This is a genomic window from Pseudomonas sp. SR18 (assembly GCF_023701505.1).
In the GTDB taxonomy this organism is placed as follows: domain Bacteria; phylum Pseudomonadota; class Gammaproteobacteria; order Pseudomonadales; family Pseudomonadaceae; genus Aquipseudomonas; species Aquipseudomonas cyclaminis.
On record NZ_JAMQAU010000007.1, the window covers coordinates 51,160 to 106,391 of the forward strand.

Sequence of the window (55,232 nt, forward strand, 5' to 3'; positions counted from 1 at the left end):
TGCTCGATTCGGTTCACGGGTGTTCCCTGGTTGGCTGCGCGCCCGCTCGGCGGTCGGGGTGTTCCGGCAGTGGCGGGCGATGGTTGTTGAACGCCAATACTACGCCAACGCGTCCTTCCAGACAGTCGACCAGTTTGATGGCCCCGAAGCCGAGGCCCACAGCCATGCAGTGTTGCGCGCCTTGATTGCCAGCTGCGTCTGGAGCAACAGGCCAAGGCCTAGAACCGCAACGTAGCGCCGGTCGTCAACCATTGTTCACGCTCGCCGATCAGGCTGCGCCCAACCACAACGTCCACATCGACGTATGTCCCGAGATGCAAGCGTGGCCCGGCCTGCCATGCCTGGTCGCCGCCGGCCTGACCATAACGCTCGGCGATCAGCGTCAGCATGGGTACCGGCTGATACTCAAAACCGGTGCCCCAGGTCAGGCGGTGTTTTTCATCGCCGTCGTTATAGGCATGGGTCCAGCCGGCATTCAGATTCAGGCGCAGCGGCGCCAGCGGCTGCCACGTCAGGGGGACGTTGAAATCCGCGCCGTCATACGCATGCCTGCGGTCCTGGGCAAAGTGCGCGCCGCCGGCAATCGCCAGCTGCAGCCCAAGATCATCCCGTGACAGCACCTGGGCCTTGAGTTGCGGGCTGAGCTGGCTTTCGCCGCTGGCACGTGACAGTGCTGCGCCCCATTGCACCGCAGGCATGGCACTGAACGTACAGGCCGGCGACAGTGTTTCGCTGTGGCTGCTGCCGTCGTGGCGATAAGCGCTGTACCAGGCGTCTACGTTGCATTCGCCTGGCGCGTTGATAGCACCGTCATCGACCACATAGGCGCCGCCAGCCGCATTGGCCTTGGATATCACGGCGATGAGCAAAATAAAGCCCAGCGTCAGGCCGATAAACATTAAGTTATGCCGCAATGCACGGCGTTTAGCCGGTGGCAACAGCAGCAGGCTGTGGCGCACATTACGGCCGTGACGCGCACGGTATTTGGCAAACCCGTCAGGGCGTTTTGGAGTGTGTGGGGTGTGCATGATGCACCTCGCTTGAGTTCAGCTTTCTACAGTCAGCACCGCAATGCCGCTGGCTTTGGCCTGGCAGACCAGCTCCGATGTGTCCTCACCACCCGGCAGGGCGATGACCACATCCGGGCGGCTGTCGGTCAGCATGAAGTGGTTGCGCTGGCGTTCGGCCTGCTTGCCATGGCGTTGCCAGTTGGGCGGGTAACGCACCACGTCGATCCCGATTTCCCGGGCCCATTCCTCGATGTCACTGCCGAGGAACTGGTTGCCGCCGTGGATCAATACCTGCACCGGGCGCAGGCGGTGGTAAGCGTCCAGCACGTGGCGGGACTTCTTGGTGTCGGCGTAATGACGACCTGCACAGATCAAGATGCGCATAGTCCGGTTCCTTGTGAGGCGCGGCGGCGGCCCAGCGACCGCCGCCGTTTAAACGGCAGGGGTGATCAGTACCACTGCTTGAAGCGGCGGATGTAGATCGTTTTCATCAGTTGGGCCACGCAGCAGTAGCTGACCAAGGTGCCCACCAGCCATGGGAAGTACGCCAGCGGCAGCGGTTGCAAGCCCACCAGGGTACCCAGCGGCGAGAACGGCACGTAGATCCCCAGCACGATCACCACGCAGGTCATCATCAACACCGGCCAGGCGGCTGTGCTCTGGAAGAACGGGATCTTGCGGGTGCGCAACATATGCACCACGAGGGTTTGCGAAAGCAGGCCTTCGATAAACCAGCCGGACTGGAACAGAGTCTGCATCTCGACGCTGTTGGCGGCGAACACGTACCACATCAGCGCAAAGGTGGTGATGTCGAAGATCGACGAGGTCGGCCCGATCCACAGCATGAAACGGCCGATGTTTTTCGCATCCCACTTGCGTGGCTGGGCCAGGTATTCCTTGTCCATCTTGTCCCACGGCAACGCCAACTGGGAGATGTCGTACATCAGGTTTTGCAGCAGCAAGTGGATTGCCAGCATCGGCATGAAGGGGATGAAGGCACTGGCCACCAGCACCGAGAACACATTGCCGAAGTTGGAGCTGGCGGTCATGTTCAGGTACTTCATGATATTGCCGAAGGTTTCGCGGCCCTTGAGCACGCCTTCTTCCAGCACCATCAGGCTCTTTTCCAGGAGGATGATGTCGGCCGATTCCTTGGCGATGTCGGTGCCGCTGTCCACCGAGATGCCGACGTCGGCATCGCGCAGGGCCGGGGCATCGTTGATGCCGTCACCGAGAAAACCCACGGTGTGGCCGTTGGCTTGCAGGGCCTTGAGCACACGGGACTTCTGCAACGGCGTGAGCTTGGCGAACACCGTACGTTCTTCAACGTGACGTGCCAGGCTGGCGTCGTCCATCAATTCGATCTCCACCCCCAGCAGCGGCCGGCCGGGCTCAAGGCCGACCTGACGGCAGATCTTGCTGGTGACCACCGCGTTGTCGCCGGTCAGCACTTTGACCGCTACGCCGATCTGTTGCAGTGCAGCAATCGCCGGGCCGGCGGTTTCCTTGGGTGGATCGAGGAAGGTCAGGAACCCCTGGATCACCAGGTTGCGTTCATCGCCGGTGGTGTACTGCTGGCGTGCCAGCGCCTTGGGGATCGTGCGAGTCGCCACCACCAGCACCCGAAAGCCGTCTTCGTTGTAATCGTTGGCAATCGCCAGCAGTTCCTCGCGGCGGCGTTCATCCAATGGCACGGCGGTGCCGGCGTCCAGCAGATGGGTGGCAATGCCGAGCATCTCTTCCACCGCGCCTTTGCACACCAGCAGATGGTCGTCGGCCGCGTCCTTGACCACGATGGACAGGCGACGGCGGACGAAGTCGAAGGGCAATTCATCGACCTTGCTGTAGGCAAACGGCACCTGGAATTTCGGATTCTGCTCTGAAAACTGCACCACTGCCTGATCCATCAGGTTCTTCATGCCGCTCTGGTGATAGCTGTTGAGCCAGGCCAGGGACAGCACGGCATCATCGCGTTGGCCAAAGGCGTTGACGTGATGTTCGAGGATGATTTTGTCCTGGGTCAGGGTGCCGGTCTTGTCGGTGCACAACACATCCATGGAGCCAAAGTTCTGGATCGCATTCAAGCGCTTGACCACCACTTTGCGCTTGGCCATGGCCGTGGCGCCCTTGGCCAGGTTGGCGCTGACGATCATCGGCAGCATTTCCGGGGTGAGGCCCACGGCCACCGCCAGGGCAAACAGGAAGGCGTCGCCCCAGTCACCTTTGGAGAAGCCGTTGAGGAAGAAGACAATCGGCACCATCACCAGCATGAACCGGATCAACAACCAGCTGACGCTGTTCACTCCACGGTCGAACGCGGTCTGCACCCGTGAGCCAACAATCGCCTTGGCCAGGGAGCCGAAATACGTACGCGCTCCGGTGGCCACCACCACGGCCCTGGCCCGGCCGCTGACCACGTTGGTACCCATGAAACAAATGTTTGGCAGATCCAGCAGGTTGCCTTGATCGGCGCTCACCGGGCCGGCGGATTTTTGCGTGACGTCGCCCAGGGTGTCGTACTTCTCCACCGGCAAGGCTTCGCCGGTGAGCACGGCCTGGCTGATAAACAGATCGCGGGATTCGATCAGGCGGATGTCGGCGGGGATCATGTCACCGGCCGAAAGCTGCACGATATCGCCGGCCACCAGGTCGCGCATCGGCACTTCGCGCAGGGTCGGTTGGCTGCCCACCTGCTCACGGCGCAGCACGGTAGCGGTGGTGCGGACCATGGCTTTCAAGGCCTCGGCGGATTTGGCCGAGCGGTGCTCCTGCCAGAAGCGCAGCAGGCTGCTGAGCAGGACCATGGTCATGATAATGATGACTTTGGTCGGGTCAGCGTCTTCACCTGCCTGCATCGGCAGCCAGCAATCGGTAAAGAAGCTGATGGCGCCCAGGGTCAGTAGTACGTAGATGAACGGGTTGTTCAGTGCGTGCAGGAACTGGATGAGTGCATGGGGCGGCTTGTCGTGGGCAACTTCGTTATAGCCTTCCCGTTGCAGGCGGGCAGAGGCGTCCAGTTCGGTCAGGCCATCCTGGGTGGCACGGACGTTGGCGAGGGTGGCTTGCAGGCCATTGTGGGCTTCGCGGGCGGCACGCATCGACAGTCTGGTGCCTTCGTCGATGCCTTTTTTCTTGCTCAGTGGCGTGTTTTTTACGGCGCTCATTGTTTGTACTCCTGTCGCCGGCTCTCGACAAAACATACCGGTACTTACCTGATTACAGGCGAGCAACAGCATGCCGGGCCGCCAACTTGGCGATCGGTTTAAATAAAGTATTCACATCACTTCTACAGTGCCCGCCAACAGCGTGTTAGTTAACTAACACGCAGCGGGCTACGACTGGATAAGTCCATAAAGAACTCCAGAGTATTAATAAGAAAGTTGCTGTTTCCAGCCAGCTCAGGCGGCGCGGGCGCTCACATACAGACCGAGCATCAAGCTGGCTTGCTCCAGGCTGGAAACCTTCGGTCTCTGAGGGTCTTGAGGGGCGGCGTGGTCCCACTGCTGCACCAATTGGCCGCTTTGCGGGCAGATACGCCAGTGCGCCAGCGGGCGCGCTGGATACACTTGAGGGGAGGGTGCAACAAAGGTCGGGCGGGCCGGGGCAAAGCCTGCGGGCGCCCGGCACAGCTTGGCGCGCAGGGCTGCGGCTAGCGTGCGTACATCAGGCAAAACAAGGAGTTGGAAGGTCATAACACACCTCGGGACCGGACGGGCATCCGGCGAGGCAGTTACGGTGGAGCATCAAGCTCTAGCGCAGCTTACCGGACCGGGGAGGCGAGTCCTGTCATATTCTGGGTTTGGCGCCCGACGCCCGCAAACGCGGTGCTCGGACAGCGACTAGATACTGTGTCCATTGGCTTCTTTTGTGAGGTTTAAAAAAGGCCCCAGTTGCGGGCAGGGGCAATCTACTCAGGCGCTTACAAAATGTCAACGCATGATTAATTAAATTACCCAGTGTTCAGAGTTTATTCAGGCGAGAGGCGCTGGAAGTTACGCGATATATAACTTCATATACCTTGTGCCGCGAGAATCGCCAGATAGATCAATACCAACCCGCAGGTGCCATAACTGATACGTTGCCACAGGGGCGAAGCATTCTTGCGCAACAGGTTCACCAGCGCTGCGATCAGAAAGCAGGACAACACTGACGCCAGCATGAAGCCGGCAAAAAACATCAGGGTTTGCCCATGACTGGGCGTGGCGCCGACGATGCCGGACAGCGCACTGCCCAGCGCGCCCCAGTAAACAATGTTTTTCGGATTAGCCAGGGAAATCGCCGCGCCCACCGCCAAGGCATTCTGTCCGGAACTGGCCGGTGCGTTGCCGGCTTGTGGTAACTGCCACGCATCGATCAGGCTGCGTACGCCGAGCCACGCCAGGTACAGCGCGCAGACAACGGTCAGCGGCACACGCACGGCGTCATGCTGGATAAGCAGGGCAATGCCGGTCAGGCCGATAACGGCCCAGACAGCATCACCGACCAGCGAGCCGATCTGCACCATCAGCGCAGGGGTAAAGCCGTGTAGCAAGCCGCGTCGCAAGGTCTCCGCCAACACGGCGCCAGGGGACAGGCAAAACACAAAACCGAATACCAGCGCGTAGAAAAAGATTGTCAGCATGCCCGCGATCCTTCCAATGAGGAGGGCAGTGTGAGGCGCGGGGCGAAGGCTGTCTTGAACCAGATTGCGCTGCTCAGCGTTTCACTGCGCTCTGGTAACGACCCGGAGTCATGCCGTACGCCGCGCGAAAATGCCGATTGAGGTGGCTCTGGTCGGCAAACCCCAGGTCCTGAGCGACGTCCGACGCGGCGGCGCCGTTACGCAACAACCCCTTCGCACGACGGGTGCGCAGTTGCATGGCCCACTGGCGAGGGCTGAGTCCGGTCTCTTTTTGGAAGGCCCGTAACAGGTGGAATTTGGACAGCCCCAACTCGTCGCCGAGGTGGTCCAAGGGCAGCGAGTGATGCAGGTGCTCGGCCAGCAACTCCTGGGCACGCAGGACCATGGCTTTACCCGTCGCCGTACTGCCGGGCAGGCGTACGCCGCTCATGGCAACCACCTCACCGAGCAGCACCACCATGGCGTCTTCATTCAGGTCACGGACCAGCGCATCAGCGCACAAAGCGCCTTTCACCGCCGCTGCCAGGCGTTGCGCGAGCAGTGGTTGAACACATAACGAGCGATCAAACTCCAGATGCGCCAAGCCCAGGTCCGCTGCTAATTGATCCGCAGTGACATAAAGGCTGACGAACTGCCACGGTGCGCCATCCGCCGCACCACCGCCTTGAATCTGCCCAGGGTTGTACAGGGTAATGCTGCCCGGCCCGGCGTCGAACTCCCGGCGGTCCAGCCAGACTTTTTCCTCACCGACCAGGTTTACGCCGATCACACATTCGTCATGGCTGTGGCGGGCGAAGGTCAGGCCGGTGCAGACGGTGCTGCTGACTTCGTAGTGGCCCAGCCAGGCGTGTTGCATCGTGCTCATTGCGCAAGCTCAGTCAGGAAGTGGGCATGAGCATACGCTGGCAGCACGGGCCAGATCGACTATTGATTGACCCGTGTGAGTCATTGCGTTCTCCCGTTACAACGCGGCGATACGGGATAACTCAACCTTTAGTCGGGCAGGATCGAGACAGGCAAACGGCAGGGCGAAAAATGCCTGGCAGCGACGTTCGATGATCGTGAGCGTGGCCTTGAACGCTGCGTCCACGCAAGCTTCATCGCCGTGGACATCCGACGGGTCCTCTAACCCCCAGTGCGCCTTGAGCGCCGGCCCGAAATACACCGGGCAGGCTTCGCCGGCGGCCTTGTCGCAGACGGTGATAACCAAATCCGGTGGGCTGCCTTCAAAGGCGTCGTTGCCCTTGCTGTACAACCCTTCGGTACTGATGCCCGCTGCCTGCAGCGTGCTCAGGCTGCGCGGCAGCACCTGGCCCTTGGGAAAACTGCCTGAGCTGATGGCCTCGAAACCTGGCGGCGCGAGGTGGTTGAACACTGCTTCGGACAAGATACTGCGGCAGCTGTTGGCGGTGCACATGAACAGGACTTTCATTGCAGTCTCTCCGTCAGACACTCAGGCGCAACGCGAGGGCGGCGAGGGTGATCAGCAGCACCGGCAAGGTCAGCACAATCCCGACCTTGAAGTAGTAGCCCCAGGTGATGGTGATGCCTTTGCGTGCAAGGATATGCAGCCATAGCAGGGTGGCCAGGCTGCCGATGGGGGTGATTTTCGGGCCCAGGTCGCTGCCGATCACGTTGGCGTAGATCATCGCGTCCTTGACCACGCCCACGGCATGGCTCGACTCGATGGACAGCGCGCCGATCAAGACCGTCGGGAGGTTGTTCATCGCAGAGGACAGCAAGGCCGTCAGCACCCCGGTGCCCATGGCCGCGCCCCAGACACCGTAAGTGGCAAAGGTATCAAGCCAGGTCGCCAGGTAGGTGGTGAGGCCAGCGTTACGCAAACCGTAGACCACCAGGTACATGCCCAGGGAGAAAATCACGATCTGCCACGGAGCTTCCTTCAGCACTTTGCGCGTGGAGATCTTGTGGCCCTTGGCGGCGATCACCAGCAGGAGCACAGCGCACACCGCAGAAATCGCGCTGATCGGAATGCCCAGCGGTTCCAGTGCAAAGCAGCCGATCAACAGGATCCCCAGCACCCACCAGCCGGCACGGAAGGTGGCGCGGTCATGAATGGCGCTGGCGGGGTCTGCAAGGTCGGCGGGGTCGTAGGTGTGCGGGATGTCGCGGCGAAAGAACCACAGCAATATGGCGAGGGTGGCCGCGACGCTGACGAGGTTGACCGGCACCATCACTGCCGCGTATTCGTTGAAGCCGATCTTGAAGTAGTCCGCCGATACGATATTCACCAGGTTCGACACCACCAGCGGCAGGCTTGCCGTATCGGCGATAAACCCTGCGCCCATGACAAACGCCAGGGTGGCCGCCGGTGAAAAACGCAGGGCCAGCAGCATCGACATGACAATGGGGGTGAGGATCAGCGCCGCGCCGTCGTTGGCAAACAGCGCCGATACCAGCGCACCGAGCAGCACCATATAGGCAAACAACCGCCGACCACGCCCGCGGCCCCAGCGCGCCACATGCAGGGCGGTCCAGGCAAAGAACCCGGCTTCATCCAGCAACAGGCTGATGATGATCAGCGCGACAAACGTACCGGTGGCGTTCCAGATGATGTGCCACACCACCGGGATATCGCCCAGGCTGACCGCGCCGCAGGCCAGGGCCAGGATCGCGCCGAGGGTTGCGCTCCAGCCAACGCCGAGGCCCTTGGGCTGCCAGATGACCAGGATGATGGTGACGATGAAAATGGCAACGGCGACAAGCATGAATTAACGCTCCGGCAGCTCAGCAGCGATGCTGGCCCGTAGTGGTCTGCGATCATGGGGAGTTGTATGGCGGTTAGGGAATATACGTATTTCCCCATATTTCAGCCAAACTTTGTTTCAAATTGACCTGGATCAAACACCGGCAACTCAGCCACAAGTGATTGAAATTAAAATGAAACACGAATGTCCTAAAGTGCCCGCCCATTGCTGAAGAAGGAAGACCCCGCGTGCCCCGTGCCACTCGTAACCTGCGCAAGACCTTGGATTCCGTCGCGGAAAATAACGAAACCGCGGCGTTCGACCTGATGCGCGCCGTCGAGAAGCTCGGCGATGAAGTGCTACGCCAGCGCCTGCTCAATACCATTCACCGGCTTAATCAGGATGCTTACGAGCTGAGTGAGGCGCGCGATTCGGTCGAATGGGTGTCGGTCAAACTGGCGTGATGGGCCAGTGCAGTTGTCCATATTCGGTTAACTATTCATAGGAACCAGTGCCGGTGACAGCGCCAATCGGATGAGGACATTCCTGAACCCGATAGGTATTGACACCCTACCTCCCATCGCGTTTTCCCATCTGCCATCCACACCGACCGCGCAACAGGCTGGTTTATCGCCTGCTGTGATGCAGCCTTCAATGCCGACGCTATAGCCCCCCAACGGGCAGTTCCGCGTACAGCGGATGCGCGCAATATCGTTCAAGACAATCTTGATACCGGCAGGCATGCTTGGAGCCCCCCAGCCGACGAGCCTGTTTCAGATGCCCAATGCCTTGCCTCTCCACGCGTTTTCCCGCGGCGCAATTGCAGTGATTCCCTTGTCGTTGGCCTGTGCACCCTGGGGGTTGTTGGCCGGTTCCATGGCCATCGATGCACAATTCACCCCGCTGCAGGCCCAAGGCCTCTCCGCCATTGTGTTTGCCGGTGCCGCACAACTGGTGGCCATTGGCATGGTCAAGAGTGGTGCCAGCCTGATTTCCATCGTACTGACCACGTTGCTGCTGACGTCCCAGCATTTGCTGTACGGCATGCATATGCGTCCAACGTTGTCGGCACTGGATAGCCGCTGGCGCATGAGCCTGGGGTTCCTGCTCACCGACGAGTTCTTCGCCTTGGTCAGCCACTATGACCGCCAGACCTTCAATCGCTGGTATGCCTTGGGCGTCGGCCTGACGTTTTATATCATCTGGAACCTGTTCACCCTGGCTGGCATTGTGCTGGGCAAAAGCATTCCCGGTCTCGATCAACTGGGCCTGGAGTTTTCCATTGCCGCGACCTTCATTGCCTTGATCACCCCCGTGGTGCGGGATGTGCCTACGGTGGTCTGCGTAGCGGTGTCATTGCTCTGTTCAGTGTGGCTGAGCTTCCTGCACTGGGAGTCAGCTGTGGTGGTGTCCGGCGTGTTGGGCATGAGCGCAGGCTTTATCTGCAAGCGACTGGGAGTAGGGCAGCCATGATTTACCTGATGATTGTGGCCATGGGCCTGGTGGTGTTTCTCAACCGCTACCTGTTTATCGAACCTCGCCTGCCGGTACGCCTCAACCGTGGCGCGCGGGAGTTTCTCGGGTTTGCGGTGCCGGGGATGCTGACAGCGATTTGCGGGCCGATTATTTTTCTTGCCGACCACCAGCTCAACCTAAGCCCGGCCAACCCGTATTTGCTGGCGGGTATCAGTGCGGTCGCGTTGATGTTCTGGACACGCAATGTGCTGCTCACGGTCGTGCTGAGCATGGCGCTGTTTTATCTGTTCCGTTGGTGGCTCTGACGCGCAGACGAAAAAAAGCCCGCGGGAGGGCGGGCAGAAGGGAGTCTTCAAAAATGAGCCAGGCCACTATAGGTGGCGTTCGCCTGCGTCACCGTGAAACAAAATTCATCCAGGCGCCAGTCAGTTGCGCGGCAATGCTACAGTCGCGTTTTTTTCAAGGAGGCGATGGCATGCACAAGGTGGTTATAGGCGCATTGGTCGTGGCAGCACTGGCCGGCTGCGCAGGTTCGAAGATGAACGAAGCGCGCTCGGGAGCGCCCTACAAGACCCTGGCATCGGACAAGGCCACGGTGGTGGTTGCCGAGTGCATTCAATTTGGCTGGCAGGATGAAAGCGTGTACGGCGTCGATGCCAGTGGCTTCAAGGAGCCGAATGGCGCCGGTGGTTTCACCGTCTATACCAGGGGCGGGGATTACTTCGCCGACGTGCAAAGTGCCGGTGCAGGATCGTCCATCAAGTACTACGCCGGCGAAGACACGATGCCCGCCAAACGTCGATTGGCAGCGCTGGCGACTTGTCTGTAATCCGTTGCCTTAGTGTTTTTAGGAAACGCCCGGCGGGACAGCCGCCGGACATTGGCTTATTATTCCCACCGCTTGCCCGGCGTGATGGCTCTTTACCGGTACACGGACGTCGAGGCCATACCGTCGGGCGAGCATCTTTGGCCCTTATCGCGGCATAAACCCCAAGTGCCAGCGACGCGGAATCTTCAGCGACACCAGCCCCAACACCCCAGCCAACCCACTGCTGACCAGCAACGCCTTCAGGCCCATATGCTGCTCCAGCAACGCGCCAATGACTGCCCCCACAAACATGCCGCCCCACGGGATCAACTGCACCCGCCAGCCGTTACGCCTTTCCCCCAGCATCCAGCGACCCAGGCCACGACCAAAGCGTGACAGCGCCCCGGTGACATAGGTAAGGCCCACGGGCAAACCGTTGACCTCTTCGACGGCCGCATTGAGCATGCCCATTGCGATGATCGCCGCCAGCAGCGCGGGCAAGGTATCGTCTGATGGCCACAGCGCACCGGCGCACAAAAAAGCCGCGATACATAACAGCAAAGGCAGCGTATGCCGCCGGCCAAAGCGACTGACCACCACGCCCAATGCGTTGCCGACCACGAAGGTGGCGACCAGCAATAACAAGCGCCCCGTCAGCCCCAGATCGCCGGCGCTGATCGCTACGGCCAGGCGCGTAGTGTTGCCGCTCATGAACGAAACAAAATCGCCGCTGGCCATAAAGCCGATGGCATCGGTCATACCGGCCAACACCGAAAGACTGGCCACCAGCATCAAGCCGACTCGGCCGCGCCAACGCTGTCGATGGGCGAGTGCAGCATTGGCGTAAGGCTTGCGGGACGAAGGCAGCATAGGGCCGGGTTCCTCGGTTAGATTATCCGGCCACTACGGTAGGACGCTTTGCGCCCACACGCAATGACCTCAGGCAGCGTCCAGTCGCCAGCCATCCGGCGTCCAGCGCAACCGGTGGGTCGGCCGGATCGCCTGCACAAACGCCGCATCATGGGACACCACCACCATCGCTCCGCCAAACCCTTGCAGCGCCTGCTCGAAAGCCGTCACTGATTCCAGGTCCAGGTGATTGCTGGGTTCGTCGAGCAGCAACAGTTGCGCCGGCACATGGCGCCACAGGGCGATTGCCATGGCGGCTTTCAGGCGTTCGCCGCCGCTGAGTTGCGCGACCGGTTGGATCACGCGCAGCGCGTCCAGTTGCAGCAAGGCCAAGCGCGTGCGCAGCTCGGCTTCGGTCAGCGGCGTGCCCAACAGGTTGAGCTGCTCGATGATCGAGCGATGATTGTCCAGCAAGCCCAGATGCTGATCGATATAGGCACTGGGCACATGCACGCTGCATTCCCCTGCGACCGCTTGCCGTTGGCCAGCCAAGACTTTGAGCAGCGTGGACTTGCCGCAACCGTTCGGCCCATGCACGGCGACACGTACCGGGCCCGTGAGGTGGAGGTTGACGCAACTCGCGGGCAGCCATGATGATCGCAACCCGGGCCAGTTGTCCGCCGCTGAGTTGCTCGGCAGGCGTGTCGACACCCAGCTTCGACAATCCCGCTGTATCCAAAGCGCTGCGCAAACGGTCCGCGAGGTCCCAGCGTTCATCGATCGTCGCCAGGTCATCCACACTGGCGGTGCCCATGGCCATACGATCCAGTGCCGCCAAGGTGTCAGCGGTTCCTGTGAGGCTGGCGACCGTATCGCCCGTCTCGACCACCACGGCCTGAGGCACAAACGCCACGCTCGCCCGGCGATCCAGCGTGCCGCAGGAGGGTGACAACTCGCCGGCGATCAACCTCGCGAGGATACTTTTGCCACAGCCATTGCGCCCCACGATGCCGGTGGGCGTAGGGTCGATGGACAGGGTGAGGTCTTCCAGCAGGGTTTCGCCATTGGCGAACTGGAAGTACAGGTGTTGCAGGTAAACCAAAGCGGGCAGCCGGTTGACGTGAGTCATCAGCACCTCCAAAGCAATGTCGAACAGGCCAACAAGCACGCCAGGCGGCTCGTTGCAGGTACATTCTGGAAGGCTTAGTGGTTCACGTCGGCGGTCATCCCGTGGGGCAGAAAGGAGGTAAAGCCTAACTCGCCTCGGCGAGCTGTTCAAGGAACATGGCCAGTGCGACTTCCTCCGCCTTGAGCCCTTTGCGCACCCGCGGCTTGGGCAATCTGGACAGCTCGCCCAGGCTGAAATGCTCCAATACCGCCGGGTGTATGTAGCATTTTCGGCACACCGCCGGTGTATTACCCAACTGCCGGGCAACGTCCTTGACCATCGCCACCACATGCCGTTTGGCGTCGGATTCCGGCTGCCATTCCAACTCGCGCAACACCGCCAGCGCCAGGGCGGTGCCGGCCCAGGTGCGATAGTCCTTGGCGGTGAAATCGGCGCCGGTGAGGCTGTGCAAGTAGGCGTTTACATCATGGGAACTGACGGTGTGTCGTTCGCCGTCTGCGTCCAGGTACTGGAACAGGTCCTGACCGGGCAATTCCATGCAGCGCTTGACCACGTTGGCCAGGCGCCGGTCCTTGACGCTGACCTGATGCTCCACGCCACTTTTGCCGCGAAACTGGAACTGTATCTCGCTGCCATTGATGTCCACATGGCGGTTGCGCAGGGTGGTCAAACCGTAGGATTTGTTGTCGCGGGCGTATTGGGTATTGCCGACGCGGATCAAGGTAGCGTCCAGCAGCATCACCACGGTGGCCAGGACTTTTTCGCGGGTAAAGCCAGGCTCGGCCAGTTGGGCCTCCAACTGCTTGCGCAACTTGGGCAGTGCGCTACCGAACGCTTGCAGGCGTGAGTATTTGTCGGTGTCACGGACTTCGCGCCAGCGCGGGTGGTAGCGATACTGCTTGCGTCCACGAGCGTCGCGCCCGGTGGCTTGCAGATGGCCACGCGGGTCGGCGCAGATCCACACATCGGTGTAGGCGGGCGGGACGGCGAGGGCGTTGATACGCTTGATTTCCTCGTCGTCGTCAAGGCGCTCACCCTTGGCATTGAAGTACTGGAACTTGCCGCGCACCCGCTTGCGGCGAATGCCGGGTTGGGTGTCGTCAACATAATGCAGGTCGCGGGGCAGGTCGGCGGGGATCGCGGAGTCGGGCATGGCGGGTTCCTTGGCAACAAATCAGGCCGGTATGTCTGATTGACCGCAGCGCTGTGCGGTCGTGCCAAATGCTTACGCCAGCACCGCGACTGCCTTGATCTGTGCCCACAGCGTCTGGCCCGGATGCAGTTGCAACTGGTCGCGGGAGAAGCGCGTGATGCGCGCCAGCAATGGCGTGCCCTCGGCTTCCAGGCGCACCAATACATGGGCGCTGTTGTCTGCGGGCGTTTCCTGGATCACCGTTACCGGCAGGCGATTGAGGATGCTGCTCGGTTCCGACCCTTGCAGGCTGAGGCTCACGTCCCGTGCCTGCACCTTGACCCGCAGCGCGTGGCCCACGGCCATCGGTGCATGGGCCACGCGCATGGACAAGGCGCTGCCCGGCAGATGCAGGGTCAGCAACTGGTAATGCGCGTCGTAGGCAGTGACCGTGCCGTTGATCACCACACCGGCATCGTCGCCCCGTGCCAGCGGCAGGTCGAGCCGCGCCAGGGTTTCGCCAATCGGTCCGCTGGCCAGGGCCTTGCCGTCACTGAGCAGGACGATATGGTCGGCCAGGCGCGCGACCTCATCCTGGGCGTGGCTGACGTACAGCACCGGAATATCCAGCTCATCGTGCAGGCGTTCCAGGTACGGCAGGATTTCGTTTTTGCGCTGGCTGTCGAGGGCGGCCAGCGGTTCATCCATCAACAGCAGTTTCGGGCTGGTGAGCAAGGCACGGGCGATGCCGATGCGCTGGCGTTCACCGCCGGACAAGTGCAGCGGGTTGCGCTCCAACAGGTGACCGATCCCCAACAGCGCCGTGGCCTGGGCCATATCCACCCGGCGCTGTAGGCGGGGAATGCGCTTGAGGCCGAACTCCAGGTTGGCCCGCACCGACAAATGCGCGAACAGGCTGGCCTCTTGAAAGACATAACCCAGCGCGCGTTTATGGGGCGGTACGAACAAACCGCTGCGGCTGTCTTGCCACACGTCATCGTTGACCTGGATGAAACCATTTTCGGCGCGTTCAAGCCCGGCGATGCAGCGCAGGCAGGTAGTCTTGCCGGAGCCGGAATGCCCGTACAGCGCAGTCACGCCACGGCCTGGCAGATGCAGGTCCACGTCCAGCGCAAACCCGGAATAACGGAGTTGCAGGCGTACATCAATCATCGACATCAGCTCCAGCCCATCCTGGTTTTACGGCTGGAGTACAGCGCCAGCAACACGAGGAACGCAAATACCACCATGGCGCCGGCCAGCCAATGGGCCTGGGCGTATTCCATGGCTTCGACATGGTCGTAGATCTGCACCGAGACCACGCGGGTCTTGTCCGGGATATTGCCGCCGATCATCAGCACCACGCCGAACTCACCGACGGTGTGGGCAAATCCGAGGATCGAGGCCGTGATAAAGCCTGGTCGCGCCAGGGGCAGGATCACCGTAAAAAAAGTGTCCCAGGGATTGGCGCGCAGGGTCGCGGCCACTTCCAGTGGGCGAGTGCCGATGGCGGAAAACGCGTTTTGCAACGGCTGCACCACAAACGGCATGGAATAGATCACCGAACCAATCACCAGCCCGGCAAAGCTGAAGGTGAGGGTGCCCAGGCCCAGCCATTGGGTGAACTGGCCGAAGTAGCCATTTGGCCCCATGGTCAACAGCAGGTAGAAACCGATCACCGTCGGAGGCAACACCAACGGCAGGGCCACAATGGCGCCAATCGGGCCGCGCCACCACGATTGGGTGCGCGACAGCCACAACGCAATCGGCGTGCCGATGACCAGCAGGATCACGGTGGTCAGCGACGCGAGCTTGATGGTCAACCAGATAGCGGAAAAATCGGCACTCGATAGGGGCATTTACTTGGCCAGCTCGTAACCGTAGGACTTGATAACGGCAGCGGCTTTTGGCCCTTTGAGGTACTCGACCAGCGCTTTGGCAGCAGCGCTGTCTTTGCCTTTGTTCAGGATTACCGCGTCCTGTTTGATCGGATCGTGCATGGACGCCGGAACGATCCACGCCGAACCGCTGGTGACTTTGCCGTCTTTATAGATCTGCGACAAGGCGACAAAACCCAACTCGGCGTTGCCGGTGGATACAAACTGGAAGGCCTGGGTGATGTTCTGGCCTTCGACGAGCTTGTCCTTGACCTTCTCGCTCAGGCCTTCTTTCGCCAGTACTTGGGTGGCGGCCAGGCCGTAGGGCGCGGCTTTCGGGTTGGCGATGGACAGGTGCTTGAAGTCGTTGTTCTTCAAGACGTCGCCTTTGGCGTCTACATAGCCTTCTTTGGCCGACCACAGCGCGAGGGTGCCCACGGCGTAGGTGAAGCGCGAGCCTTTGACGGTATCACCTTCGCTTTCGAGTTTTTGCGGAGTGGTGTCGTCGGCGCTCAGGAACACTTCGAACGGCGCGCCGTTCTTGATCTGGGTGTAGAACTGGCCCGTGGCGCCGTAGGCCGCGACCAGTTTGTGACCGGTGTCTTTTTCAAAATCGGCGGCAATCGCCTGGATCGGTGCGGTGAAGTTGGCAGCGACGGCCACCTGCACTTCATCGGCGTGGGCCGAACCGAAAGCGAACGCAGCGACCAACACGGCCAGGCGTGAGGCGTGAATCATCATGGAGCAGCTCCTTGGAGATGTACGGCGTGGTATAGGTAGAAGGGCTAACCGCTATGTATGGGAATATATAGCGGTTAGCCATCGCCGGTACAGCGCAAAGTTGCTCCAGACGGCCGGACTATTTGAGTTTGGCCAGCGCGTGTTCCGCCAGCTCGCGGGTCAGGTCATAGGTGGTTGCGTCTTTGCCAAGGCGCAATGCCTGGCCCGACCAGAGATTGCTGAACCCGGCTTCGTCCCTGGCCTTGAGCGGCATCAATGCACCGCCAGCACGCGGAAACGCGGGAGCTGTCGGGTTGATTGCACCCAGTTCACGCATCACACGGTTGACGATGCCCCGCGCCGGGCGGCCGGTGAACAGGTTGGTCAGCGCGGTTTCGCTGGCCTGGGCATGGCGCAGTGCATGGTGATGGGACGCGCTGACCGTCGCTTCAGGGGTGAATAGATACGCGGTGCCAATCTGTACCGCGCTAGCGCCCAGGGCAAATGCCGCGACAATACCCCGTGCATCGCCAATGCCTCCGGCGGCAATCACTGGCACGTTCACGGCGTCGACAACCTGGGGTAGCAGGGCGAACAGGCCGATCTGCGTGTTGAGGTCGTCGCTGAGGAACAAGCCCCGATGACCGCCAGCTTCACTGCCCATGGCGATGATCGCGTCGCAGCCGTGCTGTTCCAGCCAGACGGCTTCTTCCATGGTGGTGGCCGACGACAGCACCTTGGCGCCAGTGGCTTTTACCCGATCCAGCAAGGTTTTTTCCGGCAGGCCGAAGTGAAAGCTGACGACTTCGGGCCGGAATTCTTCCACCACCAGGCAGGCGGCGTTATTGAACGGTGCGCGGTCACTGACCGGGGTAGGCGCATCAAAATCTGCGCCCAGCTCGCGGTAGTAAGGCTCCAGCAAAGCCTTCCAGCGGCGATCCCGTGCCACGTCCACTGCAGGCGGTTGGTGGCAGAAGAAGTTGACGTTGATGGTGCGCTTGCTGGCCTGGCGGATGGTCGCAAGGGCCTCGCGCAGTTGTTCGATGTTCAGTGTCGCAGCAGGCATCGAACCGAGTGCTCCGGCTTCGCAGGCCGCGATGACCATGGCGGCGGAAGTGGCGCCGGCCATAGGCGCTTGGATGATGGGCAGGTCGATGCCCAATAGGTCGAGAATGCGCGTGTCTGGCCAGGTGCTCATGGGATGCGTCTCCAGCGGTCGTCGGACTTTTCGCTGTTTTAGCAGGGCGTCCGCCATCCGGCCAGTCTGTTTTATTCACTGGACGACGCAGGGGTTTCGTGCGCGTTTAGTGGTCGCGTTCGCGGTCAAGCAATTGCCGCTTGCGCTCAACGCCCCAGCGATAGCCCGACAAATCACCATTGCTGCGCACCACACGGTGACAGGGAATCGCCACCGCCAGGCTGTTGGCGCCGCAGGCCTGGGCGACGGCCCGGAACGACTTGGGCGCGCCAATGCGCTCGGCAATCTGCCCATAGCTGGCGGTGTCGCCCACCGGAATGTCGCGCAAAGCCTGCCAGACCCTTTGCTGGAACGCAGTGCCGCGCAAGTCCAGCGGCAAATCCAGCCCCAGAGCGGGTGCCTCGATGAACCCCACGACATGGGCGACCAATTGCTCGAAGTCGTGATCGGCGCCCACCAGGTCAGCCTTGGGAAACTGATCCTGCAGGTCACGCACCAGTTGCTCCGGCTCATCCCCCAGCAGGATCGCGCACACGCCGCGCGTGCTCTGGGCCACCAGGATCGCCCCCAAAGAGCATTCGCCGACGGCAAACAGGATTGCGCTGTTGGTGCCACCGGCCTTGTAGTCGGTGGGTTTCATCCCCAGCAACTGGTTGGCCGATTCATAGAAACGGCTGTTGGAGTTGAAGCCGGCGTCGTACAGGGCATCCGTCACCGTCTGCGTACCCTTGAGCCCGGCGCGCATTTTTTGCGAGCGATGGGCGCTTGCGTAGCCTTTGGGCGTCAGGCCGGTGACGGCTTTGAAGATCCGGTGGAAATGGAAAGGGCTCAGCCCGGCGAGTGTGGCGAGGGTGTTGAGGCTGGGCGGGGTAGCCGCCTGCTCGATATGCCGGCAGGCGTCAGCCACCCGCTGGGCGTCCTGCGCGGCGCGTTGTGTCTGGTCGCCGGCGGCACGTTTGCTGGGACGATAACCGGCGGCTTCGGCCTGCGCCGGCGTGTCGAAGAACTCGATATTTTCCGGGCGCGGCAAGCGCGAAGCGCTGCTGGGACGGCAATACACACCGGTGGTTTTCACACCGTAAACGAACAGTGTGTCAGCTTTGGAATCGCGGGCGAGAATCGCCGCCCAGCGCGGATCTTGTTCAGTAGTCATGTTCGGCACTCTTGACGGATCCTGGTCAGATTAGCCGCGCCTCACCGGCCAGGCACTCCGAAGCTTGCGCTCGAATTAGCCGGCGGTACGAAATGTCAGGTTGATGCGTTGTGGCCCCATGATCGGGTGCACACCCTCCTTGATCGGCAACACCCCGTGGAAACGCAGGCGATCAACGCCGCCCCAGACAGCCACGTCGCCATGGAACAGCGAGACCTTTTGGGTTTTGTCACTGCGCTGGTGACCGCCGAACAGGAAAACCGCCGGCAACCCGAGCGAAACCGAGACCACGGGCGCGCTGTACTGGCGTTCATTCTTGTCTTGATGCAGAGACATTTTGGCACCCGGTACATAGCGGTTGATCAGGCAGGCATCGGGGGCGAAGTCGATAAAGCCGGCGTCGGCAGCGGCCAGCACGGCAAGTTGGCGCAACGCATCGGGCAATGCTGGCCAGGGTTGCTGACTGCGCGGGTCCAGTGGGCTGTAGCGGTACCCACGGGTGTCGGTGGTCCAGCCCAGTGCGCCGCAACTGCTCAACGCCGCCGACATCGTGAAGCCGCCTGGGGTGACCATTTGCCGAAACGGGGATTGAGCCAGCACGCGCCGCAGTTCTGGCAGAAGCCGCTCAATCCAGGGCAGGGCGAAGCCCCTTAACACGTAGGACTGTTCACCAATTTGCTCACGCCGAGCAGGTTGTTGCAGGGCGTCATCGGCGAACAGGTCGACAGTGGGGCCGGGCATGAGCTTACAGCGCCTTGCTCACGTTGATGTCGGTGATCACATCATCGGCATCATGGATTTTGTCCAAGGCTTGGCGGGCCTCTTCCACACTGTTGGTGGTCAACTGGGCGAACTCGAAGCGGCGTTCACCGTTTAGCTTGTATTTGATTACGTATTTGGTGGTGGTCACGGCGATTTCCTGTGGCGTGTTCGGATCAGCTCAGCTTGGTGCTGGTACGACGTACGATGCGAATCTTGTGGGACAACGCGGGTTTGCGCGTAACGCTGATGGCGCGGCGGGTCACTACATCCAGGGTGATGTTCCAGAACCCGGTGCTGGGGGCAGTGATCTTGGCCGGAAACGTGTCAAACGCGCCACCATGGTAAGTGTGGCGGCCGCCATTTTTAAAGCTGCGAAAATTCGCATCGCTCATCAGGCGGATATTGCAAGTCTGCGAGCATTCGATGACGACGATATCTCCCTCATTGAGGTGCTCGCGCTGGTGAATGAATTTCATGAGGTGTCTCCAGAAGGGCTTTTTCTGAAAAATCAGAACGATACGTAGGTTAAGATGGAGTTTATCAGCCCCAGCGCGTTTATTATCGGCCCGTCTTCAACGGCGTCGACAATTTAAAACAGTTATTTACCGAGTTATCAGGGATAAATCCTACGTGGGCGGGAGAAAATTACCATCCCGACTGTCGTAGGATCTTTAAGTGGAGATTTTGTATGAAGTGGAGTGTGTTGGTTCTGGCCTTGGCGATAGGTGGGTGTGCTTCGGTTGCAGATATCAAGCAGACCCCACCGACGCTGGCGGTCATTTCTGGTAAAAAGCCCCAGGAATACGCGGCGTGTGTGGTGCATAAACTGTCGGCTACCCGCCGTCCGCCGCAGATCGAACCGCATAAGGACGGTGGTGTACAAGTGATTGTGCCGCAGAAGTTCTCGGCCGATCCTTCGGCGATTTTCGAAATTGATGAGCGCTCCAGCGGAAGCAGCATCAAGCTCTACGAGAGCATGTCCAACGTGCCGATCCGTCCGGGGGATGTCAAAAAGGCCGGGGAAGATTGCATTTCCGGCTGATGCCCTTGTGGAAAACCAGATATGAAGCGTGAACACGTCAAAGCCCGGCAGGCCGAGGGGCAAATCTCGGCGACCCATATCATCCAGAATCCTGCCGACCTGGGCGAGTGGATCGTCTTTTTCAAGAAAAGCGGCGGACGCAGCTTTTTCCTGGTCGACGATCAGGACGAGGTTGAATCCTTCGCACGGCTGGATGAACTGACCGAGATCCTTCGGGAGCTAGGCATCAAGTTTGCCGAGATCCACTTGTAGTCTGCAGTTACTTGCAGACCACCACCACACTACGGTTTTTGAAATTGCCGACGTCCTGGCCCAAGGTCTTGTCGCTTTCTTTCAGCGATGGCGTGCCCTCTGTGCCAACGATGCGATAGCCGGTGCCGGCGCAGGAGGCATCGGCTTTTTCGTAGCAACTGGCCCAGGAGTTGGCTTCGCCTGAGCAGTCGATGGTCAAGCCCTGCTCGCCGTTTTTGAGGTAGACATCAGAAGTAGTGGTGCAGCCGGCAAGTGCCAGTACCGCAGTCAGTGCCAGAAGTTTGTTCATAGTGTTCGTCATCGAGGGTGTGGGAGGGGCGCTGACACTGTCGTGGGGCGTTTTCGGCAGATTATAGCGAACTGCCATCTAGGTACAGACAAACACAAAAAAGCCCCGTCAATCGGGGCTTTTTGCGCAGTGCCTGCAGGCTTACTTGGTCTTCGGCCGTTTGCTCGACGCGTGGCCCGCTTCATCCACAAACACTTCGGCTACGGCAATCGCCATGCTTTCTGTCTCGAAAACACCCGCGACGCTGTCCCCGTGGAAGTTGATCAAGTGCCAGCCGTCTGCTCGCTTGGTGATCAGGTAGCCGTTCACGCCTTTGGGTTCTGACATCTATTAACAATCTCGTGGTCTGGTTCAAGGGCACCATGATAGCGCCAAATGTCGCGGCGCCGCGCAAGTAATTCCAAGTGAGTGTGCCTGGCCGAAAAGCGTGCTAAAAGGGTTTCAGCCCTTTTAAACATAGGGGCAAGGTTGTTTTTTGTCGTGTCGGTGCACAGGTTCTTCGTAAGATAAGTGGAACTTACGCCGACATTTTTTCTCTATGTTGACATCGCAACGCCAGCAGGACCCATTGTAAGGTGACTGCGGCGTGATTAGACTGCGCCGAATTCCGTACGCACAGCCCTTTGTAAGGACTTATATGATCAAGAAATGCTTGTTCCCAGCAGCCGGTTACGGCACTCGCTTCTTGCCAGCGACCAAGGCCATGCCTAAAGAGATGCTGCCGGTGGTAAACAAGCCACTGATTCAGTACGGCGTCGAAGAGGCATTGGATGCCGGTCTGAACGAAATCTCCATCGTCACCGGTCGTGGTAAGCGCGCACTGGAAGACCACTTCGACATCAGCTACGAGCTGGAAAACCAAATCAAGGGCACCGACAAGGAAAAATACCTGGTCGGTATCCGCAAGCTGCTGGACGAGTGCTCCTTCTCCTACACCCGTCAGACCCAGATGAAAGGCCTCGGCCACGCCATCCTGACCGGCCGCCCACTGATCGGTGACGAACCGTTCGCCGTGGTCCTCGCGGACGACCTGTGTGTGAACCTGGAAGGCGACGGCGTATTGACCCAGATGGTCAAGCTGTACCAGAAATACCGTTGCACCATCGTTGCGGTTCAAGAAGTAGACCCTCAAGAAACCAACAAGTACGGCGTGATCGCCGGCGACGACATTGGTGATGGCCTGATCCGCGTACGCGACATGGTTGAAAAACCAGCGCCTGAAGATGCACCGTCGAACCTGGCGATCATCGGTCGTTACATCCTGACTCCGGATATCTTCAAGCTGATCGAAGAAACCGAGCCAGGCAAGGGTGGCGAAATCCAGATCACCGACGCCCTGCTGAAGCAGGCCAAAGACGGCTGCGTGATCGCGTACAAGTTCAAGGGTCGTCGTTTTGACTGCGGTGGCGCCGAAGGCTACATCGAAGCAACCAACTTCTGCTACGAGCACTTCTACAAGACTGGCAAGGCTTACTGATTCACGCTTGCCGCTGCTGAAAAGCCACCTTCGGGTGGCTTTTTCGTTTTTCGGTCCCATGTAAGTCGGTATGCTGATGTCCTGCCGAGGAGAGTGAAATGGCCTACGATTTTGATCTGTATGTAATTGGCGCCGGTTCTGGCGGTGTTCGTGCGGCGCGCTTTGCTGCGGGCTTTGGCGCCAAGGTGGCGGTGGCGGAAAGCCGCTACCTGGGCGGCACCTGCGTTAACGTGGGGTGCGTGCCGAAAAAGCTGTTGGTGTACGGCGCGCACTTTGCCGAAGATTTCGAGCAGGCCAGTGGCTTTGGCTGGTCCCTTGGGGAGGCGAATTTTGATTGGGTGACGCTGATCGCCAATAAAGATCGCGAGATCAATCGCCTCAATGGCATCTACCGTAACCTGCTGGTCAACAGCGGCGTGACCCTGCATGAGGGGCATGCGCGCCTGGTTGATCCGCATCAGGTGGAAATCAATGGCGAGCGTTTCACTGCCAAGCACATTCTGATCGCTACGGGCGGCTGGCCGCAGATTCCGGAGATTCCGGGGCGCGAACACGCTATTGGCTCCAATGAGGCCTTCTTCCTTAAAGAACTGCCCAAGCGTGTACTGGTGGTCGGTGGCGGTTATATCGCCGTCGAGTTCGCAGGTATTTTCCATGGCCTGGGCGCCCAGACCTCGCTGCTGTATCGCGGTGATCTGTTCCTGCGCGGTTTTGACGGTGCGGTGCGCAAGCACTTGCAGGAAGAACTGACCAAGCGCGGCCTGGACCTGCAATTCAACGCCGATATCGAACGTATTGAAAAACAAGCCGACGGCAGCCTCAAGGCCACCCTGAAAGACGGTCGTGTGCTGGAAACCGATTGTGTGTTCTATGCCACGGGGCGTCGTCCGATGCTGGATAACCTGGGGTTGGAAAACACCGGCGTCACGCTCGATGAGCGCGGTTTTGTGCAGGTCAATGACCTTTACGAAACCAGCGAAGCGTCGATCCTGGCCATTGGTGATGTGATCGGTCGCGTGCAGTTGACGCCCGTGGCGCTGGCCGAAGGCATGGCTGTGGCGCGTCGCCTGTTCAAGCCTGAGCAGTATCGCCCGGTGGATTACGCAATGATCCCGACAGCGGTATTCAGCTTGCCAAATATCGGCACTGTCGGCTTGACGGAAGAAGAGGCGAAGAAGGGCGGCCATAACGTGCAGATCTTCGAAAGCCGTTTCCGGCCGATGAAGTTGACCCTGACAGATTGCCAGGAGAAAACCCTGATGAAGTTGGTGGTCGATGCCGACACCGACAAGGTGCTGGGTTGCCATATGGTCGGCCCGGACGCGGGTGAAATCGTCCAGGGCCTCGCGATCGCGCTCAAGGCGGGCGCCACCAAGCGTCACTTCGACGAAACCATCGGTGTGCACCCTACGGCGGCGGAAGAGTTCGTCACCATGCGCACGCCTGTGGCGGACTGATCAGTCCTCTGGCGTTGCCTCTGGCGCCGCTGCAACGGCGGCGGCCAGGCGCAATGCCTCGATACTGGCCTGGGCCTTGATCAGGTCCAGTTCCAGGGTTTTGTTGGTGTTCTGGTGTTCGGTCAACGCTTCCTGGCGTGATTGGCTCTCCAGCACCGCCACCCGCAGACGCTCCTGAAGCAGGGTGCGCTCGTTGTCGATTTGAATCAGCTGTTCGCTCAGCTTCAGTTGCTGGGCCTGGTCCTTGCGGTTTTGCTCCTGCAGCGCCGTCAATTCCTTCGCCGTCACCCGATGCTCGATCAGTAAACGCTCGTTGTCGCGATGCAGTTGAGTGATCTCATCCTGGCGCACCATGGCGCTTTGCTGAGCCTGGCGCAGTTCTGCCTGGACCTGCTGCAGTTGGCCTTCATGGCGACGCTGTTCCTGCTCGCGCTGCTCCTTGATCGCATTACGGTAATGCTCCAGCGCGTCGCGGGCGTGCAGGTGCTTTTCTTCCAGGGAGCGAATCTGTTCGTCCTTGTCGTTGATCCTCAGTTCGTAATCACTGCACGCCTGGCTTAGTCCGGCATTACGAGTCTGCTCGGTCTGCAAACTGGTGCTGGCCGTTTGCAGCGCGGCGCTTTCTTCTGCCAGCGCGGCCGCCTGGATAGCGAATTGCTGCGTGAGTTGGCCGTGGGCCTCTTCAAGGGCTTCGACCTGGGCGAGCAGGGCGGACTTCTGTTGTTCGAACCGCGCCTGGGCCAGATCAATCGGCTCTTGGGCCTTCTCTTTCAAGCGCTGCGCCAATCGCGAAACCAGTTCACCCAGCTCGTCGTCAATGGGCGCTTCGGTGATGGTGACGCGGGTTTCGCTGTCGTCCAGCTCCTTCAGATAGCGGTGGATCGTGGTTTTCGAGCCGGTATTGCCCATTTCGATGCGCACGGCGTCGATGCTGGGGTTTTCGCCGCGGGCAAGGATCGCCAGGCGTGCCGTTTGAACTACTGCTTTGTTAATGCCGCCGCGAGCCATGGGGTCTCCGTCGATTTAGTACTGTGGTACGTGGTATGTATTTACGTACTGTAACACGAATTTAACCTTGTAAAAAATCACGATTCAACAGATGGGATATTGGCGTATTATCCCGTGTCATGCGCATTTGACGCGCTGAAACACCCCTCAGCAGTACGAATAGGCAACCTATGAGCGATCTGGATCGTTATCTCAACGCCGCCACCCGCGATAACACCCGCCGCAGCTACCGCGCCGCGATCGAGCACTTCGAAGTCAGCTGGGGCGGGTTTCTGCCGGCCACCAGCGACAGCGTGGCGCGCTACCTGGTGGCCCATGCGGGCGTGCTTGCGATCAACACCCTGAAACTGCGGCTCTCAGCGCTGGCGCAGTGGCACACCAGCCAGGGCTTTCCCGACCCGACCAAGGCGCCGGTGGTGCGCAAAGTGCTCAAGGGGATTCGCGCCGTGCATCCGGCACAGGAGAAGCAGGCCGAGCCGTTGCAGCTCAAGCATCTGGAGCAGGTGGTCGCTTCGCTTGAAGCTGAAGCTCAGGAGGCAACCCTCGCGTGCGATCAACCGCGCCTGCTGCGGGCCAAGCGCGACATCGCGTTAATCCTGCTCGGCTTCTGGCGTGGCTTTCGCAGCGATGAGTTGTGTCGAGTGAGTATCGAACACGTTCAGGCCACGCCCGGAACCGGCATCAGTCTGTATCTTGCGCGCAGCAAAAGTGACCGCGACAACCTTGGCAAGACTTATCACACGCCGGCGCTGTTGCGCCTGTGTCCGGTGCAGGCCTACAGCGAGTGGCTCAGCGCATCGGCCCTGGTGCGCGGCCCGGTGTTCCGCAGCATTGACCGTTGGGGCAACCTGGGCGAGGAGGGCTTGCACCCCAACAGTGTGATCCCGTTATTGCGCCAGGCGCTGGAGCGAGCGGGCATCCCCGCCGAGCAGTACACCAGCCACTCCTTGCGCCGAGGCTTTGCCACCTGGGCCCATCGCAGCGGCTGGGATTTGAAGTCGTTGATGAGTTACGTCGGCTGGAGCGACATGAAATCCGCCATGCGCTATGTTGAAGCGACGCCCTTTCTTGGCATGACCTTGGCCACTCAACCGCTGCTTTAAGATTTCTTCTATTAATACAGCCACCTGATAGGGAAAACCAATCGTCAGCATCAGGTTTGCCAATGAGCCATCGCCAGAAAGAATGGGTAGGATTCATCTCATCAACTTCTTAACCCCTGACGGAGAGTCAACGATGCCTATCATCAACAGCCAAGTAAAACCGTTCAAAGCTACCGCATACAAAAACGGCAACTTCGTAGATGTGTCTGACGCTGACCTGAAAGGCAAGTGGTCCGTTGTGTTCTTCTACCCAGCCGACTTCACCTTCGTTTGCCCAACCGAACTGGAAGACCTGGCTGACAACTACGCCGAATTCCAGAAACTGGGCGTCGAAATCTACAGCGTGTCGACCGACACCCACTTTGCCCACGCTGCCTGGCACAACACCTCGCCAGCTATCGGCAAGATCCAATACACCATGATCGGCGACCCAACCCTGACCATCTCCCGCAACTTCGACGTGCTGATCGAAGAAGCTGGCCTGGCGGATCGCGGTACTTTCGTGATCAACCCGGAAGGTCAGATCAAGATCGTTGAACTGAACGACGGCGGTGTTGGCCGTGACGCTTCCGAGCTGCTGCGCAAAATCAAGGCAGCCCAGTACGTCGCTGCCCACCCAGGCGAAGTGTGCCCAGCCAAGTGGAAAGAAGGCGAGGCTACCCTGGCTCCGTCCCTGGACCTGGTCGGCAAGATCTAAGTCTGTGAAGCATCAAGGGCGGGATTCCGCACCTACCCAGTAAGCTGCAACCGCCCTCAAAAACGCCCGGGCGAGATTCGCTCGGGCGTTTTTTTATACCCAGAATTAAAGGAAATCGCCCGTATGTTGGACGCCAATCTTAAAGCTCAGTTGAAGTCATACCTGGAACGGGTCACCCAGCCGATCGAGATCGTCGCCTCCCTCGATGACGGCGCGAAATCCCAGGAAATGCTTGCCCTTTTGCAGGACGTTACCAACCTCACCACGCTGATTACCCTGAAAAGCGATGGTGATGACGCGCGCAAGCCGTCGTTCTCCATCAACCGCCCGGGTGCCGATATCAGCCTGCGTTTCGCCGGTATCCCCATGGGCCATGAATTCACTTCGCTGGTGCTGGCCCTGCTGCAAGTCGGTGGCCACCCGTCGAAGGCCAGTGTCGAAGTGATTGAACAGATCCGTGCCCTTAAAGGCGAGTTCAGCTTCGAGACTTACTTCTCACTGTCATGCCAGAACTGCCCGGATGTGGTCCAGGCCCTGAACTTGATGGCTGTGCTCAACCCGAACATTCGTCACGTCGCCATCGACGGCGCGCTGTTCCAGGCTGAAGTCGATGAGCGCCAGGTCATGGCGGTGCCGAGCGTCTACTTGAATGGCGTGAACTTCGGCCAGGGCCGCATGGGCCTGGAAGAAATCCTCGCCAAGCTCGACACCAGCGGCATTGAAAAGGCCGCCGAAAAAATCAGCGCCAAAGATGCCTTTGATGTACTCGTGGTCGGTGGTGGCCCTGCCGGATCCGCAGCCGCCATTTACGCAGCGCGTAAAGGCATTCGCACCGGTGTTGCCGCCGAGCGTTTTGGTGGTCAGGTGCTGGACACCATGTCCATCGAGAACTTCATCTCGGTACAGGAAACCGAAGGGCCGAAACTGGCCAGTGCGCTGGAAGCCCATGTGCGTCAGTACGACGTGGATATCATGAATTTGCAGCGCGCCAGCAGCCTGGTCCCGGCAAAGAACCCCGGTGATCTGCACGAAATTCGTTTTGAAAGCGGTGCGACGCTCAAGTCCAAGACCGTGATCCTGGCCACCGGCGCCCGCTGGCGTGAAATGGGTGTGCCGGGCGAGCAGGAATACAAGGCCAAGGGCGTGTGCTTCTGCCCGCACTGCGACGGTCCGCTGTTCAAGGGCAAGCGCGTGGCCGTGATCGGTGGCGGTAACTCCGGCGTGGAAGCGGCCATCGATCTGGCCGGTATCGTCAGTCACGTCACCTTGCTGGAATTCGACAGCAAACTGCGTGCTGATGCGGTGCTGCAACGCAAGCTGTACAGCCTGCCAAACGTTGACGTCATCACCAGTGCGTTGACCAGTGAAGTCAAAGGCGATGGCCAGAAAGTCACCGGCTTGGCATACAAGGATCGCGACAGCGGCGAGTTCAAGACCATCGACCTGGAAGGGATCTTTGTACAGATCGGTTTGCTGCCCAACACCGACTGGCTCAAAGGCACCGTCGAGTTGACCCCGCGTGGCGAAATTATCGTTGATGCCCGTGGTGAAACTTCACTGCCAGGCGTGTTTGCCGCCGGTGACGTGACCACCGTGCCGTACAAGCAGATCGTGATTGCGGTAGGCGAGGGCGCCAAGGCTTCCCTGAGTGCTTTTGATCACCTGATCCGCACCTCCGCACCCGCGTAAATAAGCAGGCGCACATGAAAAACCCCATGAGTGATCATGGGGTTTTTTTTCGTTATAGCGGCGTGGGCTGGATAATCTCGACCCAGTACGCATCCGGGTCTTTGATGAAAGCCAGGCTTTTCATGCGGCCATCGGTCAGGCGCTTCTGGAAGTCGCAACCCAGCGCTTCGAAACGTTCGCACGCGGCGACGATATCCGGCACCGCGATGCAGATATGACCAAAACCACGCGGGTCAGTGTTGCCGTTGTGGTAGGCAAAATCGGCATCGTTTTCGGTGCCGTGGTTGTGGGTCAGTTCCAGGATGCCTGGGATCGACTTCATCCACTGGGTGCGCGCAGCGGCGTCGGCCGGGATCTGGGATTTGTCCACCAGGGCCAGGAAATACAGGCTGAATTCGGCTTCGGGGAAGTCACGTTTTTCAACCAGCGAGAAACCCAGCACGCGGGTGTAGAAGTCCAGGGACTTGGTGATGTCCTTGACCCGCAGCATGGTGTGGTTGAACACAAAGTTTTTGGTGGCGGTGTCTGGCTGGGCGGTGACGCCCGGGAAAGTGTTCAGTTCGTGCAGGCTCATGGGCCCTCCAGAAAAAAATGGGGCAAACGCGGCTCCCGTTGAGAGGAGCGTTCCCTTGGCTTGCGGCTGGCATCCGTGCAGCCGAGCCATGATACGCAAGGCCCGCCTGCGGCGCCAAATGAAAAAGGTCACGGGGGCCTTGCGACCGGCGGGCAGCGAGGCTCACACTTTGGCCCTTGAACCTTGGGTGTTTTTCGCATGATCGAATGTCGTAGACCGCTGTTGAGCGCTGTGTGGTTGCTGTTGGCCAGTCCTTTCGTCTTGGCGGCAGATCCGGAAATTCACTGGCCCAGCGGCTGGCAAGTCGAGGAGGTGGTGCCTGACGGTGAAACGCCACCAACGCCGCAGCCGGTTTCGCGTCAGCGTGCAATCAAGAACGATGAAAACGGCAACACACTGATGGTCATGGAGTTGACGGCCACGCCGACCGAGGCTGGCCATAACGTTAATCTTCAGGGCGTGTTGCTGGAAATGCGCAAGTCCATTCAAAAGGATTTTGCCCAGAGCGGCTACCAAAGTGTCTGCAGCAAAATGCACCCGACAACATTGAGCCGTCTTGACGCGGTGGAAACTACCTGTGTGATTACCGAGAATGGACGGCACCTGCTTTCACAAACATTGGTGGGGGCTGTTGATACCGATAAAGCCTATGTTTTTTCATACGCCGGTCAAGCCGATGCTTACGAAGCGAGCAAGGATGAAGTCCGTTCCGTACGTGATAGCCTCAAACTTTAAGTGCGTTTAGCACGTCGAATTTGAACAAAATGAAATGTTATTTAAGTTCGGTTTCGAACCCTGGAATAAAAAAGCCCCGCTGATGCGGGGCTCTTTGTTAGTGCGCTGTAATCAGCCGCGAAGCCAGGAATCTACAGTGGCGGCGCCATACTGTTCTTTCCAGGCCTTGAGGCCGCGGTGGTTGCCGCCCTTGGTTTCGATCAGTTCGCCGGTGTGCGGGTTGTGGTAAACCTTGACCACACGTGCACGGCGTTGTTTTGGTGCATTGGCTGCAGCAGCACTGGCCTTGCCCGGGTTTGGATCAAGGATCAGGATGATGTCGCGCAGGCCCTTGCCGTAGGTTTTCATCAGCCCTTGAAGTTTTTCTTCGAATTCGATTTCTTTCTTCAGGCCAGCATCGTTCTTCAGGGATTCCAGCTGGGCAAGCTGCTCTTGAAGGGCTTTTTCTGCTGCGCGAAATTCGGCGAGTCTGGACAAAATCTGTACTCCAATAGTGTAGTTGGCTGATATCAACTGAAGACAAAGCTACTAGCCAATAGCGTTAAGGCGACTCAAAGAGGACGTCGTCCTGCGAGTTCTGCACAGGCAAGAAAAATTGTAGTAGTTAATCTGCCGCGAGTAAATCATGTCTTTTGTCTTATTAACATATTTCAACGCCGCTAGTGCATGGCTATTCAATGGCTGGCCAGGTTTTTAATGAATTCATCGCTGGGTAATGGCTTGCCAAACAGATAGCCCTGTAGGAAATCTACGCCATGAGCGGCCAAGTACTCGCATTGTTCAGCCGTTTCCACGCCTTCTGCGACGATGCCCAGATCCAGTTTGCCGGACAATTCTATGATGCTGTCCAAGATATGCCTCGACAGTGCGTCTGCGCCAATCATGGCGACAAAACTCTGGTCGATTTTCAAGTAGTCCACATTGAAGTTGCGCAAGTAACCCAGGCTGGAGTGGCCGGTGCCGAAGTCATCGATGGCAATCATCACGCCCAGTTGGTGCAAGGCGTCGAACAGGCGGCGGGTGATATCGGTGGGCTCAATCAGCTCGCGCTCGGTCAGCTCCAGTACCAGGGTTACCTGGCCCGGTGCGAAGGCGGCGAGAAACTCACGGCAATCGTCCACCAATGTGAGGTCGAGGCAATGGCGCGCCGTGATGTTCACGCCGATATGGAAACCCGGGCTTAACCGCGCCGCATGGGGCGCCAACTGGGCCGCCGTCTGGCGCAGCAGGGCGCGGGTCATCGGCACGATCAGGCCGGAATGTTCGGCCAGTGGGATAAACAGATCGGGGCGCACCAAACCTTCCTTGGGGTGCTGCCAGCGCATGAGCACTTCACAGCCGGCCCATTCGCGACTGTCGCCGCGTACCACCGGCTGAAAGTACGGGATGAACTCATTGGCACCCAAGGCTCTTCGCAGTTCATGGGTCGGCGCCGAAGCGCGTTTTTGCAGCCAATGGGCGAGCACGCCTGCCAACACGCCAAAGAACACGACCAAGCTGAAAATCGCACGATACCGCACCTGCATGTACCGCCAGACCTCGCCGTCCGGCATGCCGGCGTCGACACTGTAGCCATAGCGCTGGGAGGCCAGGTGATGATGGGCCACGGCAAATGGCGGGACTGCAGAGGAATGAACCTTGCCGTCGGCATCCAGCCAGTTGGGCCCCACTTGCAGGACCAGCTGCGCATAGCGGCTGATCAGGCGCAAAGCGTTAGTCAGGTGGTAGCCGTCAACCGACGCAAACGCACCTTGGTCGCCGTCCACCAGTCGGTACACCAGTAAAGCCGTATCCGGCGTCACCGGGTTGCCATTCATCAGCCAGAGTCGACCCTCCACATAGTCGTCGGGGTTCACGGGGGATTCGTAGTCGCTGCCGAACAGTGAGCTGCAATAGATGTTCTTCTGCCAGGACAACGTCGTGGCCCGCACAAATGGCCGCCGTGTGACCTGTTCACGCAGGGCCAATTGCGCGCCGTTGTCACAGGGCTGGCCGGCCAACGGCAGCAAGGCCTGGGCGGCGAGGGCGGTGTTGTCGAGCATCAGGTCGAATTGGCGCACGGCTTCTTCAGCCGTTTGCGCCGTGCTCTGCTCAAGGGTGCGTTCGGCTTGCCAATACAGGATGACCACGCCGAGCAGGATCGGCGCGAGCCCACACAAGGCGCTGATCGAGTAGCGGACGAATGGCTTTCGCGGGCCTTTGACGGTGAGAGGCATGAGTTCTGCAGCCTGTTGCGGAGTAGGAAGTGCGCCGGCAGGCCGGTCAGTATTATTTCGATAATAGATGGCTCGGTGGACAATTGCTTGTCTTGCCAGCGCGTTGAGCAATCTCGATAAACGCCAGGGCGGCGGGTGACGACTGGCGACGGTCAAGCACCGCCAGGCCAATCTGGCGCGGTACTCGGGGAGATAACGGCCGTTTTACATAGCGCGGGTCGTCCCGTTGCGGCAACGATGCCTCGGCCACGATGCTCAGCCCGTCGCCGCGACTGACGGCTTCCAGGGTGCTCAGCAGTTGGGCGCAGCGATAGCGCACCTTGGGCCGTAATTGGGCCGCATCGAAGAGTCTGGAGACCAGCTCCGAGGAGCCTGCTTCGGTGAGAATGAAGGGATCGTCGCACAGATCCTGCAAGGTCAGGGCGTTGCGTGCGGCCAATGGATGCTCGGCGGGCAGCAACGCAACCATCTGGTCCTCGAACAAGGCGAAGGTGTCAAAGCGTTCCTGCTCCAGCACCACAAAGCCCACATCGATCCGCCGCTCATCCAGCCACTGCAGCACCTGGCGGTCGGGGCCTTCGTCCACATGAACCTCAATCCCCGGATAGGCAGCACGAAACTGGCTAAGGATGCCGGGCAGCAGGCGAATCGACGCCGTGGGCCCGAACGAGCCGATGCGCAGGGTGCCGCGCTTCATGCCGCGGGCGTCGGCAGCTTCCTGTTGCAGTGTATTGGCCAGACCCAGCATTGCGCGGGCGCGGCCGAGCAATTGCAGGCCGATCTCGCTCGGTTCCACCAGGCTTTGATGGCGCCGGAACAGCTCGACGCCCAGCTCTTGCTCCAAGGCCTTGATGGCGTGGGACACCGCCGACTGGCTGATGCCCAGCCGGTGTGCGGCGCTGGTGAAGCCTTGCAGCTCGGCTACCAGCGAAAAGATTTCAAGTTGGGTCAGGGTCATGAGCGAACACTCATTTTACGATGATTAATCATTAGCAGAAGAATACCCCAGATCGCCTGCCACTTGAGCCCACCCAATGAGCCCCACTTCGGATCGCCTGACCTATTGCAAACTCGCCGCCGTCACCATGATCTGGGGGGGCACCTTTGTCGCCGGGCGTTACTTGGCCGATCAGGTCAACCCGCTGCTGGCCGCCAGCCTGCGGTTTATCCTGGCGAGCCTGGCATTGCTGCTGTTCATGGCCTTTGCGCGCGTCCGCCTGGCTCGCCCGAGCCCACGGCAATTTGCGCAATTGACGGTGCTGGGCTTCTTCGGGATTTTTTTCTACAACCTGTGTTTCTTTTATGGGCTGCAGTACATCAATGCGTCACGGGCGTCGTTGATCGTGGCCCTGAACCCGGCGGTGATTGGCCTCGCGTCGTGGTTGCTGTTCAAAGAGCACCTGAGTTGCACCAAGGTTGCTGGGATCGCGTTGTGCCTGGCGGGCGCGGCCGCTGTGATTGTCAGTCGCAACCCTGGGCTGATGCAGGCAGGCGTCGACAGTTGGCGGGGTGACTTGCTGATCCTTGGATGTGTAGCGGCGTGGGGCATATATTCATTGGCTTCCCGTGGGCTGAACGCAAGCCTGGGACCGCTGCAGACCGTTACCTGGTCGGTGTTGCTGGGGACGGTGATGTTGACCGCGACTGCCGCGGTATCAGGAAGCTTCACGGTTGAAGCACTCACCAGCCTGGGGCTGTCACAGTTGTTGAGCCTGCTGTACCTGGGCGTGCTCGGCTCGGCGCTGGCCTATATCGGTTATTACGACGGCATCCGCCGGATCGGCCCGACGCGTTCCGGCGTATTTATCGCCCTCAACCCGCTGACAGCCGTGCTGTGCGGAGCCTTGTTGCTGGGTGAGCAGCTGACCTTGCCCATGCTGATCGGTGGCGCCGTGATTCTGTCCGGCATTTACCTGTGCAACAAACCCCTTGCACGGGCCGGGGCAATAGGGATTTGATGAAGACTACGGACAAACACTGTTACGCTGTGTAGAATCGATTTACGCATACAAGAATAAGGGCTTGCGCTCACGCAAGCCTCAGCCGTCAGAGACTGATGTAACCATGAAGCGACTCGGCTCCCCCCTCATCTTTGGTGACTTCCTCGCCCGCAGCGTGCGAGGCCTTTCCTGTGCGCCACCTTGCTGCCTCATCCTTGCTGCTAATTGACCTTCGTTAATCACAAGAATGAGGCGCCGAACATGGCCGACCAATACGAAAACCCAATGGGCCTGATGGGCTTTGAATTTATCGAATTCGCATCGCCGACCCCAGGCACTCTGGAGCCGATCTTCGAGATCATGGGCTTCAGCAAAGTCGCGACCCACCGTTCCAAGAATGTGCACCTGTACCGCCAGGGCGAGATCAACCTGATCCTCAACAACGAACCCAACAGCATCGCCTCGTATTTCGCGGCGGAGCATGGCCCGTCGGTGTGCGGCATGGCGTTCCGGGTCAAGGATTCGCAACAAGCCTATACCCGCGCACTGGAGCTGGGCGCCCAGCCAATCCACATTGAAACCGGGCCGATGGAGCTGAACCTGCCGGCAATCAAAGGCATTGGCGGCGCGCCGTTGTATTTGATCGACCGCTTTGGTGAAGGCAGCTCGATCTACGACATCGATTTTGTCTACCTGGAAGGTGTGGAACGCAATCCACAAGGCGCAGGCCTCAAGGTCATCGACCACCTGACCCATAACGTCTATCGCGGGCGCATGGCCTACTGGGCCAACTTCTACGAGAAGTTGTTCAACTTCCGCGAGGCGCGCTACTTCGATATCAAGGGCGAATACACCGGGCTGACTTCCAAGGCCATGAGCGCACCGGACGGTATGATCCGCATCCCGCTCAACGAGGAATCGTCCAAGGGTGCCGGTCAGATTGAAGAGTTCCTGATGCAGTTCAACGGCGAAGGCATCCAGCACGTGGCATTCCTCACCGACGACCTGGTCAAGACCTGGGACGCGTTGAAGAAGATCGGCATGCGCTTCATGACCGCGCCGCCGGACACCTACTACGAAATGCTCGAAGGTCGCCTGCCGAACCACGGCGAGCCGGTGGACCAGTTGCAAGCACGCGGGATCCTGCTCGACGGCTCATCCATCGAAGGTGACAAGCGCCTGCTGCTGCAGATCTTCTCGGAAACCCTGATGGGCCCGGTGTTCTTCGAATTCATCCAGCGCAAAGGTGATGATGGATTTGGCGAAGGTAATTTCAAGGCGCTGTTCGAGTCCATCGAGCGTGACCAGGTGCGTCGCGGTGTATTGACCACCGATTAAGCGTAAAAAAGCCCGGCCGAGGTTTCCCCGGCCGGGCTTTTTATCGCCTGTGAATCAGGCGCGGCGCTGACGCACCAGATGTTTGAAGCCTTCGAACACCAGCACCATCACTGCAATCCAGATCGGAATGTAGGTCAGCCATTCACCCGGCTTGATCCCTTCACCCAACAGCAGTGCCACCACCAGCAACAGCACCGGCTCGACATAACTGAGCAGCCCGAACAGGCTGAACGCCAGCAAACGGCTGGCGATGATGTAGCTCACCAATGCCGACGCGCTGATCAGGCCCAATATGGGAATCAATGCGTACAGTTTCGGGTGCACATCCATCACCGCAAACCCCTGCTCGCCGCTTTGCACGAACCACCAGGCCACCGGCAGCATCAGCGCCATATCCAGCCAGAGCCCGCCCAGGTTATCGGTCTTGAGGTACTTGCGTACGATGAAGTACAGCGGGTAACCAATGATCACCACCAGCGTCGCCCAGGAAAAACCACCGGCCTGGTATAGCTCGTTGAGCACCCCGAGGCCGGCAAAAAACACCGCGATTTTTTGCAGGTAGGAGAGCTGCTCACCCCAGACCAGGCGCCCGGTCAGCACCATGGTCAGTGGCAGCAGGAAGTAACCCACCGACACATCCAGGCTGCGCCCGTTCAGCGGTGCCCACATGAACAACCACAGCTGAACGCCCAGCAATGCCGAAGACAACACGACGCCTGCGATCAATCGTGGCTTGGCCGCCAGTAGCCGCAGCAATTCCAATACGCGCCGCCATTCGCCGCTGACGATCATGAACACCGTCATGCACGGCACGGTCAGCAGCATGCGCCAGCCGAAAATCTCCAGGCCGCTCAACGGTGTGAGCAATGATGTGAAGTAATACATCACGGCAAACAACACCGAGGCCGAGACCGATAACACAACACCTTTAGACACGCTGTCCTCGCGAAAGCCGATTTGTACAAGAGAGGCGTGCATTATGGTGCTTACGGCGTGAAACGGCTGCTCTGTTTTGGGGCAAATGTTGGGAAATTTTCTCACACCACGGAATCGGCCTTGACTCCTGCGGCCATCCACCACCTACGATCGGGCAATGCGCCCCGAGACAAAGTGGCTCACATCGTTGAAGCCTGGCGTAGACGAGTGCCCCGGTGTCACCAACGAATCGATAAAAGCCTCATCCTCTGCGGTGATTTTCACGTCCAGTGCGCCGGTGTAGGCGTCCCACTGCGCCTCGGTACGTGGCCCGACAATCGTTGAACTCACCGCTGAGTTGTTCAGTACCCAGGCGATGGCAAACTCCACAATCCCCACGCCACGCCCTTGGGTGTATTGCTGAATCTGCTGGGCAATGCGCAGCGACTCCACGCGCCATTCGGTTTCCAGGATGCGCTTGTCCTGGCGTGCCGCCCGACTGCCCGGCTCTGGCGTGACGTCCGGCGCGTATTTACCGCTGAGCACGCCGCGTGCCAGCGGGCTGTACGGCACTACGCCCAGGCCATAGGCGGCAGCGGCGGTGATCTGCTCGACCTCGGCCTGACGGTTGACGATGTTGTACAGCGGCTGGCTGATCACCGGTTTGTCCACGCCCAGACGTTCGGCCACGCGGATCACCTCGGCAATGCGCCAGCCGCGATAGTTGGATAAGCCCCAGTAGCGGACCTTGCCCTGGCGGATCAAGTCGCCGATCGCAGAGATCGTCACGTCCAACGGGGTGTCGTGGTCTTCGCGGTGCAAGTAGTAGATGTCGAGGTAATCGGTGTCGAGTCGGGTCAGGCTGGCTTCGAGCGCATTGAAGATGCGTTTGCGGCTCAAGCCACTGCGGTTAGGCAAGCCGTCCGGCGGGCCGAAACCGACTTTGGTCGCCACCACCCAATCCTGGCGATGCCGGGCAATGGCTTCGCCGACCAGTTCTTCGGAGCGTCCGCCGGTGTACACGTCCGCCGTGTCGATAAAATTGATGCCCTGGTCCCAGGCCTTGTCGATGATGCGCAGCGAGTCCTCGGTAGGGGTCTGCTCGCCAAACATCATGGTGCCCAGGGTCAACGCGCTGACCTTCAAACCGGACTGGCCCAATGTGCGGTAAATCATGCATAGCTCCTTGCGGCTGTGAGACGGTCTCCATGCAATACCAGACTCAGAGGCTCTGGAACAAGCCCTGGGCATGTTTCTTCATTCGCTCAGCAACGCCTGACAACGCACCTGGAGAAACCGATGCAGCACTTTCACCCGCTCCGACACTTGCAGCCGGTGGGGGCACATCAAGTTGAACGGGGTGGGTTCGCCTTGCCAATCCGGCAACAGGTGCACCAGGCGACCTGCCTTGAGATCCCGAGCGATATCCAGGTTGGCTTTATAGGCGATGCCGTGGCCAGCCAAGGCCCAGCGCCGCACAATTTCACCGTCATCGCTCAGGTAATCGCCGGTCACGTCGACTTCCCGCAGTTCGCTGCCCTGGCGAAAGAACCACGTACTGTTGGCGCGCCCCTGTCGCATGTACCGCAGCGTGCTGTGTTGCGCCAATTGCGTGGGTGTCGTGGGGGTGCCATGGCGCGCGAGATACTCGGGGCTGGCGCAGGCAATACGCTGGTGATCGGGCACCACCGGCAGCGCCACCAGGCTGGAATCGCGAGGTACGCCGAAGCGCAGGGCGATGTCGACGGTGTCGCGGAACAGGTCGGCATTGCTGTCGTTGAGCAGCAGTTGCAGGCGGATGTTCGGGTGCTCCACCTTGAATGCGTCCAGCCAGCCCAGCACCACATTGCGCCCGAAATCCGAGGGTGCGGCTAATTGCAGTAAACCCGTCAACCCTTGGCTGTGCTGCCTCAGCGCCTGTTCACCGTCGGCCAGTGCGGCCAACGCTTCGCGCACGCTGTCGAGGTAGCGCTTGCCTTCCTCGGTCAGGCGCATGCTGCGGGTGGAGCGCGCCAGCAGGCGAATGCCCAGCCGGGTTTCCAGGCGTTTGAGGGCGATGCTGGCCGCCGCTGGCGTCAAACCCAGGCCGCGTGCGGCCGCGGACAGGCTGCCCGTATCGGCGGTGCGCACAAAGACTTCAAGGTCGAGGATTGAGCTCATTTGTAAAAATCCTTTAAAGATCTTGTCGTTTTACCGGGATTTTTCGTCGATTGCCAAGCTGGGAAGATGAACGCTCACTTTCTCACCCAGGATATCTCTCCATGACTTCTTCCCTCAGCGGTAAAACCGTCATCGTGATCGGCGGCAGCAGCGGCATTGGCGCGGCGGTGGCCAAGGCGGCGGTTGCGCGGGGTGCCCACGTGGTGCTGGCGGGCCGGCGCTTGTCCGCCGGCAGCGACAACGGCGTGCGCAGCGAACCGGTCGACGTGACGGACGCGACATCCCTGCAACGTCTGTTCGAAGGCGTCGGGCGCTTTGACCATCTGGTCTATACCTCAGGCCCCTCGGTGCGCGCCAAGCTCTTGATCGACACCGATCTGGACGAGGCCCAGGATAATTTCAACGTGAAACTCTGGGGCGCGTTGCGCGCGATCCAACTGGCGCTGCCGTTTCTCGACGAGCGCGGCAGCATCAGCCTGACCTCGGGGCAACTGGGGCGTAAGTGGGTGCCGGGGCAATTTATCAAGGTCGGTATCAATGCCGCGACCGAGGCACTGGGCAAGCAATTGGCCAAAGAGTTGGCACCGCGTCGGGTCAACGTGGTCAGCCCTGGGGTGATTGATACACCGGCGTATGCGGGGTTGGCTGAAGAGCAGCGGTTGGCGATGTTCGCCAAGGCGGGCGGTGCGTTGCCGGTTGGGCGGGTAGGGCAGGCCGAGGAGGTGGCGGCGGGGTATGTACTGGCCATGGAAAATGGCTATATGACCGGCAGCGTGATCGACATCGACGGCGGCGGATTGCTGTAGACAAAAACCGCGAGAACTCAGAGGACTCAATGTGGGAGGGGATTGACCCCTCCCACAAGCGCCGCGTTATGCCTTCAAGGTGCGTGTCATCCGCAGAGCCAGAAAGCTACCCGCCACAATCACCGCCGCCAGCAGGTACAGCGCAATATCGGTCGAGCCTGTAGCGTCCTTCACAAAGCCAACGATATACGGGCTGAGAAACCCCGCCATCTGCCCCATGGAATTGATCAACGCCAGGCCACCCGCCGCCGCGCCCGCGCTGAGCATCGCCGTCGGCACTGGCCAGAACATCGGCAGGCCGGTGAGGGCGCCCATGGTGGCGATGGTCAAGCCAAGGATGGCAATCGCCGGGGTGGTGGCGAAATTCACAGCAATCAGCAGGCCAATCGCGCCCATCAGCATCGGCACCACCAAGTGCCAGCGACGCTCCTTGCGCAAGTCCGCAGAGCGGCCCACCAGCAGCATAAACACCGCCGCCAGCAAATACGGAATCGCACTGAGCCAGCCGATCACCAGGTTATCGCTGAACCCCAGGTTCTTGATGATCGACGGCAGCCAGAAGTTGATCGCGTACACACCGCTCTGGATACAGAAGTAGATCAGGCCGAACGCCCAGATCGCCGGGTTCTTGAACACTTCGGCGAGGGAGTCGGTGGTGGTCTTCGGCTTGTTGGCCAGGTCCGTCGCCTGATCGGCTTCCAGCACTGCGCGCTCGTGGGGTTTGAGCCACTTGGCGTGGGCAAACGTGTCACTGAGCAGGAAGAAGGCGAGGGCGCCGAGAATCACGGTGGGGATGCCTTGCAGCAGGAACATCCACTGCCAGCCCGCCAAGCCGCCTTGGCCGGCGGCGAAGTGGTTGAGGATCCAGCCAGAGAACGGGCTGCCGAGCAAGCCGGACACCGGGATCGCCGACATGAACAGCGCCATGATCCGGCCACGGCGGAAGGTCGGGAACCACTGCGACAGGTAAAGCACCACGCCAGGGAAGAAGCCGGCTTCGGCAGCGCCCGTGAACAGGCGCAGCGTGTAGAAATGCGTCGGCGTGGTGACAAACAACAGGCACGTGGACAAGGTGCCCCACACGATCATCATCAACGCAATCCAGCGCCGTGGACCGAACCTGGTCAGCGCCAGATTGCTCGGTACGCCGCACAGCACGTAGCCGATGAAGAAAATCCCGGCACCCAGGCCGTACACGGTTTCACTGAATTTCAGCGCATCAAGCATCTGCAACTTGGCAAAGCCAACGTTGACCCGGTCGAGGTAGTTGAACAGATAGCAGATGAAAATGAAGGGGATCAGGCGCAGGGTAATGCGCTTGTAGATGGCGTTTTTATCGTCATCGGTGGCCAGTGTGGCAGCGGCGCTCTGTGACATGGCGTTCTCTCTTTATTATGATTTTTCGCGATGCGAGGGTAACGTTGATCGCCCAACGAGTCTCGGCCACGGAGCGGGGTGCTGTCTTTGTGCTCGCGCACAGTGACGGATACTTTGCGCTGTGCCGATGAACAATCATGTTTTTTCAGGAATTTAGACTCATGTTCGAGTTGGATCATGACTTGGCGCAGGACATCGTCGATCGGACCATGGCGATTTTGCCCTACAACGTCAATGTCATGGACAGCCAGGGCCTGATTCTGGGCAGTGGCGAGTCCGAGCGGATCAACACTCGCCACGAAGGCGCGCAACTGGTGCTGGCCAATGGTCGCGTGGTGGAAATCGACGGCCAGACCGCCAAGCACCTCAAGGGCGTGCAACCCGGTATCAACCTGCCGCTGCTGCACGATCAGCGCTTGATCGGTGTGCTGGGCATCACCGGCGAACCTGAGCTGCTGCGCACCTACGCCGAACTGGTACGCATGACCGCTGAAATGCTGGTCAGCCACCGTCATCAGCAAGCCGAGCAACAATGGCGACGCCAGCGTTGCGATGATCTGTTGGCCTTACTCCTCGCCGAAACCGGAGACTCGCCGCGCCTGGTCGATGAAGCTCAACAGTTGGGACTCAAGCCCCAACTGGCGCGCACGCCGTACCTGTTCGAACTGGGTGACGGCCAGTCGGCGGAGGCGTTGAGTGCCTGGCTGACGTCGCGCTATCCGGACAGTTGGTGCGTCAGCTCGGCGCAGTTCTCGCTGTTATGGTGCCGGCCTGCGGCGGTGCAGGTGGATAATCCACGGTTGCTCGAAAAACTCGCAGGCCAAGGCTGGAATGTCCTGCGGGTGGCCGTCGGCGGGCAGGCAGAGGGGCTGGCCGGGTTGCGCCGTTGCTACCGGCGCGTCGGTGACTTGCTGGCCTACGGCCGCGATGTTCTGCCGCATTCGCGGTTGCTGACCCTCAACCGTTATCGCTTGCCGGTGATGCTCTGGCGCCATCGCAACGACGACGCGCTCGACGAACTGCTCAACCCCCTGCGCAAGGTGCTGGCCAAGGACAACAACGGCCAACTGCTGGCCACCCTGCGCAGTTGGTGCGACCACGATGGGCAAAGCCAGGCCTGCGCCGATGCGTTGGGCATCCACCGCAACAGTCTGCGCTACCGCATGGAGCGCATCGCCGAACTCAGCGGCGTCGACCCACTGACCCTGGACGGCATGCTTGCCCTGTACCTGGGCGTACAGCTGTTGCCCCAGCCTTTGTCGGAATGAACAACAAACCCCACCCGCACTTGTGCATCGGACCGGCGTCATTCCCGGTGCCAACTGGCAGCATGGGCGTCATAAAAACCGGAGAAAGCCCATGAAAATCATCATCGCCCCCGACTCGTTCAAGGACAGCCTGAGTGCCGAAGGCGTCGCCCAGGCCATTGCCCAAGGCTTGGCCCAGGTCTGGCCGGATGCGCAGTTGATCCAGTGCCCGATGGCGGACGGCGGTGAAGGAACGGTGGATTCGGTACTCGCGGCCTGCAATGGCGAGTTGCGCCGCCAAGCCGTACGCGGGCCGTTGGGCGCCACGGTTGATGCGCGCTGGGGCTGGTTGGCCGACAGCCACACGGCGATCATTGAAATGGCCGAAGCCAGCGGCCTGCAATTGGTCCCGCCAGGGCAGCGCGATGCCTGCATCAGCAGCACCTACGGCACTGGCGAACTGATCCGCGCCGCGCTGGATGCTGGCGCACAGCGCATCATCCTGGCGATTGGCGGCAGTGCCACCAATGATGGCGGGGCCGGCGCGATGCAGGCGCTGGGCGTGCAACTGTCTGACGCCCAATCCCAGGTGCTGGCGCCGGGCGGCCTGGCCTTATCCCAGCTGGCCCATATCAGCCTGGAGCGGCTTGATCCACGCCTGTCCGAGGTGCGCTTTGAAATCGCCGCCGACGTCAACAATCCCCTGTGCGGTGCCCACGGCGCCTCAGCGATTTTTGGCCCGCAGAAAGGCGCCAATCCCGAGCAAGTCCAAAAGCTGGACGCGGCCCTCAGCCACTTCGCCGATCACTGCGCCAAGGTGTTGCCCAAGGACGTGCGCGATGAACCCGGCAGCGGCGCCGCCGGCGGCCTGGGCTTCGCCGCCAAAGCCTTTCTCGGCGCACAGTTTCGAGCCGGTGTAGACGTCGTCGCCGAACTGGTTGGCCTGGACGCGGCCGTACGCGGCGCCGACCTGGTCATCACCGGCGAAGGCCGCTTCGACGCCCAGACCCTGCGCGGCAAAACCCCCTTCGGCGTCGCCCGCATCGCCCAACAGCACGGCGTACCCGTGATCGTCATCGCCGGCACCCTGGGCGACGGTTATGAACAGATGTACGCCCACGGCGTTGACGCTGCCTTCGCCCTGCCTTGCGGCCCGATGAGCCTGGAGCAGGCGTGCGGTGAGGCACCGCGTTTGTTGCGTGAGCGGGCGGCGGATATTGCGCGGCTGTGGCGGGTGGCGGCCAAGCACTGACGTCGCCTCCCGAACATGGGACAATCCGCGCCTTTTTTGACACGGAGAGTCCCCATGCTGCGCCCCGCATTCCTGGCACTGCTGTTGACCGGCACTGCCACTTTCGCTCAAGCCGACGCCGAAACCGTCCCCTTGCTCCGGGAAATCAAGAACTGGGTCACGGGTTGCGACAACCTGCGCAATTGCCATGCCCTCAGCGCACCCAGTGGCGTTGACGAAGAGGACTACAGCTCGCTGACCTTGCACATCTGGCATCAGGCCGGGCCTGAAGGGTTCCTGCGTTTGCGGTTCGACCATCGCGGCGAGGCGCTGGACCTGTCGACTCTGCTGTTGGACGGCCAGCCGCTGGAGCTGGAGCTGACCCGGGACCTTCATATAGAACTCGACGATCAGGGCGGTGATCCCGAGGTGCAATCCTACGGCGTAATCGAGGACGCTGCAGCGCGGCGGTGGCTACAGCGTTTGCGCAATGGCCAGCGTGTGCAATTGCCGGGGGATGAGCAAGCCCATGTGTCGCTGAGTGGGCTGAGTGCTTCGCTGTTGTTGATGGATTCCGTGCAGGGCCGCGTGGATAACGTCAGCGCCCTGGCCCGGCCGGGTAAAGGCGCGGCCAGCGGCGTGCCCGCGCGCTTGCAGGCACCAGTGTTGCGCAGATTCCCAGGAGCGCCGGGGTTGACTGCGCAGGAGCAGGCTGGCCTCGTCGCGGCTGCGTTGCATACCATCACGCCCGAGGATAACGGTACCGGCAGCGCGCCCGAGGCCAACGCTGGCGCCCTGACCGCACAGCAGGCGATGACGGTGGTGCGTTATGACTGCGCAGCCTACAACTGTGAATACGATGTGGTCAGCCGCCAGCGCCAGGCGCCGTACGCACAAACCCCGATGCACCTTGAGCCCTTGCCATTGGGGATCGAGCCGCTGCAAGGCTCGGTGGGGTACGACCCGGCCAGCGGCACCTTGAGTTATTTCTACAAGCTGCGCGGGCTCGGCGATTGTGGCGAGGGCGCCGTCTGGGTGTTTGATGGCCAGGGGTTCCAGCTCAGCGAGCTGCACGCCATGCCGCGCTGCACCGGGGTCGGTTACGGCGATTGGCCGGCGTTGTGGTCGACAGCGCCGGCACCCTAGCCATCGGACGGGCAGGGCCTCTACACTGGCTGGCCACGTGTCTTTCAAAGGATGAAACACCATGCACACGCCTGAACCCCATATCGTGATCCAGCGCTTTACCGAGGCCCATCTTGAGGGCGTCGCAGCGCTCTATAACGAACCGGCCGTGTGTCGACAGGTGCTGCAAATGCCTTTTCAATCCGTGGAGGCCTGGCGCAACAGACTGGTACTGGACAACGAGCGCCGGCTACAACTGGTGGCGGTGCACGGGGGCGAGGTGATCGGCCAGCTCGGCCTGGAACAGTACCTGCGCGTGCGCCGGGCCCATGTGGGTTCGTTCGGCATGGGCGTCGCACAGGCCTGGCAGGGCAAGGGCGTGGGTTCGCGCCTGCTGACGGCCGCGCTGGACGTGGCCGACAACTGGATGAACCTGCACCGCGTGGAACTCACGGTGTACGCCGACAACGAAGCCGCGCAACACCTGTACCGTAAATTCGGTTTCGAGGTGGAAGGGGTGTTGCGCGATTACGCCCTGCGTGACGGTGTGTTTGTCGACACCGTGAGCATGGCGCGCCTGCGCCGGTCGGCTTAATCCTGCAAGGCAAACGCCACCGCAGCCTGCGCATGCAGCTCGGTGGTGTCCAGCAGTGGCAGGTCGCTGTGTTCCGGCTTGATCAGCATCCCGATTTCCGTACAACCGAGGATGATTGCCTGGGCGCCACGGGCGGCCAGGGATTCGATCACCCGCTGGTAGATCTGGCGTGACGTGTCGCTGATCACGCCCACGCACAACTCTTCATAGATGATGCGGTGCACGTCCCGGCGCTCATTCGCGTCCGGCACCAATACCGTCAGGCCATGCTCGGCCAGGCGCGACGTGAGAAAGTCCTGCTCCATGGTAAAGGCAGTCCCCAACAGACCGACCGTCAGCGTGCCGGCTTCCACAGCGGCCAAACCGGCGGCATCGGCGATGTGCAGGAAAGGAATCGACACCGCCGCCTTAATACGTGATGCCACCTTGTGCATGGTGTTGGTACACAGCACCACACACTCGGCGCCGCCCGCTTGCAGGCGACGCGCAGCCTCTTCCAGGATCAACGCGGCGTCATCCCAGCGCCCTGCATGCTGGGCCTGCTGCACAGGGCCGAAATCCACGCTGTACATCAACAGTTGCGCCGAGCGCAGCGGCCCGAGTTGGTCGCGTACGCGCTGGTTGATGATCCGGTAATACTCGGCGCTGGACTCCCAGCTCATGCCGCCGATAAGGCCGATGGTGCGCATGTGATATTCCTGACAAGGGATGTGGCTTCACCTTACCCACTGGCCAGCCAATAGTCATACGCAGTTGCCAGCCAAATGACCGGTGCAGTTTTAAGCCGTACGCCGTACCGCCGCATCTGCCATGATCAGCCCTCGCAACCTGGCTCACCCAAGGAATCTGGCAATGGACGATGTACAGCAACTGGGCGAGATGCTTCGTCATTACGCCGACAGCGAAGCGCACAAGAAGCAGCAATTCGACGTGCAATCAGCCCGCTGGGCACAAAAACTCGGTGAGTTGTTCGAACAGATCGAACAGTGGCTGGAGCCGGTGAAAACCGTCGGGCTGCTGGAGGTCCATCGTCAAGCCTATGTGGCCAGTGGGCCCAGCGTGCCGGTGGAGACGTCCACCTTCAAAACCGAGAAGCTCATTGTGCAGATCACCGGCAAAACCGTGGAGTTCGTGCCGGATGTGATGGGCGCGGGCGGTTCGATTTCCGTAGCAGTGATGGGCTTGACCGCTGCCCGCCACGGCAGCGTTTCGCTGGTGCTGGCGGCCGATAAAAACGACTGGCTGTGGAAGAAAACCAATGGCCTGAAAGACCCGGATACCTTCGGTTTCGACGCCAACTTCCTGGCCTCGCAGTTGCAAAGCCTGATCCCTCGCGAGCGCAGCTGAGTCGTCTTGTCGCCACACCCGCTGGTCTGCCAAATGCCTGGGGTCAAATAAGGTGTATTCCCCAGGATTGGCTATACCTACAGCTCATTGTTTCGATGAAAACCGCCAGGGAGTTCGATGATGAAGCTAAGGCTAATGATCAGCACGCTATGCATTGCCACGATGGGGATGACGGGCTGCGCCAGTAAGGTGACGCAACCGGATGAGTATTCGGGCTTTCTGTCCGACTACAGCCACCTCAAGCAGGCCCAGTCACCGTCGGGCGCCGAGGTGATGCGCTGGGTCGATCCCAAGCTGGACCTGAGCCGCTACAACGCGGCCTACATCGAACCCACGCAGTTTTACCCCAAGCCCCACGGCACCGCGAAAATCCCCGACAGCACCCTCAACGGCATCAACGCCTACTACAACCAGGCGCTCAAGCGTGAGTTGGCCAAGTCACTGCCCCTGGCCAACGCGCCCGGCCCAGGTGTAATCGTGGTGCGTGCGGCAATCACTGCTGTCAGCAGCAAGACCGAAGGCCTGAAACCCTATGAGTTCATCCCGGTGGCCCTGGTGGCGGCGGCGGTGAGTACCGGCACCGGTATCCGTGACCAGGAAACCACCTTGGGCACCGAGGCGCAGTTTCTGGACGGCGCCAGTGGCAAGGTCATCGCCCAAGTGGTGCGCAAAGGTACCGGCAAGCCACTGGCAAACGATTCACAGGTGATGAAGGCCGATGACGTGAAAGGCGTGATCGACGGATGGGCGTCCGACCTGCATCAGTCCTACATGAAACTTAGAAAACCCTAAAACGCATTCCTGGCCAGCCGGTTGTAGTAGCTGAGCAGGGCGTCGTAGCGGCGGGTGACGAGGTCATAGTCGTCACTCAACTGCTGCGGCGCGGCGTGGTCCTGCCAGTGCTGGTGCAGGGTAACCAAGGCCTTGAGGTATTCATCGGCAGGCGCCTTGATGTTGTACCAGAGGTGAATCGCCTCATCGTCGAGCCTTCTGCTGGGCATGGCGTTCAGAAAGACTCGGCCGTCTTCGGCAGTCTGGCGCAGCGCTTCGGTCAAGTCGGCCACCTGCTGCGGGGTCAGGTTGGCGTCGCGCACGCCTTGCTCGATCTGGTTGACCGCCTGGCGCGCCGTGATCATGTAGTTGAGCAGATGCCACTGCATGTCCCGGCCAAAGCGCGCCTCCAGCAGCGCCAGTTGCGCGGGACGCACGCGTAGATCTTCATCCTCCAGCTGTTGGCGCAGAGAAGTGGACGCCGTCAGGTAGGTTTCGACGACCTGGTCGTAGGCCAGCATTAATTGCTTGTGTTTGGCCTCTGCGGCTATTTCCTGGCCCGTAGGCGCCAGACTGCGCGCCTGCACGCGAGCGCTCCCATCCGCCAGGGCCGTGAGGTCGTACAGCGATTGCGCGTAGGCGCCGGCGGCCGCGAGCAAATCGCTGGCGGGTGCCTGGCGTTCCAGTTTCACCGTGTACTGCTGCGAACACACCGACCGCTGGATAAGGTACGGCGCCGGCTCGTTGCGGTCGCCATAGTTGTCGAGGGTCGGCTTGTCGGGCTCGGGGTAATAAGTTAGGCGCGTATCCCGGTCGACGCGGTTCACGCAATCAATGATCGGCGCCAGGGCACTCGCCCTGGCGGTGTGGGGACTGTCGCGCTGGTCCAGCCACAGTTGCACCTTTTGCAAAGGCCTGCTGGCACCGGCCACGCCGAGCAGGCCCAGGCCCAATGCCAGACTGATGGGTAACAACCATTTTGGATTCATGGCTTGGCCTCCTGACCGTACCACTGCGCCTGCGTGGCGGGCGCCTGGCACTCAACCACGCTGCGCGGCATGCGGCTGCACAGGCGTTCGGTCCACTGTTGCAGGCCTTGGTTGCGGGTAACCCGATGCTGGTTGTCGAGCACCTTCAAGCCAGCGTAGAGCGCGACCGCAGTGACGAGGCAAAGCGCCGTGCCGAGGACGGCCCAGCGCGGATGGCGGGCGGTCCACGGTGTGTGGTGATTCATGAAAGGCCGCTTGATCAGCCCCACCAGCGCCAGCGCGACCACCAGGGTCAAGCTGGCGAACGGGCTGAACACATAACCCAACGCCACCGCCAGAACGAGGCCGGGGACCAGGTCGCGTATCGGCAATAGCGGCAAGTGGGTCGGGCTGAGCCAGCGGGGCAAGCGTTGGCTCAGCTGTTCATCCAGCACGCGGTATTGATGAGCCAACGGACGCCAGGCCTGCCAGGCGATGCCCGCACCGACCACGGCACCGATCGACCACAAAATCCCCTGGCCCACGGTCGGAACCACGTTGCCGGCCAGGGCGTCGGCCTTTACCAGCACGCCCACCAGGCAACTGAGCACCAGCGCCACGAGCCACGGCCAGGTGTCCATCGCCGACTCCCAGCCCTGCCAGAAATACACCGTGCCACCGGGCATGCCTTCGGCAACGCTGACGTGATCGGCATAAATATCGGCGCTCAGGGACTTGCAGGCCTTCCAGTCGTCTTCGTCGAAGCGTTGGGCGAAGGCACGGCGCTGGCCCAGGCTCATCGGTGCCAGCAGTAAACGTGCGGCGCGCTGTTGCGGGCTGTGGGGCGGTTCTGCGGCCAACGCACGTTGGCGCGCCATAAAGGCTGGCCCTTGCTGGCGCTTCAACAACAGCGCCCAGTCGCCGGCCGGGCAGCCATGGTCTGCGCCGCCGTGCCAGTTTTGTCCGGCGCACACGGCGTCGAACACCGTGCTCGACCAGTAAGGATGGTTGGCAAGCAGCCTGGCCAACCATTCGTTGAACCACTCGGCGTGGGGATGATTGTTGACCCAGGCATGCGCGCCGGGTGTAGCGGCGTAGGCGGCCAGGAATGCAGCGTCGTCTTGCTGGCCGAGGGCTTGGTGCAAGGGTTGCTGCAACCGGGTCCGGTGCTGGAACTCCAGGGTGCTGATCAATTCGCTGGGCAATTCCAACCGCTGCCAGGCGGTCAGCCAGTTGAAGGTCTCGAAGGCCCATCGCGTGTCTTCGGCATTGAGGTCGCCGTCGATACAGCGCTGCAACAGGTGGACTTCGAGCAACAGCGCGGTGCCATCGGCCATGGCCGCTTGGTAATGCTGGGCGAGGCTCAGGTCGGAGGTCTCGATAAGCACGTCATCCGCGACCTGCTCGCCTGGGTTCCACGCCAGTGCCGCCTCGTAGGCTTCGCGCAGACGCTGATAGCCCTCAGGGTCATCGTCCGGGCGGGTCTTTTTCAACAAGGCGGCGTATTGACGCTTGATCGTGCGGCTATCGGCACCTGGCGTCAGGCCGAGGACATTCCAGCAAGTCATGTGCGGTGCAACTCCCTAGACAATCGCGCCCGGTCTGACCCTGTTGCGACCGGGCGCGTGGTGTTACTTGAGCGGTGTCAGTGGCGGCAGCTTCCATTGACCGCTACCCACCTCAGGCTTGGGCAGGTAAATCCGCAGTACAGCGAAAAACGGGCCGGGCGGCGCCGGCAACCAGTTGCTCTGTTCGGCTTTCGGTGGCTCATGGTGCTGCAACGCCAGGGTCACGCCGCCGTCGGCGTCGCGCTTGAGGTCACCCAGCATGCGCGAGTTGATCAGGTAGCGTTTCTTGTGATTGGGCACCAGCAGCTTGGTCTTGGCGTCGTACAGGGTCAGGGACCAGAACGCATCGGCCGGAGGCAACTGGTCCTTGGCAAAATGCACGGTGTAACTGTGACGCGCACCATTGGCCGGTTTGCCTTCGCTGTCGACGAAATAATTGAGGTACGCGGCCTCGTCGCTGGAGTTGCCGAAGATGCCCATGTCCGCACCGGCGTAGCGGTACAGGTAGTTGTTTTGCAGGTGGTCGCGGCTGCCGAACAGCTCACCGCTGGGCACTTGGTGGGTGTCGAGCTTGTCCTTCTTGAACGTTGCAAACTCGGCGCGGGCATCGCTGATGCCATCTTCCAGGGCCTTGCGCTGCTCGGTCGTCAACTGGTTGAACTTGAAGGGCGCACCGGGGGCGATGCCGATTGTGGCAAAGCGCGCCAGCAGGTCTTTTTCACTGTCCTGGGGCGCGGCGAAGGCCAACATGAAGTTCAGGTAGCGAAACAGTTGCGGGCCTTCGGCCATGGTCGCGGTGGGCTTGGGCCACTCGACCTTCGGCGCCTTGGCCGGCGCGGCTTGTTTCACGTAGTTGCTCAGCGTCTGCACTTTGTAGCCGTTCTGGATCTGCTTGACCTTGTTCAGGTCTTTTTCATCGAACAGCTGCGTGCGGTACAGGGCGTAGGCGATGTTGCTTTCGCTGTACACCACGCGGTCCACGTCGACCGGTTGCTGACCTTTCCAGTCCGGGCCGGCAATCATGTAGTGGCCGCCATTGTTGCCGGTGCTGCGGGTGCCCAGGTAGGCGATGTTCTGCGTATAGAGGTCGATCAACTGCACCGAGTAGTAACGGTTATCTTCGATCTTCGGCAACGTGAGCACCAACGGCTCGCTGCGCAGGTCCAACCATACAAAGGAGTAGGGCGTGTCGGCGTTCGGGGTCAAGATCGCCGTGTCCTTGGGCGTAAACACCTGGGCGGTGTTGCCGATGCGGTTGAACGGTGCCTTGAAGTTGGCGCCGCCTTTATCAACGGCCTGGGTGTAGAGCGTCTTGTACATCTGCACCACCGGGTAGCCATACAGGTAGGCTTCCTTGGCGATGGCCCGCGCTTCGCTCGGGGTCGCGGTGAAATCGGCCCAGGCGCCGGTACTCATGAGTATCGAGAGGCTCGCCAACAGCAGGCGCGTCGGTTTTCCAATCATGTTGTTGCGTCCTTACAGGGGGCTTTGAGTGACGGGGAGTGAAGGCTGCGAGTTTCCGGTTTTATTTCCCGAACGTCACGTTAATCCCTGCAAAAATGACGCAGGTCACGTTATCCCGCTGGCGACGGAATCAGGCGTCGGGCAGCATTGATTTGACTTTGTCGCGCAGTTGGTCAATCGAGAACGGTTTGGCAATCACTTGCATGCCTGCGGGCACGTCAATGTTCTCGGCATAGCCGCTGGCAAACAGGATCGGCAGCGAGGGTCGCAGCTCACGGACTTTCGTTGCCAGTTGCTTGCCGTCCATGTCTGGCAGGCCAACGTCGGTCATCATCAGGTCAATCACCTGGCCATTGTCCTGAACCTTGACCAAAGCCGCTTCAGCGTCGGCCGCTTCAAGCACCTCGAACTCCAACTCCTCAAGTACATCGACGATCAGCATGCGCACAATGGCGTCATCTTCAACGACAAGGATGATGGAGGCTGGCGGGGACGACATAGTGGGAGTTCCTGAAAAGAGGGGGGGCGGTGATAAAAAAGTCAAAAAGACACTTCACTAGTGAGTCTTCCCGATCCAGGCAAGTTCCCCAGAAGCGCGCATTGTGACGACACTGGACGGCGTTGTCTCTTTCCAGGGGCGTACAAATTGAATTCTTAGGCCCAGCCCCGCAGGGTTTGCTGCAAGGCTGGGGTGTTCAACAGCGCAAATCAAGGCATTACAATTGGGCATCGATGAGTTGCTGTAGAGCCGGCTTGTTCACGAAATCGACATTCATGTCAGTTGGGTCAAATGTGCTGACAGAGTATTCCCGTGTACCGCGCTTTTTGCCGTAGGGGAGCAGGGTAGCGGCAATGTTCCCGCTGTTCAGTGCTTTCTCCATGCCCTCCTGCATCGATTGCAAGGTGGTGAATGTGGCCATCCCGGAGTTGGGTTCGTAGAAAAACCAATCAGTCTTGCCGGCTTCAACTCTTATCCCGGCGAGCATTGCATGGTCCTTGGTCGTTATCCGCAGGGTTTTTGATTGGGGGGAGTTGGTCAAGTCCTCGATGATGTCTTGGTAAGGTTTCTTCGTATGCGGTTTGCCCATATGGAACGTAGTTTTCCTGCTGGCCGAGTCTTGAAGATCTTTTAGCTGTTGAATGAACAAAGCAGCTTTGGGATCGCTTGGGTTATCGGCTGCCCTGTAGAGGTTTTGCATCAGCTTATCTTCTTTCCCTTGGTGGACCGCCAAGGCCATTGCATTGGATAGACCCGCGCACTCGCCACGCGACGTAATATCAACATTCGCCAGGTAATGAACTTGTGACACCGGGACGACGCGAACGCCGGGCGCGCTGACATCGTGGGTCAAGAGACGAGATGCGTACTGAGCATTCTCAAGGTCTTTCTTTTTGATTTCCCTTGTCAGCACCCCCATTTCTTCCGGGGTTCGATCGGTTTTTGATGCCAACTGCCTGAGTTCCGCGCTGTCCATGCCTTTGTGGTACCCCTTGACATTCTCCAGTAGGCCGCGTGAATGCCCTAAGTTGTACCGCGGCAGATTGGGCGGCGTTTGCGCAGCGAGGATGTTGTTCTTGAGGTCCATATGATGCAATTCGCGCTCTCCCTGGGCGTTAAACGTGGGGGGCTCACTTGCGCCCTTGGGCTTGAAATCCTTGATCGGCAACCCATACAGCTCGTTTTTGTCGGGGTTGTAGTGGTACCACTGATCGTTCTTGAGCACTGAGACCGTTTCAATGCTGCGGTTCCCGGCGGTAAACGTACCGATCAAGGCCGTGCCGTGTTCTTTGCTGACGGCGTTCAGCAGGTCATAGCTACCGCTGGCACCCCTTAGTTTATGAATGGCCTCAGCCCCTCTGGTCGCGAGGAAACTGGCGCCCTGGCCCAATACCCTGGCGCCTCCCGCCGCTAGATCACCCAAACCGCTCAAGGGGTTCAGCGCCCCGATGGTTGCTGCACCGATCACTTTGGCGGCGCGTAGCGCCTTGGCGCCGCTGGAGAGCGCGGAGCTGCTTATCTTCATCAGTTTGCCTGCGGCTGCGGCGCCAGCGGTGAGAAAGCCGAATACATCCAGCGCCAGATCGAACGCGCCCTCGCCATAGTTCCCTTTCTGGAAATTGACGATGGCCGATCGAAACGGGATCAGGTTTAACAGAAATTCGGTGAGTGGGTTGGGGCCGCCTTGCAATTCGTCCAGGGTGGTCTGGCCCAGCGCATTGGCTTTTATAGACGGGTCGTCGAGTTCAAGGTGCTGCACAAACGCGTTGGCAATGGCATGGGATCGATCGCCGCTGAAGGTGTTCAACTGTGATTCATTCACCGGTCGTTCAACACTGAGCAGGTCGGCTCCCTCCTCAGGCTTGAAGGGTTTAGTCGTGGATACCCACCGTGATCGACTTGAACTCTGTTCCTCCGCCCGCCACAGATGCGTGGGTTCAATCGTGCCTTTGTTGAAGTTGATTTCGTAAGCTGCTGATACGCCGTTCAGTTCAGTCCTGACCAGGAGGCCTGGCTTGTTTGGACCGTAGGTTTTATCGGTAAACCCCAGGCCTAACTCGTGCGAACCTTCTTGGAACAAGGTGACTTTACCGAATTCGAAATTTTTTCGATCCGCCAACGGCAGCTGTGAAATCAAGTGCCGGATCGTGGTGTTTACAGCGGATTTTTTGTCCTTGATGCTTTGGCTGAACTCTTGTTCGAAGGCGCCTCGCACGCCAAAACTCAAGTTGGCGTTCAATGCTTCCAACGGAATACGGGGGTCATCCGACTTGAAGGGCGCCGGATCCGGCAAGTCCATCATGGCGATATCCAACATCGAATGCTCGCCTACCAGCCTGATTTGCTTATCGGTCCCGCGATAAGCGTCCGTACTCAGCACTTTCTCTTCGAAAAGCGGCCCCAGGTCGCCAAAACGCTCTTGGAGTCTGGCCAGTGCAATTTCTTTTCGGGTGGGTATTGGCTCGTCCAGCGCTTTGGTCGCCGTGAGCCGAGCGTCAAGTTGTTCGTTGAAGGCGGTTCTGACCGTATCGAGTTGTGCGTCGGAGTAGTCGTCGTTGAGGTTTTTGCCGATAACACCGTTGGCCACTCCCCAATCCACCAGAGCCGCAGCCTGGGCGTGCTGGGTAATCGAACGGTCTGCCAGGGATGCACTTTCGGCTTCTCGCATGACATCGGCAAACGTCATGTTCGGGACTTTGCCCGGCGTACGGGCCTCGATTGTGGCCGCAGCCACCGCCAGGTTCATCCACGCCGTACTGCCATAGGTCACCGAGGCAGGTATGTCCTTGATCAGGAACATCGGGGCGCGGCTGGCCAACAGCAGGTGGGCACCGACGTGTGCCAAGGCGGGGCTTGTGCGCTTTGTCGCGCTCAAATGAGCGGCCAGGCCTTCAACTACGGCGGAGGCGGGCTTACCCCAATGTTGTTCGCTTGCCAGATCGAAACCGGCAATGCTGTTGCGACGAGGCGCGGTGATGGACTCGGGGTCCATCTGCAGCGCAATCCCCGCCAGCAGGTAATCCGTCACGCTGCTGCCGGTGTCAATGCCTTGCATTTTCTCTTGTATGTCTTTGCCCATCAGTTGGGCCCGCGGTGAGCTGATCAGCGCATTCAGTATCTTCGCGGGATCATTCTGCGCATCCGCCGGTAACGGCTGACGATAACGCAGGAACTCCAGTACACCGTCTTGGGTTTGCATCACCAACGGTTTGTCACCCAGATGGTGGACGTGATTGAGCGTAATGGCCCGCAGGCGTCGCTGTTCGTCTGACGCCAAGGGCGTTGGCCAGGACAGCGCGCCTCCCAGATTGCCCAGAGGGTGCTCCAACGCTCTGTCGATCACCGCATCAGCGAGTGCATTGAGGTGGAAGTGGGCGGCGGGCACCTTGACTCCCAGGTGCTCGATGAAAGCCTCCAGGCTCACGCTGCCATTGCCCGGCGCGAGGTACGAAGAGGCCGGATCGATAGCCATGGATGTGTTTTTTACCCCCTCAAGAATGGCCTCTGGCGTTGCGTCTTTGCCCATTCTTGTCGCCAGGTCCCTGAGCGCCTGGCCGAGCGTCTTCAAGTTCGCCTTATCGGCCAGTTGGCCGCGGAGGTCGGTTTTCCCGGGTGACGATGGGGTGTCCGGGGGGCCTATAGCCGAAGGGGCCGACTCAGCAAGGCTCGGCCTGGGCGTGGCTGTAACGATGGGAAGGGGCGTGGCGGTAGACACATGTGTCGAGATATTCAACATGCTGCAAATACCTTTACGAATAGGAATTAAGCGCCCTCCTGATGGAAACTCCCTGTTTCGGAGACGCAGCATTGGGTGGAAAACCGACGCGCCCACGTTCCGATTGCACGTGCACAACAGTGTGAGGAGTTAATTCGTTGACATGATGTGACGCGCCGTTGAT

At 60.2% G+C, this 55,232-nt stretch carries 57 protein-coding genes and 2 pseudogenes (1 of these 59 running past the window's edge); 22 read left to right on the top strand and 37 right to left on the bottom strand.

Annotation, left to right across the window (positions count from 1 at the left end; genetic code table 11):
* Positions 1–17: the 5' end (the start) of a DinB family protein gene (locus NDJ82_RS12500; protein WP_250925602.1), read on the bottom strand. It extends 511 nt beyond the left edge of the window; 17 of the gene's 528 nt are visible here — the first part of the coding sequence; it begins with the start codon at positions 15–17; its stop codon lies beyond the left edge, outside the window.
* 98 nt (positions 18–115) lie between these two features.
* Here NDJ82_RS12500 and NDJ82_RS12505 point away from each other — a divergent pair.
* Positions 116–193 (top strand): annotated as a pseudogene (locus NDJ82_RS12505) (DUF533 domain-containing protein); the annotation flags it as partial.
* Between the two features lie 25 nt (positions 194–218).
* Here NDJ82_RS12505 and NDJ82_RS12510 read toward each other — a convergent pair.
* The 8 genes from NDJ82_RS12510 to NDJ82_RS12545 all read right to left on the bottom strand — a co-directional run bounded on the left by NDJ82_RS12510 (position 219) and on the right by NDJ82_RS12545 (position 8,360).
* A complete protein-coding gene (locus NDJ82_RS12510) occupies positions 219–1,028 on the bottom strand; it encodes a PA4824 family protein (protein ID WP_099583065.1) in 810 nt (269 codons plus the stop codon).
* An 18-nt stretch (positions 1,029–1,046) separates the two neighbouring features.
* Positions 1,047–1,394: a DUF2493 domain-containing protein gene (locus tag NDJ82_RS12515; RefSeq protein ID WP_250925603.1), complete on the bottom strand. Its 348-nt coding sequence runs from the start codon at positions 1,392–1,394 to the stop codon at positions 1,047–1,049.
* A gap of 65 nt (positions 1,395–1,459) precedes the next feature.
* Complete coding sequence (mgtA, locus tag NDJ82_RS12520; RefSeq protein WP_250925604.1) at positions 1,460–4,174, bottom strand: magnesium-translocating P-type ATPase; 2,715 nt, start codon at positions 4,172–4,174, stop codon at positions 1,460–1,462.
* A gap of 234 nt (positions 4,175–4,408) precedes the next feature.
* Positions 4,409–4,702 carry a hypothetical protein gene (locus NDJ82_RS12525; RefSeq protein ID WP_250925605.1) on the bottom strand — a complete coding sequence of 98 codons (294 nt, stop codon included), beginning with the start codon at positions 4,700–4,702 and terminating at the stop codon, positions 4,409–4,411.
* 317 nt (positions 4,703–5,019) lie between these two features.
* Positions 5,020–5,631, bottom strand: a complete 612-nt coding sequence (locus NDJ82_RS12530; RefSeq protein ID WP_250925606.1) for a LysE family transporter — start codon at positions 5,629–5,631, stop codon at positions 5,020–5,022.
* 73 nt (positions 5,632–5,704) lie between these two features.
* Positions 5,705–6,496: an AraC family transcriptional regulator gene (locus NDJ82_RS12535; protein ID WP_099583056.1), complete on the bottom strand. Its 792-nt coding sequence runs from the start codon at positions 6,494–6,496 to the stop codon at positions 5,705–5,707.
* A 96-nt stretch (positions 6,497–6,592) separates the two neighbouring features.
* Positions 6,593–7,063, bottom strand: a complete 471-nt coding sequence (locus NDJ82_RS12540; RefSeq protein WP_250925607.1) for an arsenate reductase ArsC — start codon at positions 7,061–7,063, stop codon at positions 6,593–6,595.
* A 13-nt stretch (positions 7,064–7,076) separates the two neighbouring features.
* On the bottom strand, positions 7,077–8,360 hold the full coding sequence (locus NDJ82_RS12545) for an arsenic transporter (protein WP_099583053.1): 1,284 nt from the start codon (positions 8,358–8,360) through the stop codon (positions 7,077–7,079).
* Positions 8,361–8,587: 227 nt separating this feature from the next.
* Between NDJ82_RS12545 and NDJ82_RS12550 the strand changes: the two genes are divergently transcribed.
* From NDJ82_RS12550 to NDJ82_RS12565, 4 genes are all read left to right on the top strand, one after another.
* Entirely contained in the window at positions 8,588–8,803 is a 216-nt protein-coding gene (locus tag NDJ82_RS12550) for a hypothetical protein (RefSeq protein ID WP_250925608.1), read from the top strand.
* 313 nt (positions 8,804–9,116) lie between these two features.
* Complete coding sequence (locus NDJ82_RS12555; RefSeq protein ID WP_099583050.1) at positions 9,117–9,812, top strand: AzlC family ABC transporter permease; 696 nt, start codon at positions 9,117–9,119, stop codon at positions 9,810–9,812.
* Entirely contained in the window at positions 9,809–10,120 is a 312-nt protein-coding gene (locus tag NDJ82_RS12560; RefSeq protein WP_099583048.1) for an AzlD domain-containing protein, read from the top strand. Before NDJ82_RS12555 ends, NDJ82_RS12560 begins: the two co-directional genes overlap by 4 nt.
* 170 nt (positions 10,121–10,290) lie before the next feature.
* Complete coding sequence (locus NDJ82_RS12565) at positions 10,291–10,644, top strand: hypothetical protein (RefSeq protein WP_099583047.1); 354 nt, start codon at positions 10,291–10,293, stop codon at positions 10,642–10,644.
* A 144-nt stretch (positions 10,645–10,788) separates the two neighbouring features.
* Here NDJ82_RS12565 and NDJ82_RS12570 read toward each other — a convergent pair whose 3' ends face one another.
* From NDJ82_RS12570 to NDJ82_RS12620, 11 genes and pseudogenes are all read right to left on the bottom strand, one after another.
* Positions 10,789–11,493 carry a YoaK family protein gene (locus NDJ82_RS12570; protein ID WP_099583046.1) on the bottom strand — a complete coding sequence of 235 codons (705 nt, stop codon included), beginning with the start codon at positions 11,491–11,493 and terminating at the stop codon, positions 10,789–10,791.
* A 69-nt stretch (positions 11,494–11,562) separates the two neighbouring features.
* Positions 11,563–12,601: pseudogene (locus NDJ82_RS12575) on the bottom strand (ATP-binding cassette domain-containing protein).
* A gap of 124 nt (positions 12,602–12,725) precedes the next feature.
* Positions 12,726–13,754 (bottom strand): DNA topoisomerase IB, encoded by a 1,029-nt coding sequence (locus NDJ82_RS12580; RefSeq protein ID WP_099583045.1) that lies wholly within the window; start codon positions 13,752–13,754, stop codon positions 12,726–12,728.
* Between the two features lie 72 nt (positions 13,755–13,826).
* Positions 13,827–14,906, bottom strand: a complete 1,080-nt coding sequence (gene modC / locus NDJ82_RS12585; protein WP_099583168.1) for a molybdenum ABC transporter ATP-binding protein — start codon at positions 14,904–14,906, stop codon at positions 13,827–13,829.
* Positions 14,907–14,911: 5 nt separating this feature from the next.
* Positions 14,912–15,592: a molybdate ABC transporter permease subunit gene (modB, locus tag NDJ82_RS12590; RefSeq protein ID WP_099583044.1), complete on the bottom strand. Its 681-nt coding sequence runs from the start codon at positions 15,590–15,592 to the stop codon at positions 14,912–14,914.
* Positions 15,593–16,351 (bottom strand): molybdate ABC transporter substrate-binding protein, encoded by a 759-nt coding sequence (gene modA / locus NDJ82_RS12595; RefSeq protein ID WP_112195343.1) that lies wholly within the window; start codon positions 16,349–16,351, stop codon positions 15,593–15,595.
* A 118-nt stretch (positions 16,352–16,469) separates the two neighbouring features.
* Positions 16,470–17,528, bottom strand: coding sequence for an NAD(P)H-dependent flavin oxidoreductase (locus NDJ82_RS12600; RefSeq protein WP_250925609.1), 1,059 nt, complete (start codon positions 17,526–17,528; stop codon positions 16,470–16,472).
* A gap of 106 nt (positions 17,529–17,634) precedes the next feature.
* A complete protein-coding gene (gene ada, locus NDJ82_RS12605) occupies positions 17,635–18,681 on the bottom strand; it encodes a bifunctional DNA-binding transcriptional regulator/O6-methylguanine-DNA methyltransferase Ada (RefSeq protein ID WP_099583041.1) in 1,047 nt (348 codons plus the stop codon).
* 75 nt (positions 18,682–18,756) lie between these two features.
* Positions 18,757–19,422, bottom strand: coding sequence for a DNA oxidative demethylase AlkB (alkB, locus tag NDJ82_RS12610; protein ID WP_250925610.1), 666 nt, complete (start codon positions 19,420–19,422; stop codon positions 18,757–18,759).
* Between the two features lie 4 nt (positions 19,423–19,426).
* Positions 19,427–19,591, bottom strand: a complete 165-nt coding sequence (locus NDJ82_RS12615; RefSeq protein WP_177411537.1) for a hypothetical protein — start codon at positions 19,589–19,591, stop codon at positions 19,427–19,429.
* Between the two features lie 25 nt (positions 19,592–19,616).
* Positions 19,617–19,919 carry a DUF1883 domain-containing protein gene (locus NDJ82_RS12620; protein ID WP_027606593.1) on the bottom strand — a complete coding sequence of 101 codons (303 nt, stop codon included), beginning with the start codon at positions 19,917–19,919 and terminating at the stop codon, positions 19,617–19,619.
* A gap of 212 nt (positions 19,920–20,131) precedes the next feature.
* Between NDJ82_RS12620 and NDJ82_RS12625 the strand changes: the two genes are divergently transcribed.
* A complete protein-coding gene (locus NDJ82_RS12625) occupies positions 20,132–20,485 on the top strand; it encodes a hypothetical protein (protein ID WP_099583038.1) in 354 nt (117 codons plus the stop codon).
* 21 nt (positions 20,486–20,506) lie between these two features.
* The gene (locus NDJ82_RS12630) at positions 20,507–20,737 is read left to right on the top strand and encodes a hypothetical protein (protein WP_112195335.1); all 231 of its coding nucleotides are present in this window, start codon (positions 20,507–20,509) and stop codon (positions 20,735–20,737) included.
* 7 nt (positions 20,738–20,744) lie between these two features.
* On the opposite strand, the gene NDJ82_RS12635 is transcribed toward NDJ82_RS12630, so the two are convergent.
* Entirely contained in the window at positions 20,745–21,026 is a 282-nt protein-coding gene (locus NDJ82_RS12635; protein ID WP_032885705.1) for a hypothetical protein, read from the bottom strand.
* Between the two features lie 141 nt (positions 21,027–21,167).
* A complete protein-coding gene (locus NDJ82_RS12640) occupies positions 21,168–21,353 on the bottom strand; it encodes a hypothetical protein (RefSeq protein ID WP_003191311.1) in 186 nt (61 codons plus the stop codon).
* A 310-nt stretch (positions 21,354–21,663) separates the two neighbouring features.
* Between NDJ82_RS12640 and galU the strand changes: the two genes are divergently transcribed.
* Positions 21,664–22,503: a UTP--glucose-1-phosphate uridylyltransferase GalU gene (gene galU / locus NDJ82_RS12645; RefSeq protein WP_003212579.1), complete on the top strand. Its 840-nt coding sequence runs from the start codon at positions 21,664–21,666 to the stop codon at positions 22,501–22,503.
* 98 nt (positions 22,504–22,601) lie between these two features.
* The gene (gorA, locus tag NDJ82_RS12650) at positions 22,602–23,960 is read left to right on the top strand and encodes a glutathione-disulfide reductase (RefSeq protein WP_191947844.1); all 1,359 of its coding nucleotides are present in this window, start codon (positions 22,602–22,604) and stop codon (positions 23,958–23,960) included.
* On the opposite strand, the gene NDJ82_RS12655 is transcribed toward gorA, so the two are convergent.
* On the bottom strand, positions 23,961–24,968 hold the full coding sequence (locus NDJ82_RS12655; RefSeq protein WP_250925611.1) for a DNA-binding protein: 1,008 nt from the start codon (positions 24,966–24,968) through the stop codon (positions 23,961–23,963).
* A gap of 170 nt (positions 24,969–25,138) precedes the next feature.
* Here NDJ82_RS12655 and NDJ82_RS12660 point away from each other — a divergent pair, with 170 nt between their 5' ends.
* From NDJ82_RS12660 to ahpF, 3 genes are all read left to right on the top strand, one after another.
* The gene (locus NDJ82_RS12660; protein ID WP_250925612.1) at positions 25,139–26,071 is read left to right on the top strand and encodes a site-specific integrase; all 933 of its coding nucleotides are present in this window, start codon (positions 25,139–25,141) and stop codon (positions 26,069–26,071) included.
* 133 nt (positions 26,072–26,204) lie between these two features.
* Positions 26,205–26,768: an alkyl hydroperoxide reductase subunit C gene (gene ahpC / locus NDJ82_RS12665; protein WP_010210361.1), complete on the top strand. Its 564-nt coding sequence runs from the start codon at positions 26,205–26,207 to the stop codon at positions 26,766–26,768.
* Between the two features lie 123 nt (positions 26,769–26,891).
* Complete coding sequence (gene ahpF, locus NDJ82_RS12670; protein WP_250925613.1) at positions 26,892–28,457, top strand: alkyl hydroperoxide reductase subunit F; 1,566 nt, start codon at positions 26,892–26,894, stop codon at positions 28,455–28,457.
* A 52-nt stretch (positions 28,458–28,509) separates the two neighbouring features.
* Here ahpF and gloA read toward each other — a convergent pair whose 3' ends face one another.
* Positions 28,510–29,031, bottom strand: coding sequence for a lactoylglutathione lyase (gene gloA, locus NDJ82_RS12675; RefSeq protein ID WP_112195327.1), 522 nt, complete (start codon positions 29,029–29,031; stop codon positions 28,510–28,512).
* Between the two features lie 198 nt (positions 29,032–29,229).
* Between gloA and NDJ82_RS12680 the strand changes: the two genes are divergently transcribed.
* A complete protein-coding gene (locus NDJ82_RS12680) occupies positions 29,230–29,766 on the top strand; it encodes a DUF4946 domain-containing protein (RefSeq protein ID WP_099583031.1) in 537 nt (178 codons plus the stop codon).
* 111 nt (positions 29,767–29,877) lie between these two features.
* On the opposite strand, the gene NDJ82_RS12685 is transcribed toward NDJ82_RS12680, so the two are convergent.
* The 3 genes from NDJ82_RS12685 to NDJ82_RS12695 form a co-directional block, all read right to left on the bottom strand.
* On the bottom strand, positions 29,878–30,243 hold the full coding sequence (locus NDJ82_RS12685) for a histone-like nucleoid-structuring protein, MvaT/MvaU family (RefSeq protein ID WP_032885697.1): 366 nt from the start codon (positions 30,241–30,243) through the stop codon (positions 29,878–29,880).
* Positions 30,244–30,440: 197 nt separating this feature from the next.
* Positions 30,441–31,982: an EAL domain-containing protein gene (locus tag NDJ82_RS12690; protein WP_250925614.1), complete on the bottom strand. Its 1,542-nt coding sequence runs from the start codon at positions 31,980–31,982 to the stop codon at positions 30,441–30,443.
* A gap of 52 nt (positions 31,983–32,034) precedes the next feature.
* Complete coding sequence (locus tag NDJ82_RS12695) at positions 32,035–32,940, bottom strand: LysR family transcriptional regulator (RefSeq protein WP_158878266.1); 906 nt, start codon at positions 32,938–32,940, stop codon at positions 32,035–32,037.
* A 76-nt stretch (positions 32,941–33,016) separates the two neighbouring features.
* On the opposite strand from NDJ82_RS12695, the gene NDJ82_RS12700 reads away from it, so the two are divergent.
* Complete coding sequence (locus NDJ82_RS12700) at positions 33,017–33,940, top strand: DMT family transporter (RefSeq protein ID WP_250925615.1); 924 nt, start codon at positions 33,017–33,019, stop codon at positions 33,938–33,940.
* A gap of 243 nt (positions 33,941–34,183) precedes the next feature.
* Positions 34,184–35,260, top strand: coding sequence for a 4-hydroxyphenylpyruvate dioxygenase (hppD, locus tag NDJ82_RS12705; RefSeq protein ID WP_099583027.1), 1,077 nt, complete (start codon positions 34,184–34,186; stop codon positions 35,258–35,260).
* Positions 35,261–35,314: 54 nt separating this feature from the next.
* Here hppD and rarD read toward each other — a convergent pair whose 3' ends face one another.
* The 3 genes from rarD to NDJ82_RS12720 all read right to left on the bottom strand — a co-directional run bounded on the left by rarD (position 35,315) and on the right by NDJ82_RS12720 (position 38,335).
* Entirely contained in the window at positions 35,315–36,196 is an 882-nt protein-coding gene (gene rarD, locus NDJ82_RS12710) for an EamA family transporter RarD (RefSeq protein WP_250925616.1), read from the bottom strand.
* 144 nt (positions 36,197–36,340) lie between these two features.
* Positions 36,341–37,351: an aldo/keto reductase gene (locus tag NDJ82_RS12715; RefSeq protein WP_250925617.1), complete on the bottom strand. Its 1,011-nt coding sequence runs from the start codon at positions 37,349–37,351 to the stop codon at positions 36,341–36,343.
* 81 nt (positions 37,352–37,432) lie between these two features.
* Complete coding sequence (locus tag NDJ82_RS12720) at positions 37,433–38,335, bottom strand: LysR family transcriptional regulator (protein ID WP_250925618.1); 903 nt, start codon at positions 38,333–38,335, stop codon at positions 37,433–37,435.
* A 101-nt stretch (positions 38,336–38,436) separates the two neighbouring features.
* Between NDJ82_RS12720 and NDJ82_RS12725 the strand changes: the two genes are divergently transcribed.
* The gene (locus tag NDJ82_RS12725) at positions 38,437–39,141 is read left to right on the top strand and encodes an SDR family oxidoreductase (protein ID WP_112195313.1); all 705 of its coding nucleotides are present in this window, start codon (positions 38,437–38,439) and stop codon (positions 39,139–39,141) included.
* 66 nt (positions 39,142–39,207) lie between these two features.
* Here the strand turns inward: NDJ82_RS12725 and NDJ82_RS12730 are convergent, their stop codons facing one another.
* A complete protein-coding gene (locus tag NDJ82_RS12730; RefSeq protein WP_099583023.1) occupies positions 39,208–40,518 on the bottom strand; it encodes an MFS transporter in 1,311 nt (436 codons plus the stop codon).
* A gap of 161 nt (positions 40,519–40,679) precedes the next feature.
* Here NDJ82_RS12730 and NDJ82_RS12735 point away from each other — a divergent pair, with 161 nt between their 5' ends.
* The 4 genes from NDJ82_RS12735 to NDJ82_RS12750 all read left to right on the top strand — a co-directional run bounded on the left by NDJ82_RS12735 (position 40,680) and on the right by NDJ82_RS12750 (position 44,716).
* Positions 40,680–41,786 (top strand): sugar diacid recognition domain-containing protein, encoded by a 1,107-nt coding sequence (locus NDJ82_RS12735; protein ID WP_112195311.1) that lies wholly within the window; start codon positions 40,680–40,682, stop codon positions 41,784–41,786.
* 91 nt (positions 41,787–41,877) lie between these two features.
* Entirely contained in the window at positions 41,878–43,017 is a 1,140-nt protein-coding gene (locus NDJ82_RS12740) for a glycerate kinase (protein WP_250925619.1), read from the top strand.
* Positions 43,018–43,071: 54 nt separating this feature from the next.
* Positions 43,072–44,142, top strand: a complete 1,071-nt coding sequence (locus tag NDJ82_RS12745) for a DUF1176 domain-containing protein (protein WP_250925620.1) — start codon at positions 43,072–43,074, stop codon at positions 44,140–44,142.
* 61 nt (positions 44,143–44,203) lie between these two features.
* Positions 44,204–44,716 carry a GNAT family N-acetyltransferase gene (locus tag NDJ82_RS12750; protein ID WP_158878260.1) on the top strand — a complete coding sequence of 171 codons (513 nt, stop codon included), beginning with the start codon at positions 44,204–44,206 and terminating at the stop codon, positions 44,714–44,716.
* On the opposite strand, the gene NDJ82_RS12755 is transcribed toward NDJ82_RS12750, so the two are convergent.
* Complete coding sequence (locus NDJ82_RS12755) at positions 44,713–45,405, bottom strand: aspartate/glutamate racemase family protein (RefSeq protein WP_250925621.1); 693 nt, start codon at positions 45,403–45,405, stop codon at positions 44,713–44,715. The genes NDJ82_RS12750 and NDJ82_RS12755 overlap by 4 nt on opposite strands.
* Before the next feature lie 163 nt (positions 45,406–45,568).
* Here NDJ82_RS12755 and NDJ82_RS12760 point away from each other — a divergent pair, with 163 nt between their 5' ends.
* Together NDJ82_RS12760 and NDJ82_RS12765 are read left to right on the top strand one after the other, a co-directional pair.
* Positions 45,569–46,063 carry a hypothetical protein gene (locus NDJ82_RS12760; protein WP_099583017.1) on the top strand — a complete coding sequence of 165 codons (495 nt, stop codon included), beginning with the start codon at positions 45,569–45,571 and terminating at the stop codon, positions 46,061–46,063.
* A gap of 120 nt (positions 46,064–46,183) precedes the next feature.
* Positions 46,184–46,855, top strand: a complete 672-nt coding sequence (locus NDJ82_RS12765; RefSeq protein WP_099583016.1) for a DUF3313 domain-containing protein — start codon at positions 46,184–46,186, stop codon at positions 46,853–46,855.
* Here NDJ82_RS12765 and NDJ82_RS12770 read toward each other — a convergent pair.
* From NDJ82_RS12770 to NDJ82_RS12790, 5 genes are all read right to left on the bottom strand, one after another.
* Positions 46,852–47,823 (bottom strand): DUF3829 domain-containing protein, encoded by a 972-nt coding sequence (locus NDJ82_RS12770; RefSeq protein WP_250925622.1) that lies wholly within the window; start codon positions 47,821–47,823, stop codon positions 46,852–46,854. The genes NDJ82_RS12765 and NDJ82_RS12770 overlap by 4 nt on opposite strands.
* Positions 47,820–49,370 (bottom strand): J domain-containing protein, encoded by a 1,551-nt coding sequence (locus NDJ82_RS12775; RefSeq protein ID WP_250925623.1) that lies wholly within the window; start codon positions 49,368–49,370, stop codon positions 47,820–47,822. Before NDJ82_RS12775 ends, NDJ82_RS12770 begins: the two co-directional genes overlap by 4 nt.
* Before the next feature lie 63 nt (positions 49,371–49,433).
* On the bottom strand, positions 49,434–50,834 hold the full coding sequence (locus NDJ82_RS12780; RefSeq protein WP_250925624.1) for a DUF1254 domain-containing protein: 1,401 nt from the start codon (positions 50,832–50,834) through the stop codon (positions 49,434–49,436).
* 130 nt (positions 50,835–50,964) lie between these two features.
* Positions 50,965–51,333, bottom strand: a complete 369-nt coding sequence (locus NDJ82_RS12785) for a response regulator (protein WP_250925625.1) — start codon at positions 51,331–51,333, stop codon at positions 50,965–50,967.
* A 217-nt stretch (positions 51,334–51,550) separates the two neighbouring features.
* Positions 51,551–54,859 (bottom strand): Mcf1 protease effector domain-containing protein, encoded by a 3,309-nt coding sequence (locus NDJ82_RS12790; RefSeq protein ID WP_250925626.1) that lies wholly within the window; start codon positions 54,857–54,859, stop codon positions 51,551–51,553.
* Positions 54,860–55,232: the final 373 nt, after the last annotated feature.

Bases quoted from the DNA above. Each gene is read 5' to 3' on its own strand.
- NDJ82_RS12745 (WP_250925620.1), top strand. From the start codon at position 43,072: ATGCTGCGCCCCGCATTCCTGGCACTGCTGTTGACCGGCACTGCCACT.
- NDJ82_RS12730 (WP_099583023.1), bottom strand. From the start codon at position 40,518: ATGTCACAGAGCGCCGCTGCCACACTGGCCACCGATGACGATAAAAAC.
- modB (WP_099583044.1), bottom strand. From the start codon at position 15,592: ATGCCCCTATCGAGTGCCGATTTTTCCGCTATCTGGTTGACCATCAAG.
- NDJ82_RS12785 (WP_250925625.1), bottom strand. From the start codon at position 51,333: ATGTCGTCCCCGCCAGCCTCCATCATCCTTGTCGTTGAAGATGACGCC.
- gloA (WP_112195327.1), bottom strand. From the start codon at position 29,031: ATGAGCCTGCACGAACTGAACACTTTCCCGGGCGTCACCGCCCAGCCA.
- NDJ82_RS12640 (WP_003191311.1), bottom strand. From the start codon at position 21,353: ATGTCAGAACCCAAAGGCGTGAACGGCTACCTGATCACCAAGCGAGCA.
- NDJ82_RS12535 (WP_099583056.1), bottom strand. From the start codon at position 6,496: ATGAGCACGATGCAACACGCCTGGCTGGGCCACTACGAAGTCAGCAGC.
- NDJ82_RS12515 (WP_250925603.1), bottom strand. From the start codon at position 1,394: ATGCGCATCTTGATCTGTGCAGGTCGTCATTACGCCGACACCAAGAAG.
- NDJ82_RS12780 (WP_250925624.1), bottom strand. From the start codon at position 50,834: ATGATTGGAAAACCGACGCGCCTGCTGTTGGCGAGCCTCTCGATACTC.
- NDJ82_RS12620 (WP_027606593.1), bottom strand. From the start codon at position 19,919: ATGAAATTCATTCACCAGCGCGAGCACCTCAATGAGGGAGATATCGTC.
- mgtA (WP_250925604.1), bottom strand. From the start codon at position 4,174: ATGAGCGCCGTAAAAAACACGCCACTGAGCAAGAAAAAAGGCATCGAC.
- alkB (WP_250925610.1), bottom strand. From the start codon at position 19,422: ATGCCCGGCCCCACTGTCGACCTGTTCGCCGATGACGCCCTGCAACAA.
- NDJ82_RS12570 (WP_099583046.1), bottom strand. From the start codon at position 11,493: ATGCTGCCTTCGTCCCGCAAGCCTTACGCCAATGCTGCACTCGCCCAT.
- NDJ82_RS12540 (WP_250925607.1), bottom strand. From the start codon at position 7,063: ATGAAAGTCCTGTTCATGTGCACCGCCAACAGCTGCCGCAGTATCTTG.
- NDJ82_RS12765 (WP_099583016.1), top strand. From the start codon at position 46,184: ATGAAGCTAAGGCTAATGATCAGCACGCTATGCATTGCCACGATGGGG.
- modC (WP_099583168.1), bottom strand. From the start codon at position 14,906: ATGATTGATGTACGCCTGCAACTCCGTTATTCCGGGTTTGCGCTGGAC.
- NDJ82_RS12760 (WP_099583017.1), top strand. From the start codon at position 45,569: ATGGACGATGTACAGCAACTGGGCGAGATGCTTCGTCATTACGCCGAC.
- NDJ82_RS12660 (WP_250925612.1), top strand. From the start codon at position 25,139: ATGAGCGATCTGGATCGTTATCTCAACGCCGCCACCCGCGATAACACC.
- NDJ82_RS12600 (WP_250925609.1), bottom strand. From the start codon at position 17,528: ATGAGCACCTGGCCAGACACGCGCATTCTCGACCTATTGGGCATCGAC.
- NDJ82_RS12715 (WP_250925617.1), bottom strand. From the start codon at position 37,351: ATGATTTACCGCACATTGGGCCAGTCCGGTTTGAAGGTCAGCGCGTTG.
- modA (WP_112195343.1), bottom strand. From the start codon at position 16,351: ATGATGATTCACGCCTCACGCCTGGCCGTGTTGGTCGCTGCGTTCGCT.
- NDJ82_RS12790 (WP_250925626.1), bottom strand. From the start codon at position 54,859: ATGGGCAAAGACGCAACGCCAGAGGCCATTCTTGAGGGGGTAAAAAAC.
- NDJ82_RS12770 (WP_250925622.1), bottom strand. From the start codon at position 47,823: ATGAATCCAAAATGGTTGTTACCCATCAGTCTGGCATTGGGCCTGGGC.
- NDJ82_RS12755 (WP_250925621.1), bottom strand. From the start codon at position 45,405: ATGCGCACCATCGGCCTTATCGGCGGCATGAGCTGGGAGTCCAGCGCC.
- ahpF (WP_250925613.1), top strand. From the start codon at position 26,892: ATGTTGGACGCCAATCTTAAAGCTCAGTTGAAGTCATACCTGGAACGG.
- NDJ82_RS12510 (WP_099583065.1), bottom strand. From the start codon at position 1,028: ATGCACACCCCACACACTCCAAAACGCCCTGACGGGTTTGCCAAATAC.
- NDJ82_RS12750 (WP_158878260.1), top strand. From the start codon at position 44,204: ATGCACACGCCTGAACCCCATATCGTGATCCAGCGCTTTACCGAGGCC.
- NDJ82_RS12635 (WP_032885705.1), bottom strand. From the start codon at position 21,026: ATGAACAAACTTCTGGCACTGACTGCGGTACTGGCACTTGCCGGCTGC.
- NDJ82_RS12560 (WP_099583048.1), top strand. From the start codon at position 9,809: ATGATTTACCTGATGATTGTGGCCATGGGCCTGGTGGTGTTTCTCAAC.
- NDJ82_RS12545 (WP_099583053.1), bottom strand. From the start codon at position 8,360: ATGCTTGTCGCCGTTGCCATTTTCATCGTCACCATCATCCTGGTCATC.
- NDJ82_RS12740 (WP_250925619.1), top strand. From the start codon at position 41,878: ATGAAAATCATCATCGCCCCCGACTCGTTCAAGGACAGCCTGAGTGCC.
- ahpC (WP_010210361.1), top strand. From the start codon at position 26,205: ATGCCTATCATCAACAGCCAAGTAAAACCGTTCAAAGCTACCGCATAC.
- ada (WP_099583041.1), bottom strand. From the start codon at position 18,681: ATGACTACTGAACAAGATCCGCGCTGGGCGGCGATTCTCGCCCGCGAT.
- NDJ82_RS12625 (WP_099583038.1), top strand. From the start codon at position 20,132: ATGAAGTGGAGTGTGTTGGTTCTGGCCTTGGCGATAGGTGGGTGTGCT.
- NDJ82_RS12735 (WP_112195311.1), top strand. From the start codon at position 40,680: ATGTTCGAGTTGGATCATGACTTGGCGCAGGACATCGTCGATCGGACC.
- NDJ82_RS12725 (WP_112195313.1), top strand. From the start codon at position 38,437: ATGACTTCTTCCCTCAGCGGTAAAACCGTCATCGTGATCGGCGGCAGC.
- NDJ82_RS12720 (WP_250925618.1), bottom strand. From the start codon at position 38,335: ATGAGCTCAATCCTCGACCTTGAAGTCTTTGTGCGCACCGCCGATACG.
- NDJ82_RS12555 (WP_099583050.1), top strand. From the start codon at position 9,117: ATGCCCAATGCCTTGCCTCTCCACGCGTTTTCCCGCGGCGCAATTGCA.
- hppD (WP_099583027.1), top strand. From the start codon at position 34,184: ATGGCCGACCAATACGAAAACCCAATGGGCCTGATGGGCTTTGAATTT.
- NDJ82_RS12525 (WP_250925605.1), bottom strand. From the start codon at position 4,702: ATGACCTTCCAACTCCTTGTTTTGCCTGATGTACGCACGCTAGCCGCA.
- galU (WP_003212579.1), top strand. From the start codon at position 21,664: ATGATCAAGAAATGCTTGTTCCCAGCAGCCGGTTACGGCACTCGCTTC.
- NDJ82_RS12680 (WP_099583031.1), top strand. From the start codon at position 29,230: ATGATCGAATGTCGTAGACCGCTGTTGAGCGCTGTGTGGTTGCTGTTG.
- NDJ82_RS12530 (WP_250925606.1), bottom strand. From the start codon at position 5,631: ATGCTGACAATCTTTTTCTACGCGCTGGTATTCGGTTTTGTGTTTTGC.
- gorA (WP_191947844.1), top strand. From the start codon at position 22,602: ATGGCCTACGATTTTGATCTGTATGTAATTGGCGCCGGTTCTGGCGGT.
- NDJ82_RS12775 (WP_250925623.1), bottom strand. From the start codon at position 49,370: ATGACTTGCTGGAATGTCCTCGGCCTGACGCCAGGTGCCGATAGCCGC.
- NDJ82_RS12630 (WP_112195335.1), top strand. From the start codon at position 20,507: ATGAAGCGTGAACACGTCAAAGCCCGGCAGGCCGAGGGGCAAATCTCG.
- NDJ82_RS12695 (WP_158878266.1), bottom strand. From the start codon at position 32,940: ATGACCCTGACCCAACTTGAAATCTTTTCGCTGGTAGCCGAGCTGCAA.
- NDJ82_RS12565 (WP_099583047.1), top strand. From the start codon at position 10,291: ATGCACAAGGTGGTTATAGGCGCATTGGTCGTGGCAGCACTGGCCGGC.
- NDJ82_RS12690 (WP_250925614.1), bottom strand. From the start codon at position 31,982: ATGCCTCTCACCGTCAAAGGCCCGCGAAAGCCATTCGTCCGCTACTCG.
- NDJ82_RS12700 (WP_250925615.1), top strand. From the start codon at position 33,017: ATGAGCCCCACTTCGGATCGCCTGACCTATTGCAAACTCGCCGCCGTC.
- NDJ82_RS12655 (WP_250925611.1), bottom strand. From the start codon at position 24,968: ATGGCTCGCGGCGGCATTAACAAAGCAGTAGTTCAAACGGCACGCCTG.
- NDJ82_RS12580 (WP_099583045.1), bottom strand. From the start codon at position 13,754: ATGCCCGACTCCGCGATCCCCGCCGACCTGCCCCGCGACCTGCATTAT.